This window comes from Stenotrophomonas sp. AG209 (assembly GCF_003550055.1).
GTDB lineage: Bacteria > Pseudomonadota > Gammaproteobacteria > Xanthomonadales > Xanthomonadaceae > Stenotrophomonas.
Window position 1 is genome coordinate 221,487 of record NZ_QXDB01000003.1, and the last position, 57,671, is coordinate 279,157.

The following is a 57,671-nucleotide window of genomic DNA, read 5'->3' on the forward strand; positions in this document are numbered from 1 at the left end:
GCCGACCGCCTGGCCCAATGCCTTGATCTGCTGTTCCTGCTCCGGAGTCAGCTGCCCGCCATTCTGCCGCGCGTAGTAGTCACCCAGGAATTTGGCTGCCAGTTCACCCCCTCCGGCAGCAGCGGCTCCGGTACCCGCCGAACCCCCATTCGCCTCCGCAAGCAGCGCGCCCAGAAGCGCATGCGAGAGCATCTGCATCGCCTCACTGGGGACGGCGCTCTGCTTGTTGGGATCGAATGTCTTTCCAATCAGCTCAGCGGCGTAGGGCGCGAGTGTGTTCGAGATGACCTGACCACCCGCCTGCCCTGCCACGCCGCCGACCAGCGCGGTGGAGACCGCGTTGAGCGCACGGCCATAGGTACCGTCGGGTGCCCACTTCTGCTGCGTGACCAGCGCATCAGGGTAAGAGCTGTCAAAGCCGGCAAGGGCGGTGTACTGGTCCTTGGGACTGAGGTTGGCAAAGGCCTCCTTTTCTGCGGCGCTCTTACCCTCCAGGTAGGCATCGGTGATCTTGTTGATCCCATAGCTGCCAATGTCCGATGCGATCTGCTTGCTGGTGGCCAGTACTGTGCCGGCTGCGTTCGCCAGTGCCTGCTGGTCGGCCAGCATCTTGTTGGCATCAGGCATCGCCTCCAGCGCACGGTGTGCCGCAGCCGCATCGGTATTGACACCAAGTTCGGCCGCCGTGGTCTTCCTGCCGCCGATGGTGATATTGCCCTCGGTCAGTGTTGCACGCGTGCTTGAGCTGTCGCTGCCACTTTCATGCATCGGCAGTCCACCGCCGAACGCGACACCATCCACGCCGCCGAACGTTCCGGATTTGATGTTGCTGCCGATGCCTTGCAGCTGCTCAACCGCTCCCACACCCTTGTCCGTCGGGCCCTTGCCACTGCTGCCGAAGCCACCACTGATGCTGCCCGACGTGGCCTTGTAGTCCATGTGGTTCTGCAGGTCGGTGAACGTCAGCGAATCCGCAGTCAGTTCACTGTTGCCCGCATTGGTGCTGGCAATCGTGCCGCCCACCAGGTTCACGTGACCTGCATCGACGTGGTACCCGCCATTGCCGGCAAACAGGCCGCTCTGCTGGCCAACACCCTGATAGCTGCCGTTGGCCTTGCCCGCACTGGCATACCCGTCAGCATTCCATGCGGTACCGAACGACACCTGCACGCGACCGCCCACCTGGCTGTTCTTCGACATGCTCTCGGCGATGTCCTGCAGCGATTCGATGGTCAGCGTCCCGCCGGTCTTGACGTCGATGCGATCAGCGGTCGCCGTGGCGCCACGCAGCGTGGTATCGCCCTCGGCCTTCATCGAAATGTTCTTGCCTGTCAGTGTGGTGTTCTGCCAGGTGCTGCTCTCGGCATTGGACTTGCTGCTGCCGACGCTCGCTTCGGCGTACACATACACACCGGTCTGCGCGCCCACCGCAACGCCCACGCCGACTTCGGCGCCGGCATTGCTGCTCTTGCTGCGGTCGGCCACATGCGCCTTGCCCGCTTCCAGCAGGATGTCGCCGGCCGAATCCAGACTGAGCGTGTTGCCCGCGCTCAGATTGCCCTGCACCACGTGGATGTCGCCCTGGGTACTGGTCAGGTTGACGTTGCCGCCACCTTGGATGGTAGAGCCACGCGAGACTTGGCTGCTGCCATCGGCACTGCTGCTGGAGGTCTTGAAGCCGACGCCGGCCTCGGCACTGAGCAGTGCCCCGCCTCCGCCCTTGCCGGCCATGCTGGAAATCGCACTGGCCGCTTGATAGGCATTGGCACCAGCAGCAAGTCCCTGCATCTTCTGCAGGCGATCGTCGGACTTGCGCGCGGCGTCGACGTTGTTCAACAGATCGATCAGCGGCGACTTCACCCGCGCGAAGGCACCGATCTTCAGGTCCTTGTCGCTCTGCGAGTAATGACCACTTTCGTCGGCGGTCAGCAGCTCGATCTCGGCAGCGGTGATGTTCACGTCCTTGGCGGCCACTACATTGCTGGCGCTCTGCGTGTACTTGCCACCTGCGGTGAGGTTGACGTTGCCGCCAAGGCTGCCGACAGTGCTGGCCACCTGTGAGACCTGCGCGCTGTCATCGCGATGCTGTTCGCGATGCCAGCCGGAGAACTTCTCGGTGTCGGAGATCTGCACAGTGCCGATCGCCTTGCTGTCGGAGCGGTTGGCATTGCTGACCGTATCCTGCCCGCTACGGATCGTCAGGTCGCCCGCAGCGCGGATGTTGACATCCTTCTCGGCCGCGATGTTGGCGGCGGTCAGGCTGATATCACCCTCGGTGGTGGCCATGCGCACGCCACCACCGACCGACAGCTGGGTGCCGGTGATGGTGTCGCTCTGTCCGGCGCCATCGCTGCGTGAGTTGTTGGTGCCGAACGGCAGCCCAGCGGAGTTGGTGGCGATACCCCAACCCTTGCCACGGCTGTCGCTGCCACTACGCTCGGTGTTGTGCGCGACGTCGAAGACGATGTCCTTGGTGGCCAGCAGGACAGCATCGCCCTCGGCCGACATCTGCGCGCCCTGGCTGGTGATCGAGCCGCCATTGGCGATCAGCGAGAGATTGCCCCCTGCATTGAGGTTGCTGACCCGGGCATCACTGCTGGAGTGGCTCTGGTTGCTGTTCGAGCGCTGGCTGCCGGCCGTGATCGCCGGCAGCACGGCGGCCACACCGGCCGCCACGCCTTCGGCGGTGCGCGTGATCCGGCCCATCATCGTGCCGCTGTCGGCCATGCCTTCGGTGGCCTTGTCGCGTGCGGTGCGGTAGGCCTTGGCGGGATCGTAGGTGACGCCCACCGAGAACCCGCTGGACTTGCTCGACTGGCTGGACTGGGTGTCCTCGGTGTCCTGGCGGGCAATCAGATTGATGTCCTTGCCAACCAGGGTCAGGTCCTTGCCGGCCGCCACGTCCGAGGCAGCGATGGTCAGCTGGTTGCCCGCGTTGATCAGCACGCTGCCCTCGCGCGAGGCAATGGCCGAGCCGACCTGGGTGGTCGACTGCTCGGCAGTGCTGCTGCTGTTCTTCGAGCTGCCGTAACCGATCGAGGCGGTGCCATTGGAGAAGCCACCGGTGAAGCCGGACTTCTTCCTGCTCTCACTGGACTCGCTGCTGTGATGGTCTTCAGCGGAGGTGATCAGCACATTGTTGCCGGCGCCGAGAACGACCGTACCGGTGGCATCGACTACCGCACCCACCGCGGTCAGGTCACGGCCGGCGGTGACGCTCACGCTCTCGCCCATCAGACCGGTGCCGATCGCGTAGCTGTCGCTGCTCTCGGCATGGCGGGTGGTGGCGGTGCTCGAAAGTGTCTTCTTTTTCTTATCGTAACTGTCCAGGCTGAAGTCATGCGTCTCGCTGGCCGAGAGCAGGTTGAGGTCGCGACCGGCGGTGACACTCAACGTGCCATCCGAGCTGGTGGCCTGGGTAGCGGTCAGATTGATATCGCGGTTTGCCCTCAGCACCATGTTGTCGCCAGCCAGCAACTGGCTGCCGCGCACGGTCTCATCACTCTGGCTGATCTGCAGCGAACTGCGCTTGCCGCCTGCATTGAAGTCGCTGCTGCGGCTGTCCACCAGCACCTGGCTGTTGATATCGCCGCCGGCCTGCAGGGCCATGCCGCCATCGGCCTTGATGCGGGTCGCAGCCAGGTTGATGTCCTTGCCCGCTGCCAGCACCACATCGCCGGCGCCCTCAATCGAAGTCACCGCGTGCGTGGTCTGGCTGTTGCTGGTGTGGTTGCGGCTGTCGTGGTTCAGCGCGCTGCTCTGGCCCAGCGTCTGTGCGCCGAGGTCCAGGTTGCCGCCGGCAACCAGCTGGGTGATGCCATCCTTGCCGGCATTGCGGATCTCCGCCGCCTTGAGGCCGATGTCACCGCCAGCCACCACCGACAGCACACCGTCGCCGCTGGGATTGGTGACATACAGGCCTGCCACGCGGTCGAGCGTGGTCTTCTGCTGCGACAGGCGATCGCCCTGGTCCTTCCATTCCGTGGTGGTCGAGGCCACGGTGATGTTGCCGCCGGCCTTCAGCGCCAGCGCGTCGGTAGCCTTGACGGTGCTGCCGATGATGTCGATGTCCTGCCGTGCCGACAGGCCCACCTGGGCACCGCTGATCTGGCCGCCGGACAGGTTGCGGATGTTGCCGGCATCGATGCTGACCAGCTGGCGGCCGGCAATCGTGCCGCTGTTGACCAGGTCACCGCGCAGCTTGACGTCCACCTCCGCGCCGGCCAGCAATGCGCCATCGTTGCCAAGGTCGCCCGGCAGCACCCGCAGGTAGACCTGCGGCACCAGCGCGCGAACCACCGAGCCATCGGCCAGGGTGACGTCCTTTTCCACCAGCCAGACGATGTCGCTGGTCAGGCGCGCCATCTGCTCGGCCGTGAGCGCTACGCCGGGGCGCAGGCCCCATTCGCTCGCCACTGTGGCACCGGCCTCCAGCAGCGCGCGGTACTGCTCCTCGTCGCTGGCGTGGCCGGTAAGGAAGCGACGGCCGGTGAGTTCGCCGATCTGTTCGCGCACCAGCTTCTGCTCGTAGAAGCCATCACCCAGGCGCTTCTGCGTCTGCGCGGGATCAAAGCCTGCGCGCTGCAGAAGGTAATCCGAGCTGAGCCAGTCACGGTAGCTGGTAAAGCGCGGATCGGTTTCCACGATGTGGCTGCCACGGTTGGCGTCCACGTTGAACAGGCTGGCCGTGGGCGCACTGGCATTCGGGCGGGTGGTCACCACCACGCGCGGGTCAGAACCGGTCGTCGTGGTGGCCTGCTTGCCCTCCACGGCGGTGTTGCCACCACTTCCAGTGTGCTCCCCAGCGCGGACCGTGCCCGGGCCATTGGCATTGGCCTGCCCGGCCTGTGCCGCACTGATGTCCTGCGCCGTGCCGGCACCGGTGCCTGCATTACCGGCCTGGCCCGGTCCTTGTGCACCGGCTGCATCCGCGCGCACACCGTCGGCCTGGGCTACCGCCTGCTGGTGGCCGCCATTGGCGCCCTGCGCCGCGCCGGCCGTGCCCGGCCCCTGCGCATCCACGCTGCCCGCACCCTGGCCGGTGCTATGGCCAGGCCCCTGCACGCTGCCCGCGCCCGGACCGACCGCGCCTGTGCCGCGGCCACCGGTATCCAGCTGCGCCGTGCCCTTGCCGCCACCGGCATTGGGGTTGCTGCCACCGCTGTTGTCGTTGCGCAGGTTGCCGACATCGATGGTGAGCTTGCCGCCCGCCGTTATCGACGAGCCCAGCGCACCGGTCTTCTCGGTGATGGGGGCCGCCTTCCAGCGGCTGGAGGAGCCACCGTACGTGATGGACACATTGTCGAAGGTGCTGGTGCGGGTCAGCTGCTCGGCGGCATTGATCACCTCGGACTGGTCACGGTTCAGGCCGACGATGGCCAGGTCGCGACCCGCGGCGATGTTGGCGAAACGGTTCTCCAGCCGATCAGTGTTGATCCGCATGTTGCCACCCGCATTGATCACGGCATTGTTGCCTGCCGAAACCACCACATCCTCCACGGTAGTGCGGGTGGCAATGCGGGTCTTCTCGTTGCCGCTGGTCTCCTGCGGGTGACGCTGCATGTTGATCAGCGTCGCGTCCGGATTGTCATAGTCCGGATAGGTGATGATCTGCACGCAGGTGGTGGTGCAGGTGCCGTAGGCGTTGTTGTACCTGAGGGTGTCGGTCACGTACTCGACGGGCGGCGAACCGGGCCCCCGGGTGGACAGGTCGCGGAACGGATCCTCCGCCCCCGCACCGAGCTGATCGGGGTTGTTGCGGTTGTCGGCACGGCCGATGTAGTAGACCGTAACGGTGCCGTCCTGCACGTTCAGGCGTTCGCGCGAAGCGCGCGCACCATATGCGCCACCGCGGGCGAAGGCATAGGCACTGGTGTTGCTGGTCAGCCGGATGACCGCCTTGCGGATCTGTTGGCCATCCGGGGTGACATAGGGGGTGTCTTCGAGGATGTCCGACGGATCAAGGTAGTAGATCTCGTACGGCTGGTAGTTCGAAGTCGCCCTGAAATCGCGGTTGTTGTTGGTGGCGTTCTTGAACCAGCCAGGCTGCTCCAGCCGGACCGGCGCGTGCACGGTGGTGACCTTCTCCACGACTACGTTCTCGCGGATGTTGTTCACTGCCAGTGCGGACAGGTCCAGATTGCCGCTGACCTCGATGGTGGAACCGATGTTGTCCACCTTCTGGGCACTGCCTACCGCGCCCAGGCCGTTCAGGGCGCCGCCGATCGCGGCGTCACCATCACTGAAGATCAGGCTCTTGCCGCTGTTGGTCAGCGTGCCGACGCCGAGGTCCAGGCGCTGACGCGCGGCGATGGTGCCCGCACGGTCCGCGCCACCGATGTTGGCGGCGAGGTTGTTGAGCGATCCTGCCTGGATGGCGACGTGGTCACCGTAGATGCGGCCGCTGCCGATGTTGTCGACGGTCGCGGCGGTGATATGGGTGACATTGCCGTCCAGCAGGCCGTAGTTGACCAGAGCGCCACCCGCTGCAAGGCGGGTCAGGCCGATGCTGCTGATCTCGCCGGTGGAGGCGTTGGTGATGTTGCCGGCGTTGATGTTGACGTTGGCGCCGGTCAGCTTGCCGCTGTTGTCCAGGTTGCCCTGGATGGACAGGCTCAGCGTGCCGTTGGCCACCATCTCGCCACGGTTGGTGTGGCTCTGGCCCAGCTCCAGGGTCATGTCACCCTGCGACATCAGCCGGCCGTCGCCGATGATCTCGCGGGTGCGGAGCGTCTGCTGCCGGCCGGCCACCAGGGTGCCTCCGCTGTTGACCAGGGTATCGGCGCGGACATCGGAGGTCAGTGCCGCCGACACCTGGCCACCGCTGTTGTCCAGGCGCTGGTTCACCTGCAGCAGCAGGTTGTCGGCAATCACCTGGCCGTTCTGGTTGTCCAGGTTGCCGGTGGTCACCTGCAGGGTCTTGCCCTGCAAGCCCAGCGCAGGGCCATTGGCCTGGCTGAGCGTATTGCGGTTGTCGATGTAACCGGCCTGCAGGTCGAGGCGGCCGGTCGCCGCCACGAGGCCGCCACTGTTGAGCAGCGCGCCCTGCAAGCCGATGTCGGCATTACCACCGGCGGTTACGCTGCCACCGCTGTTGGCCAGCTGCTGCGCACGCAGCAGTAGATCGGCAGCACTCACCAGCGAGCCGCCACCACTGTTGTCGATGTTGATGGCCTGCACGTCGGCACCGGCCTTGGCGAACACGGCGCCACCACGATTGTCGAGATCGCCGCTGCGGATCTGCAGCGTGCCGCTGCTGACGATGCCATTGCCATTGGAACCGGCATTGATCAGCCGCTGTCCCGCGGTGTTGATGCTGAGTGCCGCCGCCGACTGCAGCAGCCCACCGGTGTTGTCCAGCGCACCACTGCGCAGCTCCGCATTTCCGGAGAGGCTGGCAATGATCCCGCTGCGGTTGTCCAGCGCCTGGCCGCGACTATCCAGCTGCAGGTCGTTGGCAATGATCCGGCCACTGTTGTTGTTCAGGCCACCGGCCGAGACCTGCAGGTGCTTGCCGGCCTGGACCAGGCCGCCGTCGTTGCGCAGCAGATCGGCACTGGTCAGCCGCAGATCCTGCCCCGCGGCCACAGTACCGCCGCTATTGTTGATGGCCTGTGCCTCGGCCAGCAGCGTGCCTCCCGCGGACAGGGTGCCCTTGTCACTGTTGTCGAGCAGTCCGTCCACGCGCACGGTCAATGCGCTGTTGCCATCGCTGTGCACGGTGCCGCCACGATTGTCGAGCGTGCCCGCGCTGATGCCTGCGTTGCCTGTGGTCAGGATGCGGCCGCCGCGATTGTCCAGCGCGTGGGTGATCGCCAAGGTGCTGCTGCCGCTGCCGGCGGACTGGATCGTGCCCCGATTGTTGAGCAGTTGCGCGCTGCGCAGATCCAGCGCGCCATTGCCGGCAAGAGTGCCTCCGCTGTTGTCCAGCCGATCGCGGGCGGACACCTTCAACGCATCGGTGCCGGAGGCGATGATCGAACCGCCCGCGTTGAGCAGCGTGCCCGTATCCACGGCGATGCGGACCGCGGACAGCGTGCCATCACGCAGGTCGGTGGTCTCGCCGGTCAACTGCAGGGCGCCATTGCTGAGCAGCTTGCCGCCCTGGCCATTCAAGGTGTGCGCGTTGATGGCCAGCGTGCCGGTACCGGCCTGCTGCACGGTGCCGCCGGCATTGCCGAACCGTGCGCTGGTCAGGGTCAGGTCGCCATTGCTGGCGATCAGACCGTTGCCACCATTGTCCAGTGAGGTGGTGGCCTGCACGCCGCTGGCCTGCGTGCCCGTCGCCAGCAGCTTGCCATTCTGGTTGTCGAAGCGGTCGGTATTGATGTTGAAGTGATCGGCACTGAGCGTGGCGTCGCGATGGTCCACAGTCATCGCATCCAGCTGCAATGCGCCTGCCGTGGCGATGCTTCCGGCGGCTCCATCCAGCTGGTCGGCATGCACGTTCAACACGCCCTTGCCTGCATGGACGATGCTGCCCGTGGCGTTGACCAGCTGCCCAGCATCGATACGCAGGTTGGCGGCATTGCTGGCGAGGGTGCCGCCACCGTTGTTGAATCGGCCGGTGACGGAGATCCGGCTGTCGGACGTACCTGCCGAGCTCAACGTGCCGCCTGCATTCGACAGCGAATCGGCTCTGATCTGCTGCGCGCCGTTGGCGGCAATGGTGCCGCCGTCATTGCCCAGCGCGCCGCGCACCTGCAGCGCCATCGCCTGGTTGCCGGTGGCGTTCAGCGTACCGCCCGTGTTGTCCAGCTGCCCGGCCTCGATGCTGACCTGCTGCGCGGCAGTGGTGCCTGCGCTGAGATCCAGCGTCTCACCCTTCAGCTGCAGCTCGCCGTTGCTGACGATGCGGCCGGCGTGGCCCTGCAGTGTGGTGGCATCGATCTGCAGCAGGCCGTCGCCTGCCTGCTCGATGCTGCCGCTGCGGTTGTCCAGCGAAGCCGCCGCCACCTGCATGCCCGCGCCGCTGGCGATGGTACCCTTGTTGCTGTTGTCGAGCAGGCCATCGGCCTTGACCACCAGCCGTGCTGCGCTGTGCAGCGTGCCGCCCTGGTTGTCGATGCTGCCGGAGGTGATGCCGAGCCCGCCGTTGGCCAGGATGCGGCCGCCGCGGTTGTTGAGGTCCTGGCCGATGATCAGCTGGCTGGCCGCCGTGCCAGCGGACTGCAGCGTACCGCCAGCGTTGACCAGCACGGTGCTGCGCAGATCCAGCCCACCGTTGCTGGATACGGTGCCGCCGCTGTTGTCGATGCGCTCGCGCGCGCTCAGCCACAGCATGTCGCTGCCGGTCGCAGTGAGCGTGCCGCCGGCGGTGATCAGGGTGCCGGTATCCACCTCGATCCGCTTGGCCGAGGTGACACCCGCCCGCAGGTTGGTGGTGGTGCCCTTGAGCAGCAGGCTGCCATTGCTGACCAGCGTGCCGCCAGTACCGTCGAGCGTTCCGGCGTTGATCGACAGCACGCCTTCGCCGGCGTGCTGCACGGTACCGCCGGCATTGCCGAACACCGCCGCATGGACATCCAGGTCGCCGTTGCTGGCCAGCAGACCGCCCTCACCGTTGTCCAGGTTGCCGACCACGTCGATCCGGCTACCCTCTGCACCGGTCGCGATGACCTTGCCGGCCCGGTTGTCGAACGACTGTGCATCCAGTTCGATGCGCTCGGCCTGCAGGGTGGCGCCGCGATGGTCCACGCTGCCCGCCTGCAGGGTGATGCCGCCTGCGGTGGCGATGGTGCCGCCCTGGCCATCCAGTTGCCCGGTGCGCAGCAGCAGGCCCTGGCTGCCGGCATGGCTGAGCGTTCCCTTGACGTTGGTCATGTGGCCGGCATCGATCTTCAGCGCGGCGCCGTTGCTGGCGAGCACGCCGTTGCTGTTGTCGAACAGGCCCGCTACGTGCAGCTCGGTCGTGGCGCTGCCTGCCGAACTGAGCGTGCCACCGCGGTTGGAGAGTTCGCCGGCTTCGATGCGCTGCGCACCGTTGCTGGCGATGGTGCCCGCGTCGTTGGCCAAGCGGCCGCTTACCTGCAGTGCCAGCGTCCCGCTACCGGTTGCGCGCAGCGCGCCTGCGCTGTTGTCCAGGCTGTCGGCCACGATATCGAGCTGCTCGGCCGCCACGCTGCCGCCGCGGAGATCCAATGACCCGCCCTGCAGTGACAGCGCGCTTGCGGCACCGATGCTGCCGCCCTGGCTCGACAGCGTATCCGCCTCGATGTGCAGCTTGCCGTTGGCGGAGATCGCGCCGCTGCGGTTCTCCAGCTGCGCGGCGCGGATCACGGATGCAGCATCACCGGCAGCAATCAGCGTGCCATGGTCGTTGACGAAGCGGCCTGCGCGCACATCGACGGTGCCATTGCTGCCCAGCGTTCCACCGGCATTGTCGAGCAGGCTGCGGGCCTGCAGCTGCAGCGCCCCGGTGCCCAGCGCACTCAGTTTGCCGCCCGCGGTGATCACGCTGTCACCGTCGATGCTGATGCGCTGCGCGGTCGTGGTGCCGTTGCGCAGATCGAGGGTGTCGCCCTGCAGCTCCAGCGAACCGTTGCTGAGCAGGGTGCCACCGGCGCCGGTCAGGTCCTGCGTGGTGATGACCAGGCTGCCGGACCCGGCCTGCTGCACGGTTCCACCGGCATTGCCGAAGGTACGCGCGTGGATATCCAGGTTGCCATTGCTGGCCAGGGTGCCGCCATTGCCGTTGTCCAGCGTGCCCTGCACGCGCAGCGTATTGCCGCCGGTGCCGGTGGCGATGATGCGCCCGCCGCGGTTGTCGAACCCGGTCGCCGTGATGTCCAGTTGCGCGGCAGCCAGCGATGCGTCCTGGTGATCGACCTCGGCCGCAGTGAGCTGCAGGGCGCCGGCAGTGGCGATCTGTCCCTTTGCTCCGTCCAGGTGCCCGGTGTCGATGGCCAGGCCGGCGCTGCCCGCATGGCTGAGGGTACCGTTGGCATTGACCAGTGCGCCGCTCTTCAGCTGCAGATTGGCCGCATTGCTGGCGATGCTGCCGCCGCTGTTGTCGAGCGTGCCGTCGACCCGGATCTCCGAAGCCGCCGTGCCCGCCGAGTTGAGCGCGCCGCCGCGGTTGGACAGCGCGCCCGCCTGGACCTGCTGCGCACCATTGGCGCTGATGCTGCCGCCGTCGTTACGCAGCAGGCCCTGCACCTGCAGCTGCATCACGTTGTTGCCCAGTGACAACAGGCTGCCACCGCTGGTGTCCAGGCCCGTGGCCGTGATCTTCACGTCACGGGCGCGGGTGTTGCCCTTCTGCAGGTCCAGCTGCTGCCCGCTCAACTGCAGCTGGCCGTTGCTGGCGATGCTGCCGCCAACCCCCTGCATGGTGGTCACTTCGATCTGCAGCGTGCCGGTGCCAGCATGGTCGATGCTGCCGCCCTCATTCAGCAGGCCATCGGCCTTGATGTCCAGATCGCCATTGCCGGACAGCAGGCCGCGCTGGTTCTGCAGCCGCTGGCTGGCATGGATGCGGCTGGTGCCGGTGCCTGCGGCGATCAGTTTGCCGCCATCGTTGATGAGGATGCCGCCGTTGATGTCCAGCGCACCATTGGCGCCAACGGTGCCGCCGCTGTTGTCCAGGGTGCGCGATACCTGCAGCTGCAGCGCGTCGCTGCCCGTGGAGGTCAGCATGCCACCGGCGGTGGTCAGGTCGCCGGCGCGCACATCGATGCGCTGCGCGGCGGTGGTGCCGTTGCGCAGGTTCAGCGTATCGCCGTGCAGCTGCAGGGTGCCATTGCTGAGAACGGTGCCGCCCTCGCCCTGCAGGCTGGCGGTGGTGATGCGCAGGTTGCCGGTGCCCGCCTGCTGCACGGTGCCGGCAGCATTGCCGAAGGACGCGGCGTCGATCTGCAGGTCGGCATTGCTGGCCAGCAAGCCGCCGTCGCTGTTATCCAGATGATTGCGGACGTTGAGCGTACTGGCCTGCTGCCCGGTGGACAGCACGCGCCCGCCACGGTTGTCGAAGTCCTGTGCGGTCAGCTGGAGCTGGCGAGCGACCAGCTGCGCGCCGCGGTGGTCTGCACGGCCCAGCAGCAGGTCTGCCGCGCCTGCGGTGGCGATGTTGCCCTGCACACCGTCCAGTACCTCCGCACGCAGCAACAGCCCCTCACTGCCAGCGTGGCTGATGCCACCCCGCGTGTTGACCAGGGTGCCGATGTCCAGGCCCAGGCGCGTGGCATTGCTGGAGATGTTGCCCTCGCTGTTGTCGAGCTGGCCAATCGTCCAGGTCGTTTCGGCGCTGCCACCGTGGGCAAGGCTGCCGCCGCGATTGATCGCCGACTGCGCCTTCAACTCGAAGCCACGGGCGAAGGTCATGCGGCCGCCGCTGTTGTCCAGCTGTTGCACCTGCGCGCTGGCCGCGCCCTGGACCTGCAGGGTGCCACGCATGTTGCGCAGCGCTTCTCCCTGCACCTGCAGGGTGCTTGCACCCAGCGTACCGTCGCTGTTGTCCAGGCTGTTGCGGGCGCTGAGCTGCAGGTCACCGCTGGCTTCAATGCGGCCGCCATCGTTGCTCAGGGTTCCTGCGATGTTGAGCAGGCCGGTTGCCAGAGACGGGAGCGGCGTGACCGGCGGAGTGCCGGTGCCAGGAGAGCCGGTGCCCGGAGTACCGGTGCCTGGCGTGCCGGTGCCCGGGTTGCCAGTACCCGGTGTTCCGGTTCCCGGCGTACCTGTGCCCGGAGGGGTGCCGGTCCCCGGCGACGCACTGGCCACGTTGCCGATACGGCCCTGCAGATTGCTGACGTCGGCCGCCTGCAGCTGCAGCGCCTGCGCTCCAAGCTGTTCGATGCTGCCACCGCGGTTGCGCAGCGCATCGGCATTCACTTCGATGCGCCGTGCGTTGAGCGTGCCGCCGCTGTTATCGACATCTGCCGGGGTCTGCAAGCGCAGCTCGCGCTCGGCACTGAGCGTGCCGGGATTGGCGATGCCCGCGCTGGCGTCGATGCGCAGGTCCTGCTGCGCATGCATCGCACCGGTGTTCTGCAGCCGGCCGTCGGCGGTGACCACCAGCTCGCCAGCCTGTGCGCCGATCTTGCCGGCGTTGCTCACACCCACGCCGTGTTCGTTGCCGACCAGCCAGATGCGGTTGGCGTACATGCCACCCAGCGCGCCCACATCCAGGGCAAAGGTGGGAGGCGCAGATGCAGGCTTCTGCAGCTGCACGCTGCTGTGGTCAGCGCTGACCACGTTGCTGCCCAGGCTGGCCTGCAGCTGGTTGGCCCAGATGCCGGCGTTGACCTGCAGCGAACGGGTGATGATGTCGGTGTAGTCGGCGCGACTGGTATCCAGGCCTGCGCCACCGACACCGATGCTGCCGCCCTGCACGCGATAGCCCTCCAGCACGCCATTGTTCACGATCGGCGTACCGGTGGTGAGGGTCACCCGGCTGGCATTGAGGAAGCCCGCGCCATTGACCTGGATGCCGGCCGGGTTGGCGATGACCACCTGCGCCCGCGCACCCGCCACTTCCACATAGCCATTGAGGTGGCTCGGATTGCTGCTGTTGACCTCGTTGAGGATGACGCGCGCGGTACCTGTGGCCAGCCACGGATTACCCTGTACCCAGCCGCCCAGCTGGGTCTGCACCTCACCGCGCGAGTTGTTGAGGATGACGCCCTGCTGGCCGACGTCGAACTGCTGGTAGGTATTGCGCGACACCCCACCAGCGCTGGGCGTGGTGATGTTCACCTGGGGCGTGCCGTTGGCCGAGGTGATCACCGTCGGGCGCTGGTTCGCCGGCGCACCGGGGTCTGCGGCAATACGGCCCGGGTCGGCCGGCGCCTGCTGCGCGGACAACGGCTGCACCAGACCCACCCACCCCAGCATCAGCCACAGCGCGAAACTGATCGGACGCAGCGTGCCAACCGCACGGCCTTCCCGGTTGTCGGCGCCGCCGTGCGCGGCGTTGACCAGCTCGGACACAACCTGCATGACCCCGAGCGTACGGTTGAAGACCAGACGGTAGATTCTGTTCACGGCGCTGATTCCTTTCGGTGCTGTTGGGTTGTATGCGCAGCAGGCTGCGCGGTACCGCATCGTGCTGGCCGCGCAGCAAGCAGCGCAGGCCGGCCATGTGCAGGCGTCAGAACGAGACGCCCATGTTCATTCCGAACGTGGTGTAGGCAGTCTGGAAGCCGCGTGGCTTGGACAGGGGGCTGCCGACGAACGCTTCCCAGTTGATGTGGCGGGTGCCGCCGCGAAGCCCGAGTGCGGTGCCGGTGAGCCGGTCGCCCGCCAATCGCGCCATGGAAGGTCCACCGACACGCCCGTGATCGACGGCGACATAGGCCTCCACGCCACCGCCCAGGGGCACGCCGAGTTCATTGCGCAGCAACCAGCCGCGCTCGCCGGTCAGCGACATTTCGCCATCGAAGCCACGCACCGTGTAGCGGCCACCAATCGAGAATCGATCCTGCGGCACCAGCGGCGAGCGGTTCCACTGCGCTCGCCAGCTGCCGGTGTAGCGCAGGCTCTGGCGGCCCCATTGCATCGGCAGCACCAGCTGCGCGTCGGCGGTGTAGATGCGGCCATGCGCCGTACCTTCGCCAAACGCCTCTTCCGGCGCACGCAACGCGTTGAAGGCGCCGGTACCCTTGCGGTACGCCAGGTTCACATCCAGTGTGGCCTTGCCGATGAAGTGACGGTGGCCCAGGCCCAGCTCCCAGCCGGCCATGCGGCGGCGCTGTACTTCGATCTCGGTATCGTTGATGAAGTTGTCCGATTCGCGATACCAGCCGCGCGCATACATGCTGGTCTTGGCACGCGCGTTGCGGAACAGCATGCGTGTCAGGCGCAGCTCGGCGTTGCGGCTGGAGCCACTGTAGACGTAGTTCTCGAACGCGCCGGCAACGGTCTGCTCATAGTCGAAGTTGCTGGCGTTGGCGCCCAGCAGCCATCCGCCCAGCGGCACGCTGTAATGCACCGCCCAGCTGTCGGTGCCACGCTCGCTGCCGTTGAACACCGATTTGCCCACGTTGATGTAGAACAGGTCGCTGAGACCGGCCGCGTTGTCCACCGACACCGTGGTACCGGCCTGCATCTTGCCCGTGGACTGGCTGCCGGCATCGTCCAGGGTCAGGTTGACCCGTACCAGATGCGCCTGCTGCCAGCTGATCACCAGGTCGCTCTCGCCCGGTTTGGCAGCCGCGCCCTCGGCCGGGGGGGCGATCTGGATGTCCACCGAAGCGGTCGGCACACGCTGCAGGTTTTCCAGCGCCTGCTCGATGTCACGCAGGTTCAGTACTTCGCCGCGCGCGACCCGCACCGCGTTCCAGAGCGCGGGCGTACGGCCTTCGCCATCGGCGAAGCGGATGGCATTGACGCGCCCTGGCACGACCGTGAGCGTCAGCACGCCGGACTTCAGGTCCTGCGGCGCAGCGAGGATGCGGGTGGTGACGTAGCCACGCTCGATGATTGCGTTCTGCACGCGCTTCATCACGATGTCCACGCCGGCGGTGCCCAGGCAGCGCCCGGTGGCGGGGTCGCTGCGCGGATCGGCCGCCGCCAGTGCCCAGCGGAAGCGTTCGGCCAGATCACCCTGCAGCGCGATGCGGTTGATGGTGAAGCAGGGCGACTCGTCCGCCGGCAGATGGCCGAGACCTTCGGTGGCCGGCTGCAGCCGGACATCCGGCGCGGATTCCTGTTGTTCCCGCAGCGCGCGCTCGCGCTCCTGCTGCCGGAGCAGCTCCTGCTCCGGTGACACTACCTGCGCCAGGACAGGTGCCGGGATGCCAACGATGGCCAGTGCCACGCCCACGGACAACCGCCACTGCAACGCGCGGCTGCGCACACTACGTCCCTGTTTCACGATGCTCTGTTCCCTGCGGATAGCTGCCAGTCCGACGAATAGTCGGCTGGATGAGGCAGCACTTTAGGGGAATCGCATCGCAGGCAACAGGGCCGGCGAGCCAAGCGGAGCGGGGCTTTCCCGGCAAAGTGTGATGTCCGACGGAGCGTCTTTCGCGAGCCGGCGATGCTTGGAATCTGTGCCGGATCTGCCCGCGTACCAGCAGACACCGGCCGCACTAAGGCTGCCGGTGATGGACGCCCGCCACTGACTGCGGCGCAGTAGTGACGGGGCGTCCACGAAACCGTGAAACCGATCAGGCCTCGTAGGCGGACTCGCCGTGCGAAGTCACATCCAGACCCGTGCGTTCGGCTTCCTCGGTGACGCGCAGGCCGACCACGCTGCGCACCACCAGCAGGATCAGCGTGGTCACCACCGCCGACCAGACCACGGTCAGGCCGACGCTGACCACCTGCACCCAGACCTGATGGGCGATATCCAGATCGGGCTTGGTACCGCCCAGCGACTGTGCGCTGAACACACCGGTAAGAATCGCGCCGACGATGCCGCCGACACCATGCACACCGAATACGTCGGCGGTGTCGTCCACCTTCAGCAGGCGCTTCAAACCGGTCACGCCCCACACGCAGACCACGCCGGCGACGAAGCCGATGATGATCGCGCCGAGCGGGCCGACGGTGCCGCAGGCCGGGGTGATGCCGACCAGGCCGGCCACCGCGCCCGAAGCGGCACCCAGCGCCGACGGCTTGCCCTTGCTGATTGCTTCCACCAGGGTCCAACCGAGCACGGCGGCGGCGGTGGCCAGCACGGTGTTGAGGAAGGCCAGTGACGCCACGGTATCGGCAGCGGCGGCGGAGCCCGCGTTGAAGCCGAACCAGCCCACCCACAGCAGCATCGCGCCGATATAGGTGAACGGCACGTTGTGCGGCTTCAGCGCGGTCTGGCCATAGCCCAGGCGCTTGCCGACGAACCATGCGGCCACCAGGCCAGCCACACCTGCGTTGATGTGGACCACGGTGCCACCGGCGAAATCGATCGCGCCCATCTCACCCAGATAGCCGCCGCCCCAGACGATGTGCGCCATCGGGATGTAGCTGAGGGTGAACCACAGCGCCGAGAACAGCAGCACCGCACGGAACTTGATGCGCTCGGCGAAAGCACCGACGATCAGCGCGGTGGTGATGCCGGCGAAGGTCGACTGGAAGGCGACGAACAGGTAATCCGGCAGGCCCTTGATCGGCGTGTTGCCAACCGAGTCGGGCGTGAAGCCCTTGAGGAAGGCGAATTCGGTGAACGAGCCGAAGAACGGGTTGCCCACGCTGAACACCGCGCTGTAGCCATAGGACACCCACAGCAGCAGGACCAGCGAGAACACCACCAGGATCTGGCTGAGCACCGACAGCACGTTCTTCGAACGCACAAGGCCGCCGTAGAACAACGCCAGCCCCGGCACCACCATCAACAGCACCAGCAGGGTGGAGGTGAGCATCCACGCGACGTCGCCGCGGTCATAGGCGGCCGCCGCTTCGGCCACGGCCGGTGCAGCCGCTGCGGCAACCGGATCCTGCAGCGGTTCAACTGCCACGCTCTCGCTCGGCAACGGCGACACCTGCACCTGGGCATAGGCACTGCCCGGCCAGGCACCGGCCGCCAGCGCGCTGAGCAGCATCAACAGGCACACCAGATGGAACCGGGCTTGCCACCCGGTGAGAAGGCGCATCTTCATGGGGGAGTCTCCGGAAGGGGGTTACAGCGCGTCGGCACCGATTTCGCCGGTGCGGATGCGGATGACCTGTTCGACGGCAGTGACGAAGATCTTGCCGTCACCGATCTTGCCGGTGCCTGCCGACGACTGGATCGCTTCGATCACCGCGTCGGCACGCTCGTCGGTGACCACGGTTTCGATCTTGATCTTGGGCAGGAAATCGACGACGTACTCGGCGCCGCGATACAGCTCGGTGTGGCCCTTCTGACGACCGAAGCCTTTCACTTCGGTCACGGTGATGCCCGACACGCCCGCGTCGGACAGGGCCTCGCGGACCTCGTCGAGCTTGAACGGCCGGATGATGGCGGAGATCAGTTTCATGCGCATGTCCCGAGGGTGGATGGGGCCAGCGCGCCAGCGCGCGTTGGCATCAGGCAACCAGCGGCCATCAGGGTGATGGCCGTGGCTGTTGCACCGGACACGTACAGGGCCGGGACGGCCGTGCCTCTCTCCTTGCACGACCGACGCGGGAGGGAGGGCAGCCCTGGTCGCGTATCCGGTCTCTCTCTTGCCCCTGGATCAGGGGTCAGAGCCCATTCGTAAACGAACGGGATCCGACCCCGATCTGACCGCGGCTCCCCAGCCGCGAAAACGGGTGCGATGGCGGCGGGTGGGAGGGGGATGCCCACCGCCATCGCGCCCGGTCAGCTGGCGTAGTACAGCTGGTATTCCAGCGGGTGGGTGGCCGCGCGGAACTTGGTCACTTCCTGCATCTTCAGCGCGATGTAGCCGTCGATGAAGTCATCGCTCATCACGCCGCCGGCCTTCAGGAACTCGCGGTCCTTGTCCAGCGCTTCCAGCGCCTGGTCCAGCGAAGAGCAGACCTGCGGGATCAGCTTCTCTTCTTCCGGCGGCAGGTCGTACAGGTCCTTGTCGCTCGGTGCGCCCGGGTCGATCTGGTTCTTGATGCCGTCCAGGCCGGCCATCATCAGCGCGGTGAAGGTGAGGTAGCCGGACTGGATCGGATCCGGGAAGCGCATCTCGATGCGGCGCGCCTTCGGGTTGGACACCCACGGAATGCGGCACGAAGCCGAACGGTTGCGGGCCGAGTAGGCCAGCATCACCGGTGCTTCGTAGCCCGGCACCAGGCGCTTGTAGCTGTTGGTGCCCGAGTTGGCGAAGGCGTTGATGGCCTTGGCATGCTTGAAGATGCCGCCGATGTACCACAGCGCCAGCTGGCTCAGGCCGCCGTAGCCGTCACCGGAGAACAGGTTGGTGCCGCCCTTGGACAGCGACTGGTGCACGTGCATGCCGCTGCCGTTGTCGCCGACGATCGGCTTGGGCATGAAGGTGACGGTCTTGCCGTTGCGGTGCGCGACGTTCTTGATCACGTACTTCATGCGCAGCAGTTCGTCGGCCTTCTGCACCAGGGTGCTGAACTTGGTGCCGATCTCGCACTGGCCGGCGGTGGCCACTTCGTGGTGCTGCACTTCCACTTCGATGCCGACCTGTTCCAGGGTCTTGCACATCTCGGCGCGCAGGTCGTGCAGGGTGTCGGTCGGCGGAACGGGGAAGTAGCCGCCCTTCACGCCCGGGCGGTAGCCGCTGTTGGCGCCGTCGTACTTGGCGCCGCTGTTCCACGCCGCTTCTTCCGAGTCGACCTGGAAGAAGGTGTGGCCCATTTCATTGGCGAAGCGGACCGAGTCGAAGATGAAGAATTCCGGCTCCGGGCCGAAGAACGCGGTTTCGGCGATGCCGGAGGACTTCAGGTAGGCCTCGGCGCGCTTGGCGATGCCGCGCGGGCAGCGGCCATACGGCTGCATGGTGGCCGGGTCGAGGATGTCACAGCTGATCACGATGGTCGGATCGGCGTAGAACGGGTCGACGTAGGCACTGGCGGTATCCGGCAGCAGCACCATGTCCGATTCGGCGATGCCCTTCCAGCCGGCGATCGAGCTGCCATCGAACATCTTGCCTTCTTCGAACAGCGACGGCTCAACGATGCTGACCGGGAAGGTCACGTGCTGCTCGACGCCACGCATGTCGACGAAGCGCAGGTCGACGAACTCGATCTGGTTGTCCTTGATCAGCTTTTCTACGTTTTCCACGGACATCGGTACGACCTCGGATGGGGATGAATGCCTGCTGAGGTACAGCAACGACCGTGCCAACTTTTCGAAGGCCGCAAGTCATTGATTTCAAAAAGAGCGCCCCGTGGCGGTGCAGAACCGTGCGCACCAAACGGGTGCGCCCGTCACCAGACGCACCCGTTTGGTGCAGCAGGGATCGTCTATCCTCTCGACCTTCTTCCTTCCGCCGCGCGTGCACGCACCGTCCATGTCCGACCTGCTCTCCGCCCTGCTGCTGGGCATCCTCGAAGGCCTCACCGAATTCCTGCCGATCTCCAGCACCGGCCACCTGCTCATCGCCCAGCACTGGCTGGGGGCCCGCTCGGACTTCTTCAACATCGTCATCCAGGCCGGCGCGATCGTGGCCGTGGTGCTGGTGTTCCGCCAGCGCCTGCTGCAGCTGGCCACCGGCTTCAACCAGCGCGAGAACCGCGAGTACGTGTTCAAGCTGGGCGCTGCCTTCCTGGTCACCGCAGTGGTCGGCCTGGTGGTGCGCAAGGCCGGCTGGTCGCTGCCGGAGACGGTCAGCCCGGTGGCCTGGGCGCTGATCATCGGTGGCGTCTGGATGCTGCTGGTGGAGGCCTACACCGCGCGCCTGCCCGACCGCGACCAGGTGACCTGGACGGTGGCGATCGGCGTGGGCCTGGCGCAGGTGGTGGCCGGCGTATTCCCCGGCACTTCGCGCTCGGCCTCGGCGATCTTCCTGGCCATGCTGCTGGGCCTGAGCCGCCGCGCCGCCGCCGCCGAGTTCGTGTTCCTGGTCGGCATTCCCACCATGTTCGCCGCCAGCGCCTACACCTTCCTGGAAATGGCCAAGGCCGGGCAGCTGGGCAGCGAGAACTGGACCGACGTGGGCGTGGCCTTCGTTGCCGCGGCCATCACCGGCTTCGTCGTAGTGAAGTGGCTGATGGGCTACATCAAGTCGCACAGGTTCACCGCCTTCGCGATCTACCGCATCGCGCTGGGCGCGGCGCTGCTGCTGTGGTTGCCCTCCGGCAGCTGAACAGCGCCGGGGCACGGTAACCCCGTTGCCGGCCCCACCCCGTTTCCCCCACGGTTCCCCAAGGAGAATCACCATGAACCGCAAGCTCACCCTGCTCCTCCCGCTGGCCCTGATGGCCGCCTGCAGCCAGACCCCGGCCCCGGCCGGCAACGGCGGCGACGACGTGGCCCCGGCCGCGGCCAAGGCAGCAGACCAGCAGACGCTGGCGCACCTGGATGCGCAGCGCCTGCAGAGCCAGCACTGGCTGCTGCAGCAGGCCACCGGCGCCGACGGCAAGCGCATCGACGCGCTGTTCGCCCGCGAAGACAAGCCGGTCACCCTGGACTTCGCTGATGGCCGCCTGTCGGTCAGCAACACCTGCAACCGCATGGGCGGCGGCTACACCCTGGCCGACGGCAAGCTGACGGTCAGTGCGATGGCCTCGACCCTGATGGCCTGCACCGACAAGGCGCTGATGGCGCTGGACGAAGCCGTGTCGAGCCGCCTGCAGGGCGAGCTGAAGGCCGAGCAGGATGCCGATGGCAAGCTGACCCTGACCAACGCCAAGGGCGACGTGCTGGTGTTCAACCCGGAGCCGACCGCTGAAACCCGCTACGGCGGCGCCGGCGAAACCGTGTTCCTGGAAGTGGCCGCCAAGACCGAGAAGTGCTCGCATCCGCTGATCCCGGACTACCAGTGCCTGCAGGTGCGCGAAGTGAAGTTCGACGACAAGGGCCTGAAGCAGGGTGAGCCGGGCAAGTTCGAGAACTTCTACGGCAACATCGAGGGCTACACCCACGAAGACGGCGTGCGCAACGTGGTGCGCGTGAAGCGCTACGAAGTGAAGAACCCGCCGGCCGATGCGCCGTCGCAGGCTTACGTGCTGGACATGGTGGTCGAGTCGGCCATCGAGAAGAAGTAAAACCACAGAAGGGCGGCCGCGAGGTCGCCCTTCTTCGTGGTGGGTAGAGCCGGCCGCTGGCCCGCTGCCCTGCGGAGCACCGCCAACACACGGATGTTGCCGGCCAGCGGCCGGCACTACCCACATGCATCGGGAGATCGGCATGAAGCATGTCCCCGCCCTCATCGTTGCTGCGCTGCTGGCCATGTCTGCGGATGTGGCCGCTGCCAGCACACCCAGCACCGATCAGCTCGAGGCACACCGGTGGCAACTGGAGCGCGCCACCGACGCGCAGGGCCGGCGCATCGATGCGTTGTTCGTGCGCGGTCGACCGCCCTACACGCTGCGCTTCCAGCCCGGTTACATGAGCCAGTTGAACCTGTGCAACCAGGCCAGCAGCACCTATCGCCTGCAAGGTGACCGGCTGGTTCTTGAGGGCGGCATCATCACCACGGCCGCCTGCATCCGGGCCGAGGTGGCCGAACAGGAACGTGTCGCCGGGACGGTGGTGAATGCGCGCGCAGAGATGACACTTGCGCTGGATGGGCGTGGCCGCCTGCTGCTGCGCAACGCACATGGCGATGTGCTGGAGTTCGCGCCGGTATCCGGTACGGACGAATGAAAAGGGCGGCCGAAAGGCCGCCCTTCTTCATGGTGGGTAGAGCCGGCCGCTGGCCGGCTGCCACGTCTGGCTCAGGCAGCACACGGACGTTGCCGGCCAGCGGCCGGCACGACCCGTTATGCCGCCTCAGCCCAGCGCGGGGTTCAACGTGTAGGTGCCATGCAGCGTCGCTTCGGCCAGCACGTGGCCGTGCATGGCGCGGTAGGCGTCGGCGGCGGTGAAGCGTGCCGGCAGCTGCAGCGAGGCCACGTCCAGCGCGAACACACGGAAGAAGTAGCGGTGCACGCGCTCGTCGTTGAACGGCGGGTACGGGCCGTCGTAGCCCAGGTAGTCGCCGGCCATGTCCGGGTTGCCGGCAAACCAGCCGGTGAAGTCGTTCAGGCCCTGGCGGCTGCCTGCCGGGCCGGCCGGTGCGGACTTGCCCTTCACCACGAAGCCGTCGCTGCAGCTGCCTGCGGCGATCTCGTGCACCGAGGCCGGGATATCGGCCATCACCCAATGCACGAAATCACAGCGTGGCTGATCGCGCGGCACGCTCATGTCGGTGCGGCCAACCGTTTCCGGCACGGTCGGCACGTCCGGATCGACGCACACCAGCAGGAACGAACGGGTGCCCTCCGGCACATCGCTCCAGGCCAGGTGCGGATTGCGGTCGGGTGCGAAGCCCGCGGCATCGCCGGCGGCGAATTCGCGGTCGATCGGTGCACCGTTGGTCAGGCTGTGGCTGCTCAGTTGCATCGGCGTGTCCTCACTCTTCCGGGTAACCCAGGCGCACCGCGATCGGGGTGAGCTTGGCGAAGGCGGCGCTCATCACGTCGCGGTAGTTGCGCCAGTGGCCCGGCGGGAAGCGCGGCGCGCCCAGCTGCGCGGCCGGCGGCATCGGCCGCTCGAACAGGCGGCCCAGCAGATCGGCCATTGCCTGCGGATCGTTGCCGATCTGGTCGATGCGCAGCAGCACCTGCGGGTACAGGTCGTCCTCGTGCAGCGCGGCGACCTGGGCCAGCGCGCGCGCCAGCCATTCGCTGGCTTCGGCCAGCGAGGTCATCGCCAGCGGTGCAGCCGCACCGTAGGCCACCCAGTCCAGCAGCATGTCGCGCGGATCACGCAGCACCACCAGCAGGCGGCCCTGCGGCAGCTGCGGGCGCAGCGCCCACAGCAGCGCGTTGTCCCACCACAGCAGCCAGTCGATGACCGCGTCGTCCTGCACGCCGCGCGACGGCAGCTGTTCGCGCCAACGCTGCACCAGCCGCTCCGGGGTCAGCACGCCGGAGGCGAGGTCCTGCAGCGTGTGGTAGTTCTGGAAGGCGTCGTCAGGCGCGTTGGAGGTATAGCGGTCGCTGCGCAGCACCGGGCTGGCGGCGGCCAGGCCGGTCGCCACGCGCTCCACGCCCGAACCCGGCGCGCCCCACAGGAAGATCGGCGCGGAGGTGGCATCACCGTCGATCTCGCCCTTGTCCGGCCAGCTCGGCGGCGCCTTGGCCTGCGGCGGCAGCGGCAGGCGCTGCGAGGCCTGGTCGGCCTGCAGTGCCAGCCAGGTCTGCAGCGCATCTTCGTGCTGGCCGGCGCGATCCTGGATCTCACCCAGCCAGGTGCGCAGGTCGGCGCGGTGGCCTTCCGGTGCCATGTCGATCAGCGCCTGCACGCGGGCGACCGCGGCGGCCGGATCGCGTTGCAGCAGGCCTTCGACCAAACGGGTTTCGCCGCTGACACGACCCGGTTCGAGGCTGACGATGCGCTCGGCGATCGCTTCGGCCTGGGCGTGTTCGCCCACCATGTCGTGCAGGCGCAGGCGCGCTTCCAGCGCCGGCAGGTGGCCCGGCATCGCGTCCATCCAGCGCTCGACCGTGGCGGCGGCGGTGGCACTGCCAACCTCTTCCACCGCCAGGCGTGCCAGCCACAGGTCGTGCAGCTGCGGGTGCTGCTCCAGGGCGGCATCCAGGCGGGCGCGGGCCTCGTCTTCGCGGCCCAGGCGCTGCCAGGACATCAGCAGCAGCTGCAGCACGTCGCGGTCGTCAGGCAGCGACTCCAGCAGCGGCAGCAGGTGCTCCAGCGCCTGCAGCGGCTGGCCGCCGCGCAGTGCCAGTTCGCCGGCCAGGCGGCGCATCGATGGCGTATCCAGGCCCTGCTGCTGCAGCGCGATCTGCATCGCTTCGGCGGCAGCGTCCAGGTTGCCCTGGCGCATGGCCAGCTGCACCACCAGGCCATGCAACGAGGCAATGGTGGGGTTCAGTTCCAGCACGCGGCGGAACGCCTGCTCGGCGAAGGCCAGCATGTTCTTGCCCAGGTAGGCAAAGCCCAGTGCGTAGAGCACGCGAATGTCGTTGGGCTGGGCCTGGTTGGCGGCCGACAGCAGCGTCAGCGCGCGATCGGCATCATCGCGGCGCAGCGCGATCATGCCGTCGATGGTCAGCAGTTCCGGGTGGTCCGGTTCGACACGCGAGGCCAGGGTGGACAAGCGCTGCGCTTCATCGAAATCGTTGCGGCCGATCGCCAGGTGGGCCTGCATCAGGTAGGCGGCGAATGCGTTCGGGTCCAGCCCGGTGGTGCGCGTCAGTGCCTCGCCCGCGCCGTCGAACTGGCGCAGGGCCAGCAGCAGGCCGGCGTGCTGCAGGTGCAGCTGGGCATTGTCCGGGGCCAGCTGCAGCGCCTGCTGCAGGGCCTGCATCGCGTCCTCGGCCTTGCCCTGCTGCTGCAGCGCAAGCGCCAGCCAGCGGTGGGCCTCGGCCTGGCCGGGTTCATCACGGGTCCACGCCTGGGCCAGCTGCACGGCCTGGTCGGCCTCGTTCTGGCGCAACGCTTGGATGATCTGGTCTTGCATGGCGGTCCGGTTCAAGGGCAAACCCGCATTGTAGCGGCCTGCGCACCCGTGCCGGTTCAGCCTTGCAGCACGCGCTGCAGGCGCTGCGCCACCCAGCGCTCGGAGAAGCCGTCACCGCGCCAGTTTTCCAGGAAGCCGCAGTGGCCTCCCCAGCAGGCGGTTTCCAGGTGCGCCTGGCGCGGCAGCTGCCAGTCGCTGAAGGTCGCGTACGGGATCACCGGGTCGTCCTGCGCCATCAGGATGTCGGCCGGCACCTGCAGGGTGGACAGGCGATCGCCGGCAATCGAGTAGCCATCGAAATAGGCCTGCAACGAGCCGAAACTGGTGTGGCGTTCGACCAGCCAGGCGGTCAGCGCGCGGATGTCCAGCTTCAGCACGCGGTCGTCGCAGTCGCTCAGCTCGGGGAACAGGTCGCGCTTGCGCCGCAGCGAACCGGCCCACTTGCGGCGGAAGTACCAGTCGTACATCGCCGGGCCGTTCTCGATGCTTTCCATGGTCAGCGCCGGGTCCAGCACCGGGCATACCGAGGCCACGCGCAGCAGCGGCACGCCGGCCGCTGGCGCGCGCAGGGCCAGGCGCAGCACGAAGTTGCCGCCCAGCGAATAACCGGCCGCCACCAGCGGCAACTGCGGCCAGCGCTGGGCGATATCGCCCGCGGCATGCACGACTTCGTCGATCAGGTTGGAGTGGAAGATGCCGGGGTTGAGATGATGGGTATTGCCGTGGTCGCGGAAATTCAGCCGCACCACGTCGAAGCCCTGTTCGAGCATGCGCGCGGCCGCCATGCGCATGTAGCTGGATTCGGCGCTGCCTTCCCAGCCGTGCAGCAGCAGGGCCATGCCCTTGGGTTCGCGGCCTTCGACGTGGCTGTGCCAGCCCTGCAGGCGCACGCCATCGCCGCCGTCGAGGATCAGTTCTTCGCTGATCGCGCCGGTCGCGGCCAGCAGCAGTAGGCCGCGCTGCAGGCGCATGCGGCTGGAGCTGAGCATCGACTGCAGGTGCGGATTGCGCAGCCAGCGCGGAGGCTGGTAGTCAGCCGCGTGCAGCGTCGGCGTGCCGGCGTCCAGGACGGGTGGCGGGATCAGGGCCACCGCACCCTCACCCGGTGCTCATGGCCGCCACGATGCGCGCGCGCGAAGTCTCCGCGATGCGCCGACGGCCTTCCAGGTCCTGCGCACCGATCGGTGCCAGGAAATGCACTTCTGCACGCCGCGCCGGCTCACCGAGCAGGCGCAGGAAATTGGCGAAGAAACTCTCGCCGGGACCGAATGCGACAATGGTCTGCGCATCGCCCCTGACGCCGTACACCAGTGCCACCGGCTGCACCGGCACGCCGGTTTCAACCGCCGCCTGGAAGATGCGGGCATGGAACGGGCCGACTTCATGGCCGCCGCGGGTACGCCCTTCCGGGAACACGCCCACCGCCTTGCCTTCGCGCAGGCGATCGGCCATCACCTGCATCACGCCACCGAGTGATTCGGTGTTGCCGCGCTGGTGGAAGATGGTCTGGCCACGCGCGGCCAGCCACCCGACCAGCGGCCAGCTGGCGATCTCGCGCTTGGCGACGAAGCCCATCATGCGCTGGCTGTGCAGGATGCAGATGTCGACCCAGCTGACGTGGTTGGCGACGAACAGCACGGCACCGGGCAGCGGCCTGCCGATCTGCACCAGGCGGAAGCCGAAGATCCACATCAGCCCGCCCTGCCACCAGTTCACCACCTTGGCACCGAAGGTCGCTTCGCCCACGCGCAGTTCGCCCCACGGCCGAAGCATGCCGATCAGGATGAGCGGCAGGAACACGAGGATGTGGACCAACAGCAGCGGTACGCGGTACAGGTAACGGCACACACGCGCCACGCCGCCACGGGGGGCCGGAGTGGGGGAAGTCATCCGCGCACGATACCGGAGGGCCGTCATCGCTGCCAGCCGCTTTAGGCCATAACCTCCATCGACCGGGGCAATCGGCAGGGAACGCTGGGTTCCGCTGCCGTCACCGGCCGTCCGAGGCTCAGCCGTGGCCGGCCGCCACCACCGCCAGGGTCAGCCGCGAGATGCATACCAGCCGGCCCTGCTCGTCCTCGATGCGGATCTCCCACAGCTGGGTGCTGCGGCCCACGTGCAGCGCGCGGGCAGTGCCGGTCACGGTGCCCGAACGCACCGCACGCACGTGGTTGGCGTTGATTTCCAGGCCCACGCAGATCTGTTTCGCGGTATCCACGCACAGGTTGCCGGCGCTGCTGCCCAGGGTCTCGGCCAGCACCACCGAGGCGCCGCCATGCAGGATGCCGTAGGGCTGGCGGGTGCGCTCGTCCACCGGCATGGTGGCCTGCAGCCAGTCGTCACCGGCCGCGCTGAAGACGATGCCGAGCGACTCGATCGCGGTGTTGCGGCTGAGCGTGTTGAGCTGCTCGAGGGAAACGGCTTCGCGGAACACCTGGGTCATGCGGGCACCTTCAGAGGATGGGAACGAGGCCAGCGCCGAATGCGGTCAGCATGCGTACCAGCAGCCACTTCGGGCCGACATTGACCTCGGGGAAGTCGCCCACGGCGACATAGCAGCGGTGGAAGCCCGGGTCCTGCCGCGGCAGCGGCTGCGGGCAGTCCGGACCGGGCTTGAACTCGTAGTCGGTGGCATAGCGCCACGGCCAGAAGTCGAGGATCGGCAGTGCTTCGGAAGCCTTGCCGACGCTGTAGTTGAGCCCGGACAGCACCGGCGGCTTGGCCCGCGGCGCCACCGTCCACGAGTTCTGCGGGTGGGTGTCGCGCAGGATGCTCTCGGCCAGCTGCTCGGCGAAGGCCGGGTCATCGATGATCACCGCGCCTTCGGTGTTGTAGTTCTCGCTGCGCGGATCGAAGTTGTGGGTACCGACCACGCCGATGCGGCGATCGACCACCAGCGACTTGGCATGCAGGCCCATGCGCGCGCCCTTGCGGGTGACCGGCAACGGCTTGTTGACCGCCTTGCTGCCCAGGAACGAGGGACGGGTCTCGGTGCGCAGCAGGCGGGTCTCGACCTCGCTGCCGGCCGCGCGGCGGCGCTCGCGCGCGTTCTGGTAGGCACTGCCGGTGCGCGGATGGTTCACCGGCCCCTGCTTGCCGGTGGGTGCCGGGGGCTCATCGCGATCGCGGCTGTCGCCGGCGTTGCTGCCGGCGGCGCTGCCGCCGATCAGCGGATTGCGCCCGCCGTCGTCGTCGCCTTCCGCCGCGGCGATCGGGTCGGGCAGCAGGTTGCGGTAATCGACCGGTGCATCCAGCGGGAACGGCTTGTATTCGAAGATGTTGAAGCCCAGTTCGCGCATGTTGCGCCGCTTGTACTTGTACGACAGCGCATACACGATCGGGTTGTCGGTAGCCGCCAGGCTGTTGCTGGACACCACCACGCGCGGCGGCTGCGGGCGCTTGCGCAGCTCGCGGAACAGCTTCTGCGCCGGCTTGGACAGCACCAGGTACGGCGTCTGCAGGATCACTTCCTTCTGCGCGCCGGCGATCAGCGCATCCAGCTGCGGCTCGGTCACGTGCTGGCCGGCCAGCGGCGCATCGGCCTTCTCGCGCCGGTGCTTGCGCGGCAGGTCGGCGACATAGCGCACCGAGGCCACCGGCAACGCGGTATCGACGAAGGAACGGCTGACGAAGTCCATGTCGTTGGCTTCGGCACTGACCCGCTGCACCCGCTCGGGGCGTCGGAAGCTGGCCGGCGGCAGGGTCGGCACGCCCTCGCGCAGCAGGGTGCGGCCGACATCGTTCAGGCGCTCGGCCGGCACGCTGCGCCTGGCGCGCCAGAAGGCATCGAAGTTGGCCGCCATCGCCCGCGCCTCCGGGCCGGCGATCAGCACGTCGCGGTCGCGGAAGTTGTACTCGCGGTCCCAGTCGTAATAGTCGTCCTGGTAGTTGCGGCCGCCGACCACGCCGATCGCATCGTCGATCACCAGCAGCTTGTTGTGCATGCGCTGGTTGAAGCGGCGGAAGCAGCACAGCACGCTGCCGGCATAGTCGAAGTAGTTCAGCCGGGCCTTGCCGAAGGTCGGGTTGTAGACCCGCAGCTGGAAGTTCTGGTGCGCCCCGGACAGCGCGCCGAGGATCTGCAGGTCGGAGATCGCCGAGAGCTGGTCGATCAGCACCCGCACCTTCACCCCACGCCGCGACGCGGCCAGCAGCTCGTCGATGACCAGCCGGGCGCTGTCGTCCTTGTCGAAGATGTAGGTCTGCAGGTCGATGCTGCGGGTGGCGCTGCGCAGCAGGTTCAGGCGCGCCACCAGGGCGCCCTCGCCCTCGTCGAGCAGGGTGGCGTAGTGGCGCGGCTGTTCCGGGGTGGATTCGGTGAACGCCCGCCCGGCCAGCGCACGCAGCGGCGAGTCCTGCGCACAACGGTCGGCACGCTGGCAGTCGACGTCGGTCGAGCGCGCCTGCACGGCGATCGCTTCGGCGCGGTCACGCTCGGCATGCGAGAGCGATGCACAACCGCTGCCCAGCAACACGGTTGCCAGCGCCAGTACACGCAGCAGGAGGTTCACGGTTTCGGCGCCTCGCTCAGGCGCGCACGCAATACGAAGGTCACTCGGTCACTCAAGGCAAGCTGCCAGCTGTCCATTCCATACCGGCCTCGCTGCACGGTACCGCGGCTGACGACGTCGCAATCATAGCCGGGTCGGGCGCACTCCGCTTTCTCGACCTGCAGCGACTCGGGGTGGCTGATGCCGCGCAGGGTCAGCCGGCCGTTGATGTCGCCGCCCTGTTCCACGGTCTCCGGCCAGTATGGCAGCGAGTCGAACTCGACCACCGGATGGCGCCCGGCATCGAAGAACTCCTCGCCACGCATCCAGCCCGTATAGCGTGCCTTGCCGGGGATCTCCACCGAACGGGTGAACATCTTCAGGTGCACCTGGTGGCGGCCATCGGACAGGATCTCGATACGCCCCTCGAAGTGCGGGAACACGCCTTCGATGCGCTGGCCGAAGCGGGTGCGCACCTCGAAGCCGATCCGCGAGCGCTGGGTATCCAGGCGCAATACCCGTGGCGCTTCGGCGGACACGGGCGGCAACGGGGTCGGTGGCGGCGCCGCGGCCCAGGCCGGGCCGAGCGCCAGCAACGCGGGCAGCAGGAAGCGGCTGCGCCGCGCCAGGCTCATCGGATCACGGCCACCAGAACGCGTTCAGGCTGGCCACGCCGGGTTCGATCGAGGCCTCACGCGGGAAGCCAAGCACGGCCACGCCGCCCGGCGGCATGCCGCGATAGTCACTGCTGGTGCCGTCGGTCATCAGGGCCACCAGCTGCTCCAGGCCCGGGTTGTGGCCGACGATCAGCACCCGGTCCATGTCACGACGCTCGTCCACCAGCGCCGCCAGGGTGCCCGGGGTGGCTTCGTAGATACGGTCTTCCAGGCGCTTTTCGACATAGCCGATGGCCGTCATCACCGCTTCCAGGGTCTCGCGGGTACGTCGCGACGGCGAGCACAGCACGCAGTCGGGCAGCAGGTTGTTTTCCTTCAACCACTTGCCGGCGGCTTCGGCCTCGGCGAGCCCTACCGGCGACAGCGGCCGGTCGAGGTCGGCCTGGCCGGAAACGGCGGGTTCGGCATGGGCATGGCGCAGCAGGATCAGTTCACGCATCGCGGGTTTCCATGAAAAGAGGGTGGAGACGTGCAGCGTTACAGCTTCAACCAGGACAGCAGCGGCTCCCAGTCGGCCTGGTGCTCGCGCACCTGGGCCGAGCGGTAGTCGAACAGGCTGCGGCCCAGGCCGGTCATGACCACGTAGCTCTGGCTGTCACGCAGCTGCGCGACCACCGGGTACGGCCACTCGCCCAGCATCTGCAGCGCCTGCTGCGAGGTCTGGGTCCAGGGTTTGGTGCGGTTGAGGACCAGCCCCACCGGCAGCTTGCGGCTGTGCACGCGCGGGTTCTGGGCCAGGCTGTTGAGGAAGCCGACGATGGCTTCGATATCCAGTGCCGAGGGCAGCACCGGCACCACCACGGCGTCGGCCGCGTCCAGGAAATGGGGGATATCGTCGGCCAGCGCACCGGCTGGTGCATCGATGATGACGGTATCGGTACCGTCCGGCAGCTTCTGCGCCCACTGCTTCTTCCGATACACATCGATGGGGAGCACCGCGCTTTCCAGCCCGGCACGCCGTTGTGCCCAGCGGGTGCTGGAGCCCTGCGGGTCGGCATCGGCGATCACCGTGGCCTTGCCCTGCAATGCCGCGTACGCGGCCAGGTGGGTGGCGACGGTGGTCTTGCCCACCCCGCCCTTGGAACCGGCCACCAGGATCGTCTTCATGCCAGCCTCGCTTCCGGGTACGTGCCCCGAGCGTACACCGGCGGTGGTGACGGGAGGTAGCACCGTGCTGAACCAGTGGCCATCGCCTTTGCTATCGTGGCGCCCCCGAAGGATCGAACCGGCATGAGCGAACTGCAGGACCTGAGCGCACTGATCCGCGCCAATACCCCCCTGATCGTGATCGAGACCCAGGATGAGGGCCGCATCGTCGAGCTGTTCCGGCAGACGCTGATGCACGTGTGGCGGGCCCTGCACCGCTGGTCCATCACCGAGGGCCTGCGTCGCATCGACCTGGACCGCGAGGACCCGCCGGTCGGTCCGCCCGATGCCAGCGCCGCCCTGCAGATGATCCGCCAGGCCGACCAGCGGGGCGTCTACCTGCTGCTCGATTTCCACCCCTACCTGGGTTATGCCAGCCACCAGCGCGCGCTGCGCGACCTGATCCAGCGCCGCCACAGCGAGCCGCACGTGCTGGTGCTGATCGGCGCCAAGGTCGAGTTGCCGGCCGAGCTGGAAGCGCTGGCGGTGCGCTTCAACCCGCGCCTGCCCGATGCCAATGCCCTGCTGAAGATGCTACGCGAGGAGGCCGATGCCTATGCGCGCGAGCACGGCGGCCGCCGCGTCGAGGTCGACAGCGAGGCGGTGAAGAAGATCCTGAAGAACCTGCAGGGCCTGAGCCTGGTCGATGCCCGCCGCATCGCCCGCCAGCTGATCTACGCAGACGGCGCGCTGCGCGACGACGACCTGCCGCAGCTGGCACGGCTGAAGTTCGAGCTGCTCAACCGCAGCGGCCACCTGTTCTTCGAGCATGACAGCGCGCGCTTCGGCGACGTGGCCGGCGCCAACCGGCTCAAGCGCTGGATCAGCCAGCGCCGGGTGGCTTTCATCGCCGGCTCGGCACCGGCCGGCCTGGACCCGCCGCGCGGCATGTTGCTGCTGGGCGTGCAGGGCTGCGGCAAATCGATGCTGGCCAAGGCCACCGCCGCCGGCTTCGGCGTACCGCTGCTGCGCCTGGACGTGGGCGCGCTGTACAACAAGTACCACGGCGAGACCGAGGCCAACCTGCGCCAGGCGCTGGCCTCGGCCGAGCAGCTGGCGCCCTGCGTGTTGTGGATGGACGAGATCGAGAAAGGCCTGGCCAGCGGTGGCGAGGACGGTGGCGTATCGCGCCGCGTGCTCGGCTACCTGCTGACCTGGATGGCCGAACGCAAGGCGCCGGTCTTCATCGTCGCCACGGCCAACCAGGTGCACGAGCTGCCCGCCGAACTGCTGCGCAAGGGCCGCTTCGACGAGATCTTCTTCGTCGACCTGCCCACCCCCGAAGTGCGCGTGGAACTGCTGCGGCTGCACCTGGGGCGACGCCAGCTCAATGGCGACGACTTCGCGCTGCCGGCGCTGGCGGCGGCGGCGAATGGTTTTTCCGGCGCCGAGATCGAGCAGGCGATCGTGGCCGGGCTGTATGCGGCGCACGCCGAAGGCCGGCCGCTGGATACCGAGCTGCTGATGAACGAGATCCGTGCGACGCGGCCGCTGTCGGTGCTGATGGCCGAGCAGGTCGAGGCATTGCGGGCGTGGGCGTCGGGGCGGACGGTTTCCGCGGACGACTGAGGTTCCCGCGAACGGCGCAGCCCCTCGTGGCTGGTCGCTCAACGCAAATGCCGGGTAGGCTGCGCAGGGGGCGCTGCAAGTACGTCCCTGTAAGCTCGATCGCCGCATCCATGCGGCTCACGCCCCTGCGCAGCCTACCCGCCCGGCCTCTGACAGTTCCCGGGGCGTCCATCCACGTAGAAGAAAGTAGAAGAGCAAAAGCAAAAGCGCTTGGCTGGCTGCTTTTTGTAGAGCCGAGCCCACGCTCGGCTGCATTTCGATCAGATATCGAATAGTTGATTCCGATGCGGATGCATCCACGCATGGCGTGGATCTACCCACCGTCGCCGAGAACCTGTCGGGGTCGGGGCGGTCTGGGGCTGCAGGACCGTTGGCGCCATGGATGGCGCCATCGAGCCCCCAGGGGTGAGGGCGCTTTGCCTGCGAGGCATGCCTCGCAAGCGCCCGAACGCACAGCCGCCAGCGGCTGGGCCGGACCCCGGAGGGGGGTTTACGGCGTGTCCTGCAGCCCCAGACCGCCCCGACCAAGCCACAGATAGCTCAGAGCCGGCTGTTGCTGTTGCTCCAGCCGTTGCCTCTGCGGGTGCCGGGTGCAACCCGGCCAACCCCCTTCCCTCAGGGCCAGGCCGGCGGGGCGGCCGCCCAGGCCTGCTGCACTTCCGCCAGCGAGGCGCGCTCGTCGTCACGCCACAACGGCAACAACTGCGCATAGCGGCTGCTGTCGCTCCATTGCGTCGGCTCGGTACGCACCGCTGCGGCATACCACTGCACCGCCTCCTGCTTCTGCCCGGCCCGCCACAGCGCCAGCGCATAGGTGGGTGGCAACCAGCCCGGCTTGCTCAGCGAACCACCTGCGGCGGCCTGCCATTGCTCCAGGGCCGCCTCGGCCTGGCCCTGCCGCAGCAGGTCCCAGCCGTAGTTCCAGCGCACGCCACGGCCCAGGCTGCCCTGCACCGGCGCATCCTTCAGTGCTTCGCGATACAGCTGTTCACCCAGTTCGGTGCGGCCCTGCGCAATGGCCACTGACGCCAGCTGCACGGTGGCCTCCACGGTACGCCGGCCGCGCTCGCGCTGCTTGAGCAGCTGCGCCACCAGTTCATCCCCGTCGGACTGGACCACGACCATCGGCACGGCGGCCGCATCGCTGTCGAAGTAGAACTCCTGTGGTGCCGGCACCGCCGGCGCGGCCCACACCGGGGCCGTTCCCGAGACCAGCAACATGCTGCCCAGGATCTTTCCTGCAACTGACATCCCTTCTCCCCAGGCCGCAACCGCAGCCTCCCTCTCTCTCCCCGATCCTAACCCCAGCATGGCCGCCGGCGCGAGTGCCGGGGCGGAAGGGCCTCGCTGCTACAATTCGCGCCTTTCCCGCCGCGTGCCTGCACGCGGCCGGTGCCAGCCGATCCTGACCGGGCCAGCCATGACCAGTACCGCGCAACTCACTTCGCCCTCTTCCGCCGACCTGATCGACCGTGACTACACGCTCGACCACAAGTACACCCGCAACGAGGGGCGGATCTACCTGAGTGGCGTGCAGGCGCTGGTGAAACTGCCGTTGATGCAGCGGCTGCGCGACGCGCACGAAGGCATCGACAGCGCCGGCTTCGTCAGTGGCTACCGTGGCAGCCCGCTGGGCGGCTTCGACCTGGAACTGTGGCGCGCGCGCAAGCACCTGGACGCGGCCAAGGTGAAGTTCACCCCCGGCCTGAACGAGGACCTGGGCGCCACCATGGTGTGGGGCACCCAGCAGACCAACCTGTTCCCCGGCGCCAACGTGCAGGGCGTGTTCGGCATGTGGTACGGCAAGGGCCCGGGCGTGGACCGCTGCGGCGACGTGTTCAAGCACGCCAATGCCGCTGGCACCTCGCGCTACGGCGGCGTGCTGGCGCTGGCCGCCGACGACCATGCCTGCCGCAGTTCAACCCTGCCGCATGGCAGCGAGGATGAGTTCGTCAGCGCGATGATGCCGGTGCTGAATCCGGCCGGCGTGCAGGACATCCTGGACATGGGCCTGCTGGGCTGGGCGATGAGCCGCTACACCGGCCGTTGGGTCGGCTTCAAGACAATCGCCGAAACGGTGGAATCGTCGGCCTCGGTCGAGGTCGACCCGATGGCGCGCCGCATCGTGCTGCCGGAAGACTTCGAAATGCCCTCGGGCGGCCTCAACATCCGCTGGCCGGACCCGCCGCTGGACCAGGAAATGCGCCTGCACCGCTATGCGGTGAAGGCCGCACAGGCATTCGCCCGCGCCAACGGCATCGACAAGGTGGTGATGGACGCGCCGCGTGCGCGGCTGGGCATCGTCACCACCGGCAAGAGCTACCTGGACGTGCTGCAGGCGCTGGAATACCTGGGCCTGGATGAAGCCGCGTGCGCCGACATCGGCATCCGCGTGTACAAGGTCGGCATGACCTGGCCGCTGGAGCCGCAGGGCATCGCGCGCTTCGCGCAGGGCCTGGAAGACATCATCGTGGTGGAGGAGAAGCGTGCCTTCATCGAGCGCCAGATGAAGGAACAGTTCTTCAACTGGCCGGCCAGCTGGGGCCAGCGCCCGTCGATCGTCGGCAAGTACGACGAGAGCGGTGAGTGGATCCTGCCATCCACCGGCGAACTGACCCCGGCCACCATTGCCGGCGTGATCGGCCGCCGCATCCAGAAGTTCTTCAACAACGAGTCGATCGAGCAGCGCCTGCAGTGGATGCAGGAAAAGGAAGCCGAGCTTGCGCTGCCGCGCGCCAGCTTCCCGCGCGTCCCGCACTACTGCTCCGGCTGCCCGCACAACACCTCCACCAACGTGCCGGAAGGCTCGCGCGCGCTGGCCGGCATCGGTTGCCATTACATGGTGACCTGGATGGACCGCAGCACCGACACCTTCACCCACATGGGCGGCGAAGGCGTGACCTGGGCCGGGCAGGCGCCGTTCACCGACACCCCGCACGTGTTCCAGAACCTCGGCGACGGCACCTACTTCCACAGCGGTTCGCTGGCGATCCGCCAGGCAGTCGCGGCCGGCGTCAACATCACCTACAAGATCCTCTACAACGATGCGGTGGCGATGACCGGCGGCCAGCCGGTGGACGGCCCGCTGAGCGTGCCGGACATCGCAAAGCAGATGCGCGCCGAAGGCATCCACACCATCGTGGTGCTGTCGGACAACATCGGCAAGTGGACCGGCCAGCGCGAGCACTTCCCCAGCGATGTCGAGTTCCACGACCGCAGCGAACTGGATGACGTGCAGAAGCGCCTGCGCGAGGTGAAGGGTGTTTCGATCCTGATCTACGAACAGACCTGCGCCACCGAGAAGCGCCGCCGCCGCAAGCGCGGCAAGCTGGAAGACCCGCAGAAGCGGGTGCTGATCAACTCGCTGGTCTGCGAAGGCTGCGGCGACTGCGGCAAGAAGAGCTTCTGCGTGTCGGTACTGCCGAAGGAAACCGAGTTCGGGCGCAAGCGCGAGATCGACCAGTCCAACTGCAACAAGGACTATTCGTGCGTGAACGGCTTCTGCCCGAGCTTCGTCACCGTGCACGGTGGACAGCCGCGCAAGGGCAGCAAGCGCGATGCCTCCACGCTGCTGGACAACCTGCCGGCACCGTCCCTCCGCGGCACGCTGGAGCAGCCCTGGAACATCCTGATCACCGGCGTCGGCGGTACCGGCGTGGTGACCATCGGTGCGCTGCTGGGCATGGCCGGCCACCTGGAAGGCAAGGGCGCGACCGTGCTCGACCAGACCGGCCTGGCACAGAAGGGCGGCGCGGTGACCACGCATATCCGCATTGCCCGTCGCCCTGAAGACATCCACGCCGTGCGCATCGCCGCCGGCGAGGCCGACCTGGTGCTGGGCTGCGACATGGTGGTGGTCAACGACTACTGGGCGCTGTCGAAGGTGCGCGCCGGCCGTTCGCAGGTGGTGCTGAACACCTATGAAGCGATGCCGGGCACCTTCACCACCCGCCCGGACATGCAGTTCCCCGCCGCCGACATCGTGGCCGGTGTGCGCGTGGCACTGGGTGGGCAGGAGCCGCTGCTGCTGGATGCCACCCAGCTGGCCACCGCGCTGCTGGGCGATGCGATCGCCGCCAACCTGTTCATCCTCGGCTACGCGTGGCAACAGGGCCTGGTGCCGCTGTCGTTCGAGTCGCTGATGCGCGCCATCGAGCTCAACGGCGCCGCCGTGGCGATGAACCAGCAGGCCTTCGCCTGGGGCCGCCTGGCCGTGGTCGACCCGCAGGCCGTGCAGCAGGCCGCGGGCCTGGTGCGCAACCGCCACACCGATACCGAATCCACCCCGGGTCCGCTGCATCCGCTGCCGCCGGGCGAGTGGGAGGGCAACGAATGGGGCGCCACTGCGGCGCCGCGCAATACCGGCGACGAACGCGAACTGCGTGGCCTGCCCTCGCACGGTGGCGATGTTGCGTTCCTGCCGCTGGACGACGCCCGCCTGTCGCGCTCGCTGGATGAAATGATCGAGCGCCGCGCCGCGTTCCTGGTCGAGTACCAGGACGCTGCCTACGCCAACCGCTACCGCAGCCTGGTCGAGCGCGTGCGCGCCGCCGAAGCCGACCGCATCGGCGGTTCCACCGCGCTGACCGAGACCGTGGCCCGCTACCTGTTCAAGCTGATGGCCTACAAGGACGAGTACGAAGTGGCCCGCCTGTACACCAGCGGCGACTTCCAGCGCCGTCTGCAGCAGCAGTTCGAAGGCGATTACCAGCTGCGCTTCCACCTGGCGCCGCCGCTGTTCGCCAAGAAGGACGAGCAGGGCCGGTTGCTGAAAAAGGAATACGGCCCGTGGATGTTCAAGGCCTTCGGCCTGCTGGCCAGGCTGAAGTTCCTGCGTGGTGGCCGCTTCGACGTGTTCGGACGCACCGGGGAACGCCGCATGGAACGCAAGCTGATCGGCGATTACGAAGCCACCGTGCAGCTGCTGCTGGACGGCCTGGATGACGACCGCCTGGCGCTGGCGGTGGAGATCGCCAGCGTGCCCGAGCACATCCGCGGCTTCGGCCACGTCAAGGAAGCGCATTTCGAGCAGGCCAAGGCGCGCGAAGCCGCCCTGCTGGCGCAGTGGCGCAACCCGAAGGCGCTGCATATCGTGCAGGTGGCGTAACGCCGCGGAACAGGGAGTGCCGGCCGCTGGCCGGCAGCCATCCTGGCGCTCGGTTGCCGGCCAGCGGCCGGCACTACTGGCGGTTCACCCCAGCCGCCACAGCAGCAACCGGTTGTTGGCCGGCATCGCCACATCGCCCAGGCGGGTGAATCCGTGGTCGGCGGCCAGCGCCTGTACCGCTTCGCTATCGCGGATGCCGCTGCGCGGGTCGCGCGCCTTCAGCCAGGCATCGAACTGCGCGTTGCTGTCGCTGGTGTAGCGGCCACCGTAGTTGAACGGGCCGTACACCGCCAGCAGCGCACCATGCCGCAGCACCGGTGGCAGCGCGGCGAACAGCGCCTGCACGTGCTCCCAGCTCATGATGTGCAGTGTGTTGGCACTGAATGCGGCGTCGAACATGCTGCCTTCCGGCAGGCTCAGGCCGGTCGCCGGCGGCAGCTCCACCTGCAGTGCCACCGGCGGCAGCAGGTTCAGCAGCGCTGCCTCCGCGCGCCAGGCCTCGATGCCCGGCAGATGGTCCGGATGGTCGCTGGGCTGCCAGCGCAGCCACGGCCAACGCTCGGCGAAGAAGGCCGCATGCTGGCCGGTACCACTGCCGATTTCCAGCAGCCGGTGACGGTCGCCCATCCACGGGTCGAGTGCGGCGGCGATCGGTTCGCGGTTGCGCTCGCAGGCTTCTGAATACGGCTTGCTCGACATCAGGACGGTGTCCAGGCGGGGTCGGCCCCATTGTGCATGAGGGGGTGTCTGCAGGGCTTGCAGCCCTGCACCCGCAGGAGCAACGGCAAAGGCCGAAGCAACGTCAAAAGCTGGCATTCCGTGGGATGGCAGGGTGGGTCCGGTTGCGGGGGACGCCGTGAATCCGTCCCTGGAGGCTCGGTCGCGCCATCCATGGCGCTTACGCCCCCGCAACCGGACCCACCCCGCCTTCGACAGTTTTCTGCGGTCTGTTGGACCGGCTCTTGGGGTCAGATCCGTTTTCCGCAGGAAAACGGATCTGACCCCGGATTCATTTCGATATCTGACAGATGTGTCGACCAAGGTCGACACCCACCAACAGCCGCAACGATCTGTCAGAGGTGGGGCGGTGTGGGTGGGCAGGACCGTTGGCGCCATGGATGGCGCCATCGAACCCCCATGGATGGGTTTACGGCGTGTCCTGCCCACCCACACCGCCCCGCCAACCCACGGAATGCCCGCTGTTGCTGTTGCTCCGGCTCTGAGCAGGTGCAGGGCTGCAAGCCCTGCCGAAACCCTCCCCAACCATGACTGCAGTCACTTGCCCGGACGCGCTGCGCTGGCGAAAGTCAGGCAGTTGACGTGATCGGCTCGGCCTGTTGCCGGCCGCACGCAAGCGAGAGAGAGAAACGCTGTGCAACGACGTGAGTTCCTGGCTTTTTCCGGTCTGGGCCTGGCGGGCCTGCTGCTGCCGCATTCCCGTGCCATCGCCGCCGAGCAACTGCTCGCCCCGGTCGACACCCTCCAGCGCAGGCGCCTGGCGGACGTGGCGCTGGCCACCGCACGCACGGCCAAGGCCAGCTACTGCGATGTGCGCATCGGCCGCTACCTCAACCAATCGGTCATCACCCGCGAGCACCAGGTCGGCAATGTGACCAACCGGGAATCGTCCGGCGTGGGCGTGCGGGTGATCGTCAACGGTGCCTGGGGATTTGCCGCGACCCATCAGCAGACCGAGGCCGCCGTGCGCGCTGCGGTCGAGCAGGCTGCGGCAATCGCCCGTGCCAACGCCAGCATCCAGACCCGGCCGGTGCAGCTGGCGCCGACGCCCTCGGTCGGTGAGGTGCGCTGGCAGACGCCCGTCCGCAGGAACGCGATGGCGGTGCCGATCCAGGACAAGGTCGAGCTGCTGCTGGCACTCAATGCCGCCGCGCTGAATGCGGGCGCCGACTACATCAATTCCACCCTGTTCCTGGTCAACGAACAGAAGTACTTCGCGTCCAGCGACGGCTCGTTCATCGACCAGGACATCCACCGCATCTGGTTGCCGTTCACCGCCACCGCCATCGACAAGGCCAGCGGCAAGTTCCGCACCCGTGCCGGCCTGTCGTCGCCGATGGGCATGGGCTACGAGTTCCTTGATGGCGATGCGCGCGGCAAGGTACACCTGCCCGGTGGCATCACCGCTTACCGCGATTCCTACGACCCGGTCGAGGACGCCATTGCGGCCGCCCGCCACGCGCGCGAGAAACTGAAGGCGCCGTCGGTGAAGCCCGGCAAGTACGACCTGGTGCTGGACCCGTCCAACCTGTTCCTGACCATCCACGAGAACGTCGGCCACCCGCTGGAGCTGGACCGCGTGCTCGGCTACGAAGCCAACTACGCCGGGACCAGCTTCGCCACGCTGGACAAGCGCGATGCCGGTTTCCGCTGGGGCAGCGACATCGTCACCTTCTTCGCCGACAAGACCCAGCCCGGCAGCCTCGGTGCAGTCGGCTACGACGACGAAGGCGTCAAGACCCAGCGCTGGGACCTGGTGCGCGACGGCATCCTGGTCGATTACCAGGCCACCCGTGATGAAGCCCACATCCTCGGCCGCGATGCATCGCATGGCTGCAGCTATGCCGATTCCTGGTCCAGCGTGCAGTTCCAGCGCATGGCCAATGTCTCGCTGGCGCCGGGCAAGCAGCCGCTCAGCGTCGAGGACATGATCAAGGACGTGGAGAACGGCATCTACATCCACGGCCGCGGTTCGTATTCGATCGACCAGCAACGCTACAACGCGCAGTTCGGCGGCCAGCTGTACTACCAGATCAAGGACGGAAAGATCGCCGGCATGGTCGAGGATGCGGCCTACCAGATCCGCACGCCGGAATTCTGGAATGCCTGCACCGCCATCTGCGATGAGCGTGACTTCCGCCTGGGCGGTTCGTTCTTCGACGGCAAGGGCCAGCCCGGCCAGGTCTCGGCGGTCTCGCACGGTTCGTCCACCACCCGCTTCAACGGCATCAACATCATCAACACCGCGCGCAGTCTCGGCGCTTGAGCCACCCATCCTTCGACATGGAGAGCAGCCTTGCAAAGACGTGACTTCCTGGCCCTGACCGGGCTTACCGCGGGCGGGCTGATCGTGCCCTCCTTCTTCGGCAAGGTGATCGCCGCCGAACAGCTGCAGTCCAGCCTCGACCCGGCGCTGAAGAAGCGCCTGGCCGACGCCGCCCTGCAGGCCGCGCGCAGCGCCGGTGCCACCTACTGCGACGTGCGTATCGGCCGCTATCTGCGGCAGTTCGTGATCACCCGCGAGGACAAGGTGCAGAACGTGGTGAACACCGAGTCCACCGGCGTGGGCATCCGCGTGATCGTCAACGGTGCCTGGGGCTTCGCCGCCACCAATGCGCTGGGCACCGCCGACGTGGCCAAGGCCGCGCAGCAGGCCGCGGCGATCGCCAAGGCCAATGCCGGCGTGCAGACCGCCCCCGTGCAGCTGGCCAAGGCGCCGGGCGTGGGTGAGGTGAGCTGGCGCACGCCGATCCGCAAGAATGCGATGGAGGTGCCGATCAAGGACAAGGTCGGCCTGCTGCTGGACGTCAACGCCGCCGCGATGGGCGCCGGTGCCAGCTTCGTCAACTCGATGCTGTTCCTGGTCAACGAGCAGAAGTACTTCGCGTCCACCGATGGTTCCTACATCGACCAGGACGTGCACCGCATCTGGGCACCGATGACGGTCACCGCCATCGACAAGACCAGCGGCAAGTTCCGCACCCGCTCGGGCCTGTCCTCGCCGATGGGCCTGGGCTACGAGTACCTGGATGGCGCCGCCGCCGGCAAGGTGGTCAGCCCCAATGGCGTGGTCAACTACAGTTCTTCCTACGACATGAAGGAAGACGCCATCGCCGCCGCCAGGCAGGCGCAGGAAAAGCTGAAGGCACCGTCGGTGAAGCCGGGCAAGTACGACCTGGTGCTCGATCCGTCGCACACCTGGCTGACCATCCACGAATCGATCGGCCACCCACTGGAACTGGACCGCGTCCTCGGCTACGAGGCCAACTACGCCGGCACCAGCTTCGCCACCCTGGACAAGCGCGAACAGCATTTCCAGTATGGCAGCGAGCTGGTCAACATCTTCGCCGACAAGACCCAGCCGGGCAGCCTCGGCGCGGTGGCGTACGACGACGAAGGCGTGAAGTGCAAGCGCTGGGACCTGATCAGCAACGGCAAGCTGGTGGACTACCAGACCATCCGCGACCAGGCCCACATCCTCGGCAAGACCGAGTCCGACGGCTGCTGCTATGCCGACTCGTGGTCCAGCGTGCAGTTCCAGCGCATGGCCAACGTGTCGATGGCACCGGGCAAGAAGCCGCTGAGCGTGCCCGACCTGATCAAGGACGTGGAGAACGGCATCTACATCATCGGTGACGGCTCGTTCTCGATCGACCAGCAGCGCTACAACGCGCAGTTCGGCGGCCAGCTGTTCTACGAGATCAAGAACGGCCAGATCACCCGCATGCTGGAAGACGTGGCCTACCAGATCCGCACGCCGGAGTTCTGGAATGCCTGCACCGCCGTGGCCGACGAGCGCGACTACCGCCTGGGCGGTTCGTTCTTCGACGGCAAGGGCCAGCCCGGCCAGGTCTCGGCGGTCTCGCACGGTTCGTCGACCGCGCGCTTCAACGGCATCAACGTCATCAACACCGCGCGCAGCCTCGGCTGACCGGTCAGGAGCCCTTACACCATGAGTATCTTCACCGAAGCCCAGGCCAAGGCCATCCTCGACAAGGTCATCGCCCTGTCCAAGGCCGACGAGTGCACCGCCGTGCTGGCCGGCGCGATCAGCGGCAACATCCGTTTCGCGCTGAACAATGTCTCCACCAGCGGCATCGTCGACAACACCGAGCTGGCGGTCACCGTCGCCTTCGGCAAGCGCGTCGGCACGGCCTCGATCAATGAGTTCGACGATGCCGCGCTGGAACGCGTGGTGCGCCGAGCCGAAGACCTGGCGCGCCTGGCCCCGGAAAACCCTGAGTTCATGCCGGCCATCGGCAAGCAGAGCTACCGCGCCAGCCCGACCTTCAGCGAATCCACCGCTGCGATCGATCCGGCGTTCCGCGCCAAGGTCGCCGCCGATTCGATCGCCCCGTGCCGTGGCCACGGCTTGGTCGCCGCCGGCTTCCTCGAGGACGGCCAGGGCTTCCAGGCCACCGCCAACAGCAACGGCAACTTCGCCTACCAGCGCACCACCAACTTCGATTACACCTGCACCGTGCGCACCGAAGATGGCCGCGGTTCGGGCTGGGTCGGCCGCAACCTGAAGGATGCCGCCGACTTCAAGGCCGACCAGGACATCCGCATCGCCATGCGCAAGGCCACCGAATCGGCCGAAGCCAAGGCGCTGGAGCCGGGCAAGTACACGGTGATCCTGGAGCCGGCCGCGGCCGCGGGCCTGATCAGCTTCATGATGAACTTCTTCAGCGCACGCTCGGCCGATGAAGGCCGCAGCTTCCTGTCGAAGAAGGGCGGTGGCAACAAGCTGGGCGAGCAGGTCTACGACCCGCGCGTGACCATGATCGCCGACCCGTGGCATCCGGACGCACCGGTGCTGCCGTGGGACAACGAAGGCCTGCCGCGCGAGCGCATGGCCATCATCGAGAACGGCAAGGTCGCCAACCTGGACTACTCGCGCTTCTGGGCGCAGAAGCAGGGCAAGACCGCCAAGGCCTCGCCGGGCAACCTGCTGATGAGCGGTGGCGACAAGAGCACCGCCGAGCTGGTGCGCGGTACCCAGAAGGGCATCCTGGTCACCCGTACCTGGTACATCCGCATGGTCGATCCGCAGACCGTGCTGCTGACCGGCCTGACCCGCGACGGCACCTTCTACATCGAGAACGGCCAGATCAAGCACCCGGTGAAGAACTTCCGCTTCAACGAGTCGCCGGTGATCATGCTCAACAACATCGAGGAGCTGGGCAAGCCGGTGCGCGTGGCCGGTGATGAATCCAGCTACGTGATGATGATCCCGCCGATGAAGCTGCGCGATTTCACCTTCACCTCGCTGTCCGACGCCGTCTGATGGATCGCCGGGCCTGCCTGCGCTGGTTGGCCGCTGCCGCTTCGGCGGCGGCGCTGCCAGCCTGGGCGCAGTCAGGCCCGCGCAGTTCGCGCTACGACTTCTGGTTCACCCGCCTGCAGTACGACTCCGGTGACTGGGACGTGGACGCGCGCATGCCGTCCAACCTGATCACCTCGCTGATCGATTACACCTCACTGCGCGTGGACCCGCAGGAACACGTGGTGGCGCTGGCCGACCCGCGCATGCTGGAAGCGCCGTTCTGCTACCTGGCCGGGCACACGCTGGTGGAGTTCAATGCCGCCGAGCGGCAGAACTTCGTGCGCTACGTGCGCAATGGCGGCTTCGTCTTCGTCGACGACTGCAACCACGATATCGACGGCCTGTTCGCCAGCTCGTTCGAGGCGCAGATGGGTCGCCTGTTCGGTCCGAAGGCATTGCAGAAGCTGCCCAACAGCCACGCGCTGTACCGCAGTTTCTTCCGCTTCCCGGATGGCCCGCCTGCCACCAGCTTCGAACTCAACGGCTGGGGCGACGACCTGGTGCACGACTACCTGAAGGGCATCGAGGTCGACGGCCGCCTGGGCCTGCTGTACAGCAACAAGGACTACGGTTGCGAGTGGGACTACGACTGGCGCAACAAGCGTTTCCTGGCCGAAGACAACACCCGCTTCGGCGTCAACATCGTGATGTACGCGTTGAACAATTGATAGGACCTGCACGCCCATGACCACCCCCGACCTCGACTCCCTGCTGCCGCGCCTGGATGAACTGCGCGCCGCGCTCGCACGCGCCGTGGTGGGCCAGCACACGGTGGTCGAGCAGCTGCTGATCGGCCTGCTGGCCGGTGGCCACTGCCTGCTGGAAGGTGCGCCCGGGCTCGGCAAGACCCTGCTGGTGCGCTCGCTCGGGCAGGCGCTGGAACTGCAGTTCCGGCGCGTGCAGTTCACCCCCGACCTGATGCCCAGCGACATCCTCGGCACCGAGCTGCTGGAGGAAGACCACGGCACCGGCCATCGCCATTTCCGCTTCCAGCAGGGCCCGATCTTCACCCACCTGCTGCTGGCCGACGAACTCAACCGCACCCCGCCCAAGACCCAGGCCGCGCTGCTGGAAGCGATGCAGGAGCGCACGGTCAGCTACGCCGGCACCACCTACGCATTGCCCGCGCCGTTCTTCGTGCTGGCCACGCAGAACCCGATCGAGCAGGCTGGTACCTACCCGCTGCCGGAGGCACAGCTCGATCGCTTCCTGCTGCACGTGCTGGTGGATTTCCCCAGCGAGGACGAGGAACGGCAGATCCTGGAACAGACCACCGGCGGTGCCACCGACGCGGTGCCGAAGGTGATGGATGCCGAAGCGGTGATCGCCCTGCAGGCCGCAGTACGCCAGGTGCATGTCAGCCCGGATGTGCTGGCCTGGATCACCCGCCTGGTGCGCGCCAGCCGTCCAGGCGAAGGCGCACCGGCAGCGATCAACCAGTGGGTGAAGTGGGGCGCGGGCCCGCGCGCCGGGCAGTCGCTGGTGCTGGCGGCGAAAGCACGCGCACTGCTGCAGGGCCGCTTCGCCGCCACCCGCGAGGATGTGCAGGCACTGGCCGCGCCGGTGATGCGTCATCGCCTGCTGCTGTCGTTCGCCGCCGAGGCCGAGCAGAAGCGTGCCGACGACGTGGTCGCCGCCCTGCTGCAGGCCGTGCCGTTCCCGGGTTGAGCCACGCGTGAACGCAGGTGCCCCGCTGACGTTGCCACCGGAACTGCGTGCGCGCCTGCGCATGCTGCGGTTGCGGCCGCGCCTGGCCAGCGGTGCCAGTGGCATCGGCCAGCACGCCAGCCGCAGCCGCGGTGCCGGCCTCGAATTCGCCCAGTACCGGGCCTACGAGCCAGGCGACGCGCTGCGCCAGATCGACTGGAAGCTGTACGCACGCTCGGACCGCTTCTTCGTGCGCGAATCCGAACGCGAAAGCCCGATCACGGTCTGGCTGCTGCTCGATGCCACCGCCTCGGCCGGCCAGGCTGATCGCGCGGCACCGCAGCGCACGCGCCTGGACCACATGCGCGGCGTGGCCGCGTGCGTGGTGGAGCTGGCCCTGCAGCAGGGCGACCGTTTCGGCCTGCTGGCGATCAATGGCGAAGGACTGCAACTGGTGCCCGCAGCGAACGGCGCACGCCAGCGTGATCGCGTGCATCTGCAACTGCATGCCCTGCAGGCACGCGGCGGCTGGCCTGCAGCCGATCGCCTGCGTCCACTGTGGGAGCGTGTGCGCCCGGGCGACCTGCTGCTGGCGATCGGCGACGGCTTCGACGAAGCCGGCATCGTGTTGCTGGAACAACTGGCCAGCGCGCGCCGCGAAGTGGCGCTGCTGCAGATCCTCACCGCCGACGAGCGTGACTTCCCGTTCGACGCCGGCCATCGCTTCCGCGATCCGGAGACCGGCGATGAACTGCTGGGCGATGGCGCGGCGATCCGCACCGACTACCTGCAGCGCTTCGCTGACGCACGCGGCGCATTGCAGTCGCGCCTGCAGGCCAGTGGCATTGCCAGTGCCACCGGCTGGCTCGACCAGCCGCTGGACCAGGCACTGCAGGCGCTGTTCGGCCGTGGGGGCGGTGCATGACCCTGCTGTTCCCGCTCGGCCTGGCCGCGCTCGCTGCAGGGCTGCTGCCGCTGCTGATCCACCTCGCACGGCGCCATCCGTACACACCGTTGGATTTCGCCGCGCTGCGCTGGCTGCGTGCACAGATCCGGCCGCGCCAGCGCATCCGCTTCGATGACTGGCCGTTGCTGCTGGTGCGCCTGCTGTTGCTGGCCGCGCTGGCCTTGCTGCTGGCACGACCTGCGTTGACCGGCCCCGCACCGGCCTCCAGTGCATGGACGGTGGTGGCCCCTGGACTGGATGCCACCGCGCTGCGCGGTACCGCTGCGGATCGCAACTGGCATTGGCTGGCGCCCGGCTTCCCGGCCATTGATCAGGCGCCGTCTGCAGCCAGCGCATCCCTGCCCAGCCTGCTGCGCGAACTGGATGCGCAGCTGCCAGCCGGCACCACGTTGACCGTGCACGTTCCCGATCCCCTGCCCGGCCTGGATGGCGCCCGCCTGCAGCTGTCGCGCGACGTGCAATGGCACACGCAGCCGATGCCGGTCACTGCGCAACCGCGTGCCGCAACGTCGCCGCGCCTGCGCGTGCACAGCGATGCTTCGGCCGCCGCCCAGCATTGGTTGAATGCATTGCAGCGCGCGTGGGGCGTGCAGGCGCCGCTCGCCCCTCTGGTGGCGGATGCGCTGCCCGAACGCGGCGAGATCGGCGTGTGGAGCCGGAACGGCGCACTGCCGGCGCACTGGCAGGCGTGGCTGCAAGATGGCGGACGTGTAGTGACTGCCGGCAAGCCTGCCGCCGAGGCCAGCATCCTGCTGCGCAACGCCGAGGGCGCCCCGCTGCTGTGGCAGCAACGCATCGGCCACGGTGTCCTGCTGTCTCTGCCCGGCGACTGGGATGCCTCAGGCAACGCTGCGCTGCGCGATCCGCAGTTGCCGCATGCCCTGCTGCTGGCCCTGCAGCCGCCTCCGCTGCCGCGCCTCGGCGATGCACAGGATCAGGCACCCCAGCGGGCGGCACTGCCTGCGGCAACGCCGCCGCTGCGCGAGCTCACCCCGTGGCTGCTGCTGGCCATCGTGCTGCTGTTCGCGCTGGAGCGCTGGATGGCCAGCAGTCGCCGACGCAGGGTGCCCGCATGAAAATCCTGCAGCAAGCCTGGCAACGCGCGCGCCGCCGCCGTGCACTCATCACCCTGCTGCTGGGCCTGCCGTGGGCGCTGGCCGCAACGGCGCTGGCGCTGCGCCTGGCGGGCTTCGATATCGCCTGCGTGGTTGGCACCGTCGGCCTGCTCGCCTGCGCAGCGCTCGCCACGGCACGCTCCCGCCAGCTGGGCCCGCAGTGGTTGCAGCGCCAGCTCGATGGCAGCGGCGCCAGCGAGGACAGTGCCGACCTGCTGTTCGCCGATGCAGCCATGCTCAATCCGCTGCAGCAGCGTCAGCGAGCGCATGTGCTGGCCGCGCTGGAACGTGCGATGCCGGAACTGCGTCCGCGCTGGCCGCGCGCGGCATTGGCGCTGTGCTGGATTGCAGGCCTGGCCATCGTTGCGCTGGTCGTCGGCTGGCCACGTTCCAGCCCCGGCTCCGCGCCGGCCGGTGCGTCGGCGCCTGGCAGCACGGCTGCCGCGGGCCCACTGCACCTGCAGTCCACCCGCCTGCGCATCGACGCGCCGGCCTATACCGGCCAGGCCACGCTCACCCAGAACGCACTGGATGCCAAGGTCGCCGCCGACAGCCGGCTGTCGTGGTCGTTGCGCTTCGATCGCGCGCCGGACAAGGCATGGCTGCAATTCCACGATGGTCGCCGGCTGCCGCTGAACGAACACGATGGCCAGTGGCAGGCACAGGATGTGGCGCGCACGCCGGTGCTGTACCGCGTGGTGAGCGAACCGGCATTGGCCGGAACCCGCCTGCATCGCCTGGACGTGGTCGCCGACCGCGCGCCCAGCGTACGCGTGCTGGAGCCGGCCGCCAGCCTGGTGCTGGGCGCGCCCGGGCAACGCCAGTGGACGCTGCGCTTCGAGGCCAGCGACGACTACGGCGTGGCCGCGCAGGCAACACTGTCGATCACCACCACCCAGGGCAGCGGTGAGAACATCACTTTCGTGAAACGCAGCGTCACGCTTGCCGGCAGCGGCGAAGCCACCGCGCGGCGTTTCGCCCACACTCTTGATCTGGCTGCGCTGGGCGCACAACCGGGCAACGATGTCATCGCCCAGCTGGAAGTGCGCGACAACCACGCGCCAACACCGCAGACCGGGCGCAGCAGCAGCGTGATCCTTCGCCTGCCCAGTGCCGAGGTTGCACTCGGTGCCGAACTGGAAGGCCGCATCAAGAAGACCCTGCCGGCCTACTTCCGCAGCCAGCGGCAGATCATCATCGATGCCGAAGCGTTGATCCGGCAGCGACGCAGTCTCGCCGCCGAGGACTTCATGAAGCGCAGCGATGCGATCGGTGTCGACCAGCGCATCCTGCGCCTGCGCTATGGCCAGTTCCTGGGCGAGGAGAGCGAGGGCGCACCGAAGCCGCCGCCGACCAGCGACCTGCCCACCAGCGATGCACCGGCTGCAGACAGCCACGACGACGATCACGATCACGACCATGGCGCCGAGGCCGGAGCGCACGATGAGCATGGCCACGATCACGGCGGCAAGGCGTCCAATGCCGATGCGCCACCGGTGTTCGGCAGCGCCACCGATGTGCTCTCCGAATACGGCCACACCCATGACCATGCCGAGGCCGCGACCCTGCTCGACCCGCAGACCCGCGCCACGCTGAAGGCCGCGCTGGACCAGATGTGGTCAGCCGAAGGCGAGCTGCGCCAGGGCCGGCCAGAGCAGGCGCTGCCGTTTGCCTACAAGGCGCTGGCTTTCATCAAGCAGGTGCAGCAGGCCGAACGCATCTACCTGGCGCGGGTCGGGCCGGAGCTGCCACCGATCGATGAAGGCCGCCGGTTGGGCGGCGATCGCGCCGGACTGGCCAGTCGCGAACTGCCGCTGGCCGCACGCACGCCGCCCGACCCGGCCATCATCGAAGCCTGGCAACGCCTCGGCGATGACACCAGCGTGCCCGACCTCGACGCACTCGCCAGCTGGCAGCAGCGCAATGCCGCCTACCTGCCCGATGCACTGGATCTGGCCGCCGCCATCGAGCAGCTGCGCATCGAACCCGGTTGCCGCGCCTGCCGCCAGCGCCTGCGCGCACAGCTGTGGCGGGCGCTGCAGCGACCACTGCCGCAGGCAATGCGGCGCAACGCCGCCGATGCGATGGGGCAGCGGTACCTTGATGCGCTGGAGGCGCAGCCATGAACGCCTCCGCCGTGAACCTGTGGATTGCGCCGGCACTCGTCCTGATCGTGGTCATCGCCAGCGTGCGCCAGCTGCGTGGCACTGCCACGCGTCGTGGCCGCCAGTGGATCGTGATCGCGCTGCAGCTGATCGCTGCCGCGCTGCTGTACTTCTGCCTGGCCCCCCCCACCCGCCAGCAACCCGCGGTCGGCCTGGTCGTGCTGGGAATCGATGCCGGCAAGGCCGGCGCGCTGCCGGCCAGCGCCGGCCCGCTGCTGCTGTTGCCGGAAGCTACCGATGTGCCCGGTGGCCAGCGCGTGCCGGACCTGGCCACCGCGCTGCGCCAGCATCCGGCCTCCGCGCTGACGCTGGTCGGTGCCGGCCTGGTCGCGCGTGACCGCGACGCGGTACTGCCACGCGACGTGCGCTGGCAGCCGGCAGCGCCGCCGCGCGGGTGGATCGCACTGCAGCCACCCGCCGATACCGCGCCCGGCGCACGCTTCGACGTGCATGCACAGGCGCGCGGTGTCGCCAGGGCCAGGGCGGAACTGCTGGACCCCGCCGACAGCGTGGTCGATCGCGTGGACGTTGCCGAGGACGGCCGCGTGCAGCTCAGCGGCATCGCCCGTGCCGAAGGCCGCAGCGTGTTCCAGCTGCGTCTGCTCGATGCCGATGGTCATGTGGTGGACAGCACGCCGGTACCGCAGCAGACCCTGCCGGCGGCACCGCTGCGCCTGCTGGTGCGCGCCAGTGCGCCGGGCCCGGAGCTGAAGTACCTGCGCCGCTGGGCCGCCGATACCGGCATCCGCGTGCAGGTGCAGGCCGATACCGGGGCGGGCGTCAGCGTGGGAGATGGCGCGGTCGCGCTGGATGCAGCGTCACTTACGCGCAGCGATCTGTTGCTGCTGGACGAGCGCAGCCTGGCCGCCTTGAGTGCCGGCCAGCTGGCTGCCGTGCGGCAGGCGTTGCGCGACGGCCTCGGCGTTCTGGTGCGTAGTGCGGGCACACCTGCTGCCAGCGCGCGCCAGCGCCTGCACGACCTGGGTCTACCGGTGCAGGGCGATGGCAGCAGCCACGCCCTCGAACTTCCCGGCGGCGGCGACAGCGCGGTCCTCGCCGCACGGCGTGGCCCGCTCGCCGCGGGTACGCTGCCGACGGGCTACGGCGAGGAAGCTGACCGCAGCTCGCACAATGCTCCCCTGCCTGCGCTGGAAGCACTCGCGCTGCAGGCACCGGGCAGCACCGCCCTGCTGCAGGATGGCACCGGCAAGGCTGTCGGCGGCTGGCGCGCTGCCGGCAAGGGCCGCATCGGCCTGCTGCCAATCACCGACAGCTGGCGCTGGGTGCTGGCCGGGCGCGATGACCGCCACGGTGAACTCTGGAGCAGCGTGGTCGCCACGCTGGCACGTGCGCAGGGCAGCGGTGATGCGCTGTGGTCGCCGCAGGCGCTCAGCTGGGCGGGCGAACGGCAGGCGCTGTGCGGCGTGCAGTCGCCACTGCAGGTGTTCAACGCACGCGGCGACAGCGTGCCCCTGATCGTCGACGGCGCGACGTCGGCCCTGCGCTGCGCCGGCTGGTGGCCGCGTGAGGGGGGCTGGCAGCGCCTGCAGCACGGCGATATCACGGTCTGGCGCTATGTGTTCGACCCGAAGGACGCACCTGCACTGCATCGGCAGGCAATGATCGACGCGACCACACGTGCACTGGCGACCAGCACGCCGGCAAACGCGTCGGTGATGCAGCCCGTGCCGGGCTCGCGCTGGCCGTGGTGGCTGGCGTTCGTGCTCTGCGCATCGCTGCTGTGGTGGCTGGAGCGGCGGCGCTGAGCCCGGGGTCGGATCCCATTCGTCCACGAAAGGGCTCTGACCCCACCGATTGGATCGCAAACAGCATCCACGCATGGCGTGGATCTACTGGCCCCCCCCTCATGCGTCCTTCAACGTTTCCCCGCGCGCCGGTACACGCCATTGAAGCGCACGTTCATGCCACCGCATTCGCTGTTGTCGGCCACGACCAGTACATCACCCAGCGAGTGCACCCGCACCTTGCAGGTGTCTTCAACGAATTCCACATCGGCGCCGCGCGGCGTCGCGCGTGCTTCCACCTGGCCCAGGTTCGGCCCATACGGGCGCTGTTCCGGCGTGGGGTTGGCAGAGGGCCAGTAGGCGTCGCCATCCACATGCAGTTGTCCACCCTGCACGGTGATGCGCAGGCCGTTGTCGCCATCTTTCCAGTGGCCCGTCCACTCCTGCAGCGTTGGCACGACCACGGGCAACGGCTGCAGCTTGCTGCGGTCGACCCAGCCGGCGCTGCCGCCCACCTTGTTCGGGAAGAACGCGCAGCGGTAGCGGCCCAGGTCGCGACCGGTCACCACCGTATCGCCGTTGACCACGTAGCTGCGCTGCCGGCAGGCCGGCTCGCCCTTTTGCGGGCAGCCGTCCATGTCGCCGAGCAGGTACAGGCGCGGTGCATCGACCACCCGCGCCAGCGCGAACCGGCTCTGTTCAGAGGGGAACGCACCATTGCGGCAGGCGCCATCACCGGCGATGCCGGCAGCAAAGGCGGACGCCGGCAACAGGGCAGCCAGCAGGCAGAACGAACGCAGGAACATGGCAGCGCTACCGGTTGAGGAACCGGCAGGATATACCGGCCTACTTCACCGGCGGCGGATCGCAGCCGTCCTGCTGCTGGCAGAAACGCAGCGCACGCTGCTGCTGTTCGGCACTGAGCTCCGGCGGTGGCCGGGCAATGGCGGACTGGATCTGGTCGGGGCCGCCGGTGAGCTTGTTCAACCCCCGGCCCGCCGCCAGCACGCCCTTGACCACGCCCATCATGATGTAGCCGCCGCCCATGCTGACCTGCTCGGGTGACGGTGGCTCGCTCCAGTCGCGGCTGAAACGGTTGTCGCCGAACTTCACCGGGTTCTTGAAGCGGTACAGGTCCAGCGGCTCGTCATCGGGCTTGAGCGCACGCACTTCGCCAAGGGTGGTGACGTTGTCCTGCGGCAAGGCGGTGGAGACCGGTGCGGTGGTTGCAGCCGGCGCATCTGCGGGGGGAACGGGCGCGGGATCACGCGCCGCTGCCGGTGCGGCCTGCTGCGCCTGCGCGAGACCCGCCAGCAGCAGGCCGGCCAGGAGTGCTCCCTGCGTTCCACGTCGTGCCACAGCCATCCGCCCTGTTGGTTGCGTCCAGCGCTCAAGGATACGGATGCCGGCTTCAGATTTCGTTGTGACCTGCGCCGGTGTTCAGCTTCCATCGGCGCCCCCTACGTGGTGACCCCGACCGCGATCTGCAACTACTTGCATTCCCCTTGCAGGCAGAAGAACCCAGTCTGCGGACTGCCCTGCACCCGCTGTCGATGAAGCCCATGCCGCTCCCCTCCCGCCGTCCACGCCACGGGCACCGCTGATGTCGCCGGCGCTGGCGTTGGTCCTGGTGTTCCTGCTGGCCCCGATGGTGCTGATCGCCCGTGCCGAATGGGCGTCGCGCCGCAGGCGGGCCTTTGCCGAGCTGCGCCGGCAGCCACCTTGCCGCGTGCTCAGCGACAACGAAGACGCAGCCCTGGCCGTGGTGCGCGCACTGACCGGCTGCGCCCACGACCATCAGGTCCGCGTGGTATCCGGGGCATTCGGCAATGCCTCGTTGTTCGGCGCGCGCGCGATCAATCATGCCGACCTGGGGGAGATCCCGGTCCTGCTGCCCTTCGATGCCTGGCGCCACATCGCCACCGACAATCACGCCGAGGTGGTACTGGCCGATGGCATGGCCGTGGTCGTGCGTCTGAACGGCTTCCATATCGTCGGCGCACAGCGGCGAGCCGACCGCGCAGCTGCGGTCGAGGAGGCCCCTTTCGAACCCCTCGTCCTGCGGCCCCGGCGACACCGGGTGCATTCGCTGGCACCCAGTGAAGTACTTGGCATGCGAATGGAGAATGCTGCGGAAGTCCGTCTTCGCCGCCACCGCCCCCCACGCTGGACGGGGTTGCTGGTGGCATTGCTGGCCCTCGGAGCAGCGGCCGCCCTGCATGACGACTCGCCGTTCTGGTTGCAGCTGCTGCTGTGCAGTCCGCTGCTCGCGATCGCCGCGCTTGCGCTCTGGTTGTCGCGGCCGCGACGACGCGGGCCGGCGGTGCCGCAGCGTGTCCTGCAGGTCCGCGGCAGGCTCGCCGACTTCGCGCTGCACCCACAGCATCCGCCGTTGTGGCTGATCGGCAGTGACCGCCGCATTGAACTGCCGGCGGAGTGGCTGGGCAGCGGGCACTTCGTCAGCGGCAGATGCGTGCGGCTGGACGTGCGCGAGAGCGACGGCGTCGTACTGGGTGCGGGACCGCATTGGTCCCGCGTGGAGGACCACCACCACTATCCGCCGAGCGGCGCGCTGTGGCCACTGGCCTGGCTGGGGATGATGCTGGTGGTGCTGTTGTTCGGCGGGACAAGCCCGGACCTGATCAGCGATGCGGGCGCCGCGCGTGCGGACGCGTGGCGGCTGTGGTGGCTGCTGGCCCTGGCCATCACGCTGTGGCAGCCCATCGGGTTCCTGCGCAGGACACGGCATGCGCTGCGTCGGACGGCCCGGTACACCGCCGCACTGGCCAATCGGCCGCCGCCAGCGCACTGAACGGTTCACTCCGCCCCATGCCGATGTCTCACATCCTGAGACGTGGATGTGGTGCCATGTGACCCCTCGCAATCCGTCCCGGCTCCACTTTCCATGGCTTACGAACTCGCCAAGCGCACCGCCGATGCCGAGCAGAAGCTCGCCACCCGCGATGGCCTGCCCGCCCGCGACGGCGCCCTGCTCAGCGCGCGACTGCAGCGCCGCTACCAGGACCGCATCACCGGCAGCTTCGCCATTCCCGGCCGCGAGGGCCGCTACGCCCCCATTCCCGACTCGGTGCCACCGGCACTGGCCGCGGCCCTGAAGGCACGTGGCATCGAGCAGCTCTACAGCCACCAGGCCGAGGCCTGGGAGGCCAGCCAGCGCGGCGAGCACGTGGCCATCGTCACTCCCACCGCCAGCGGCAAGTCGCTGTGCTACACCCTGCCGGTGGTCAGCGCAGCGATGCAGGACAAGGCCAAGGCGCTGTACCTGTTCCCGACCAAGGCGCTGGCGCAGGACCAGGTAGCCGAGCTGCTGGAGCTCAACCGTGCCGGCGACCTCGGCGTGAAAGCCTTCACCTTCGACGGCGACACCCCCGGCGATGCGCGGCAGGCGATCCGCCTGCATGGCGACATCGTGGTGTCCAACCCGGACATGCTGCACCAGGCCATCCTGCCGCATCACACCAAGTGGGCGCAGTTCTTCGAGAACCTGCGCTACATCGTCATCGACGAAGTACACACCTACCGCGGCGTATTCGGCAGCCACGTCACCAACGTGCTGCGCCGGCTCAAGCGCATCTGCGCGTTCTACGGCGTGCAACCGCAGTTCATCCTGTGCTCGGCCACCATCGGCAATCCGCAGGCGCATGCCGAGGCGTTGATCGAGGCACCGGTCACCGCCATCACCGAATCCGGCGCGCCCAGCGGACCGAAACAGGTATTGCTGTGGAACCCGCCGGTGATCAATCCAGACCTGGGCCTGCGCGCCTCGGCACGTTCGCAGAGCAACCGCATCGCGCGCATCGCGATCAAGTCCGGGCTGAAGACCCTGGTGTTCGCGCAGACCCGCTTGATGGTCGAGGTGCTGACCAAGTACCTGAAGGACATCTTCGACCACGACCCGCGCAAACCACCGCGCATCCGCGCCTACCGCGGCGGCTACCTGCCCACCGAACGCCGCGAGACCGAGCGTGCGATGCGCGCCGGCACCATCGACGGCATCGTCAGCACGTCGGCGCTGGAACTGGGCGTGGATATCGGCAGCCTGGACGTGGTCATCCTCAATGGCTACCCCGGCAGCGTGGCCGCCACCTGGCAGCGCTTCGGCCGCGCCGGCCGCCGCCAGCAACCGGCGCTGGGGGTGATGGTGGCCAGCTCGCAGCCGCTGGACCAGTACGTGGTGCGGCATCCGGACTTCTTCGCCGAAGCCTCGCCCGAACACGCGCGCATCGCGCCGGACCAGCCGCTGATCCTGTTCGACCACATCCGCTGCGCGGCGTTCGAGCTGCCGTTCCGGGTCGGCGATGGCTTCGGCCCGATCGACCCGGAAGTGTTCCTGGAGGCGCTGGCCGAGACCGAGGTGATCCACCGCGAAGGCGAGCGCTGGGAATGGATCGCCGACAGCTATCCGGCCAACGCGGTCAGCCTGCGTGCGGTGGCCGACGGCAACTTCGTGGTGGTCGACCGCAGCGACGGCCGCCAGCAGATCATCGCCGAAGTCGATTATTCCGCCGCCGCACTCACCCTGTACGAAGGCGCCATCCACATGGTGCAGTCCACGCCCTACCAGGTGGAAACGCTGGACTGGGACGGCCGCAAGGCCTATGTCACCCGCACGCATGTGGACTACTACACCGACAGCATCGACTTCACCAAGCTCAAGGTGCTGGACCGTTTCGACGGCGGCGTGGCCGGGCGTGGCGATTCGCACCATGGCGAAGTGCACGTGGTACGGCGCGTGGCCGGCTACAAGAAGATCCGCTACTACACCCACGAGAACATCGGCTATGGACCGGTGAACCTGCCCGACCAGGAACTGCACACCACCGCGGTGTGGTGGCAGCTGCCGCAGGCGCTGCTGCTGCGCGCGTTCGCCAGCAGGCAGGATGCACTGGATGGCTTCCTCGGCGCGGCCTACGCGCTGCACATCGTCGCCACCGTGGCGGTGATGGCCGATGCGCGCGACCTGCAGAAGTCGGTCGGCAACGGCGATGGTGCCTGGTTCGCGATTGCCGACCAGAGTGGCCGTGGCCAGCTGCGCGGCAGCGAGGGCGATCCTGGCGTTGTCGAGCTGCTGCAGGAGTTCGTGCCCACTGTTTACCTGTACGACAACTTCCCCGGGGGTGTCGGCCTCAGCGAACCGCTGTGGCAGCGCCAGGCCGAGCTGGTGCAGCGCGCGCGCGAACTGGTGCAGCGCTGCGACTGCAAGGCCGGCTGCCCGGCCTGCGTGGGCCCGGTACTGGCCGCGCAGGAAGAAGATGAAACTTCGCCGCGTGCGCTGGCGCTGCGCGTGCTGGACCTGTTCGATGCCGACGCCTGCCAGCACGTACCCGACGTGGTGGTGACCGCGCGCGACCCGATGGAGCTGCTGGCCCCGTGAGCCTGAGCCTGGACAAGCTGCGCCTGCTGCGGAAGCAGGCCGGCGACCCGAAAGCAGTCACGCCGGTGGCGCCCGAGCCACCGCCGCCAGCGCCGGCCCCGGTAGCCGCCAACGATGCACAGCAGCCGCCGGCCGAGCGTTCGGTGTTCGCCTGGGTCGAGCAGGAGATCCGCCACAAGCCGACCGGCGCTGCCGCGCCCGTGACGGCCGCCGCACCGCTGCGTCGACCGGAAGTGGGCAGCCTGCACCGCCTGCTCGGCCTGCGCTCGCGGGGCGGAGCCGCACCGGCACGCGCCAGTGCGCAGGATCGCCAGCTTCCCGGTGAGGAAATCGCACCGGGCCTGTTCCTGATCGAATCGCTGCAGCCGCAGCCGATTCCCGCAGAACCGCTTTCCCTGGCTTTCGCCAAGCGCGAGCACGAATACGTCGCCGCGCGCGACCTGCTGTTCTTCGATACCGAGACCACCGGCCTGGCCGGCGGCACCGGCACCCGCGCCTTCATGATCGGCGCCGCCGACTGGCATGTGTGCCCGCAACGTGGCGAAGGCCTGCGCATCCGCCAGTTGCTGATGGCCACGATGGCCGCCGAGGACGCGATGCTGGCCACCTTCGCCCG

At 68.0% G+C, this 57,671-nt stretch carries 35 protein-coding genes (2 of these 35 cut by a window edge); 17 read left to right on the top strand and 18 right to left on the bottom strand.

All coding sequences use genetic code 11. The features are described 5' to 3' along the window. From DFO63_RS22155 to glnA, 5 genes are all read right to left on the bottom strand, one after another. Nucleotides 1–13,980: the 5' portion of a hemagglutinin repeat-containing protein gene (locus DFO63_RS22155; RefSeq protein ID WP_182474434.1), read on the bottom strand. 1,494 nt of this gene lie to the left of the window's left edge; 13,980 of the gene's 15,474 nt are visible here — the first part of the coding sequence; it begins with the start codon at nucleotides 13,978–13,980; the stop codon falls past the left edge of the window. Between the two features lie 106 nt (nucleotides 13,981–14,086). Continuing rightward, nucleotides 14,087–15,754, bottom strand: a complete 1,668-nt coding sequence (locus tag DFO63_RS16220) for a ShlB/FhaC/HecB family hemolysin secretion/activation protein (RefSeq protein WP_259337442.1) — start codon at nucleotides 15,752–15,754, stop codon at nucleotides 14,087–14,089. Nucleotides 15,755–16,106: 352 nt separating this feature from the next. Continuing rightward, nucleotides 16,107–17,537: an ammonium transporter gene (gene amt / locus DFO63_RS16225; protein WP_119007360.1), complete on the bottom strand. Its 1,431-nt coding sequence runs from the start codon at nucleotides 17,535–17,537 to the stop codon at nucleotides 16,107–16,109. Between the two features lie 21 nt (nucleotides 17,538–17,558). Next, nucleotides 17,559–17,897 (bottom strand): P-II family nitrogen regulator, encoded by a 339-nt coding sequence (locus DFO63_RS16230; protein ID WP_004134334.1) that lies wholly within the window; start codon nucleotides 17,895–17,897, stop codon nucleotides 17,559–17,561. A 323-nt stretch (nucleotides 17,898–18,220) separates the two neighbouring features. Continuing rightward, nucleotides 18,221–19,630, bottom strand: coding sequence for a type I glutamate--ammonia ligase (gene glnA / locus DFO63_RS16235; RefSeq protein WP_004153533.1), 1,410 nt, complete (start codon nucleotides 19,628–19,630; stop codon nucleotides 18,221–18,223). Between the two features lie 223 nt (nucleotides 19,631–19,853). Here glnA and DFO63_RS16240 point away from each other — a divergent pair, with 223 nt between their 5' ends. From DFO63_RS16240 to DFO63_RS16250, 3 genes are all read left to right on the top strand, one after another. Beyond that, complete coding sequence (locus DFO63_RS16240) at nucleotides 19,854–20,648, top strand: undecaprenyl-diphosphate phosphatase (RefSeq protein WP_049444436.1); 795 nt, start codon at nucleotides 19,854–19,856, stop codon at nucleotides 20,646–20,648. Nucleotides 20,649–20,721: 73 nt separating this feature from the next. Beyond that, a complete protein-coding gene (locus DFO63_RS16245; RefSeq protein ID WP_049444434.1) occupies nucleotides 20,722–21,549 on the top strand; it encodes an META and DUF4377 domain-containing protein in 828 nt (275 codons plus the stop codon). 124 nt (nucleotides 21,550–21,673) lie between these two features. Further along, nucleotides 21,674–22,150: an META domain-containing protein gene (locus tag DFO63_RS16250; protein ID WP_235434890.1), complete on the top strand. Its 477-nt coding sequence runs from the start codon at nucleotides 21,674–21,676 to the stop codon at nucleotides 22,148–22,150. Between the two features lie 126 nt (nucleotides 22,151–22,276). Here DFO63_RS16250 and DFO63_RS16255 read toward each other — a convergent pair whose 3' ends face one another. From DFO63_RS16255 to DFO63_RS16295, 9 genes are all read right to left on the bottom strand, one after another. After that, nucleotides 22,277–22,888 carry a YbhB/YbcL family Raf kinase inhibitor-like protein gene (locus DFO63_RS16255; protein WP_101764671.1) on the bottom strand — a complete coding sequence of 204 codons (612 nt, stop codon included), beginning with the start codon at nucleotides 22,886–22,888 and terminating at the stop codon, nucleotides 22,277–22,279. A 10-nt stretch (nucleotides 22,889–22,898) separates the two neighbouring features. Continuing rightward, on the bottom strand, nucleotides 22,899–24,968 hold the full coding sequence (locus DFO63_RS16260) for a tetratricopeptide repeat protein (RefSeq protein WP_049444430.1): 2,070 nt from the start codon (nucleotides 24,966–24,968) through the stop codon (nucleotides 22,899–22,901). 56 nt (nucleotides 24,969–25,024) lie between these two features. Next, the gene (locus DFO63_RS16265) at nucleotides 25,025–26,014 is read right to left on the bottom strand and encodes an alpha/beta fold hydrolase (protein WP_042359058.1); all 990 of its coding nucleotides are present in this window, start codon (nucleotides 26,012–26,014) and stop codon (nucleotides 25,025–25,027) included. Nucleotides 26,015–26,066: 52 nt separating this feature from the next. Beyond that, nucleotides 26,067–26,858, bottom strand: coding sequence for a lysophospholipid acyltransferase family protein (locus DFO63_RS16270; protein ID WP_101764669.1), 792 nt, complete (start codon nucleotides 26,856–26,858; stop codon nucleotides 26,067–26,069). A 118-nt stretch (nucleotides 26,859–26,976) separates the two neighbouring features. Then, entirely contained in the window at nucleotides 26,977–27,411 is a 435-nt protein-coding gene (locus DFO63_RS16275) for a hotdog fold thioesterase (protein WP_075675718.1), read from the bottom strand. Between the two features lie 10 nt (nucleotides 27,412–27,421). Next, nucleotides 27,422–29,479: a phospholipase D family protein gene (locus DFO63_RS16280; protein WP_049444424.1), complete on the bottom strand. Its 2,058-nt coding sequence runs from the start codon at nucleotides 29,477–29,479 to the stop codon at nucleotides 27,422–27,424. Next, complete coding sequence (locus tag DFO63_RS16285) at nucleotides 29,476–30,093, bottom strand: YceI family protein (RefSeq protein WP_049444423.1); 618 nt, start codon at nucleotides 30,091–30,093, stop codon at nucleotides 29,476–29,478. Before DFO63_RS16285 ends, DFO63_RS16280 begins: the two co-directional genes overlap by 4 nt. A 4-nt stretch (nucleotides 30,094–30,097) precedes the next feature. After that, nucleotides 30,098–30,574: a histidine phosphatase family protein gene (locus tag DFO63_RS16290; RefSeq protein ID WP_101764668.1), complete on the bottom strand. Its 477-nt coding sequence runs from the start codon at nucleotides 30,572–30,574 to the stop codon at nucleotides 30,098–30,100. Between the two features lie 38 nt (nucleotides 30,575–30,612). Continuing rightward, nucleotides 30,613–31,242, bottom strand: coding sequence for a ParA family protein (locus DFO63_RS16295; protein WP_010487235.1), 630 nt, complete (start codon nucleotides 31,240–31,242; stop codon nucleotides 30,613–30,615). 123 nt (nucleotides 31,243–31,365) lie between these two features. Between DFO63_RS16295 and DFO63_RS16300 the strand changes: the two genes are divergently transcribed. After that, on the top strand, nucleotides 31,366–32,850 hold the full coding sequence (locus tag DFO63_RS16300) for an AAA family ATPase (RefSeq protein ID WP_005420987.1): 1,485 nt from the start codon (nucleotides 31,366–31,368) through the stop codon (nucleotides 32,848–32,850). A 615-nt stretch (nucleotides 32,851–33,465) separates the two neighbouring features. Here the strand turns inward: DFO63_RS16300 and DFO63_RS16305 are convergent. Next, nucleotides 33,466–34,101 (bottom strand): tetratricopeptide repeat protein, encoded by a 636-nt coding sequence (locus DFO63_RS16305; protein ID WP_049444419.1) that lies wholly within the window; start codon nucleotides 34,099–34,101, stop codon nucleotides 33,466–33,468. 169 nt (nucleotides 34,102–34,270) lie between these two features. Between DFO63_RS16305 and DFO63_RS16310 the strand changes: the two genes are divergently transcribed. Further along, on the top strand, nucleotides 34,271–37,957 hold the full coding sequence (locus tag DFO63_RS16310) for an indolepyruvate ferredoxin oxidoreductase family protein (protein WP_119007361.1): 3,687 nt from the start codon (nucleotides 34,271–34,273) through the stop codon (nucleotides 37,955–37,957). Between the two features lie 84 nt (nucleotides 37,958–38,041). Here the strand turns inward: DFO63_RS16310 and DFO63_RS16315 are convergent, their stop codons facing one another. After that, entirely contained in the window at nucleotides 38,042–38,656 is a 615-nt protein-coding gene (locus tag DFO63_RS16315) for a DUF938 domain-containing protein (RefSeq protein ID WP_119007362.1), read from the bottom strand. A 673-nt stretch (nucleotides 38,657–39,329) separates the two neighbouring features. Here DFO63_RS16315 and DFO63_RS16325 point away from each other — a divergent pair. The 9 genes from DFO63_RS16325 to DFO63_RS16365 are packed head-to-tail and all read left to right on the top strand — an operon-like array spanning nucleotide 39,330 to nucleotide 51,681. Then, nucleotides 39,330–40,961: a TldD/PmbA family protein gene (locus DFO63_RS16325; RefSeq protein WP_182474435.1), complete on the top strand. Its 1,632-nt coding sequence runs from the start codon at nucleotides 39,330–39,332 to the stop codon at nucleotides 40,959–40,961. A 30-nt stretch (nucleotides 40,962–40,991) separates the two neighbouring features. Then, nucleotides 40,992–42,626 (top strand): TldD/PmbA family protein, encoded by a 1,635-nt coding sequence (locus tag DFO63_RS16330; RefSeq protein WP_014035493.1) that lies wholly within the window; start codon nucleotides 40,992–40,994, stop codon nucleotides 42,624–42,626. Nucleotides 42,627–42,647: 21 nt separating this feature from the next. After that, the gene (locus DFO63_RS16335; RefSeq protein WP_119007363.1) at nucleotides 42,648–43,982 is read left to right on the top strand and encodes a TldD/PmbA family protein; all 1,335 of its coding nucleotides are present in this window, start codon (nucleotides 42,648–42,650) and stop codon (nucleotides 43,980–43,982) included. Continuing rightward, nucleotides 43,982–44,689, top strand: a complete 708-nt coding sequence (locus DFO63_RS16340) for a DUF4159 domain-containing protein (RefSeq protein WP_049443610.1) — start codon at nucleotides 43,982–43,984, stop codon at nucleotides 44,687–44,689. Before DFO63_RS16335 ends, DFO63_RS16340 begins: the two co-directional genes overlap by 1 nt. A gap of 16 nt (nucleotides 44,690–44,705) precedes the next feature. Continuing rightward, a complete protein-coding gene (locus DFO63_RS16345) occupies nucleotides 44,706–45,689 on the top strand; it encodes a MoxR family ATPase (protein ID WP_119007364.1) in 984 nt (327 codons plus the stop codon). A 7-nt stretch (nucleotides 45,690–45,696) separates the two neighbouring features. Beyond that, nucleotides 45,697–46,593, top strand: a complete 897-nt coding sequence (locus DFO63_RS16350) for a DUF58 domain-containing protein (RefSeq protein ID WP_049443606.1) — start codon at nucleotides 45,697–45,699, stop codon at nucleotides 46,591–46,593. Then, nucleotides 46,590–47,711, top strand: a complete 1,122-nt coding sequence (locus DFO63_RS16355; RefSeq protein WP_049443605.1) for a BatA domain-containing protein — start codon at nucleotides 46,590–46,592, stop codon at nucleotides 47,709–47,711. The genes DFO63_RS16350 and DFO63_RS16355 overlap by 4 nt, the downstream gene beginning before the upstream one ends. Beyond that, the gene (locus DFO63_RS16360; protein ID WP_119007365.1) at nucleotides 47,708–49,876 is read left to right on the top strand and encodes a hypothetical protein; all 2,169 of its coding nucleotides are present in this window, start codon (nucleotides 47,708–47,710) and stop codon (nucleotides 49,874–49,876) included. Before DFO63_RS16355 ends, DFO63_RS16360 begins: the two co-directional genes overlap by 4 nt. Then, nucleotides 49,873–51,681 (top strand): hypothetical protein, encoded by a 1,809-nt coding sequence (locus DFO63_RS16365; RefSeq protein ID WP_119007366.1) that lies wholly within the window; start codon nucleotides 49,873–49,875, stop codon nucleotides 51,679–51,681. Before DFO63_RS16360 ends, DFO63_RS16365 begins: the two co-directional genes overlap by 4 nt. A gap of 110 nt (nucleotides 51,682–51,791) precedes the next feature. Here the strand turns inward: DFO63_RS16365 and DFO63_RS16370 are convergent, their stop codons facing one another. Both DFO63_RS16370 and DFO63_RS16375 read right to left on the bottom strand, forming a co-directional pair. Then, a complete protein-coding gene (locus DFO63_RS16370; protein WP_119007367.1) occupies nucleotides 51,792–52,466 on the bottom strand; it encodes a hypothetical protein in 675 nt (224 codons plus the stop codon). Between the two features lie 40 nt (nucleotides 52,467–52,506). Next, nucleotides 52,507–53,025 (bottom strand): hypothetical protein, encoded by a 519-nt coding sequence (locus tag DFO63_RS16375; RefSeq protein WP_049443597.1) that lies wholly within the window; start codon nucleotides 53,023–53,025, stop codon nucleotides 52,507–52,509. Nucleotides 53,026–53,263: 238 nt separating this feature from the next. On the opposite strand from DFO63_RS16375, the gene DFO63_RS16380 reads away from it, so the two are divergent. From DFO63_RS16380 to DFO63_RS16390, 3 genes are all read left to right on the top strand, one after another. Beyond that, a complete protein-coding gene (locus DFO63_RS16380; RefSeq protein ID WP_101764659.1) occupies nucleotides 53,264–54,472 on the top strand; it encodes a hypothetical protein in 1,209 nt (402 codons plus the stop codon). A 93-nt stretch (nucleotides 54,473–54,565) separates the two neighbouring features. Further along, the gene (locus tag DFO63_RS16385; protein ID WP_119007368.1) at nucleotides 54,566–57,055 is read left to right on the top strand and encodes a DEAD/DEAH box helicase; all 2,490 of its coding nucleotides are present in this window, start codon (nucleotides 54,566–54,568) and stop codon (nucleotides 57,053–57,055) included. Beyond that, nucleotides 57,052–57,671 carry the 5' portion of a ribonuclease H-like domain-containing protein gene (locus DFO63_RS16390; RefSeq protein WP_119007369.1) on the top strand. The gene runs 403 nt beyond the window's last position, so the window shows 620 of its 1,023 coding nt (coding positions 1–620); the start codon lies at nucleotides 57,052–57,054; the stop codon falls past the right edge of the window. Before DFO63_RS16385 ends, DFO63_RS16390 begins: the two co-directional genes overlap by 4 nt.

Coding starts and splice junctions, on each gene's coding strand:
- DFO63_RS16245 (WP_049444434.1), top strand. CDS start 20,722: ATGAACCGCAAGCTCACCCTGCTCCTCCCGCTGGCCCTGATGGCCGCC.
- DFO63_RS16360 (WP_119007365.1), top strand. CDS start 47,708: ATGAAAATCCTGCAGCAAGCCTGGCAACGCGCGCGCCGCCGCCGTGCA.
- DFO63_RS16255 (WP_101764671.1), bottom strand. CDS start 22,888: ATGCAACTGAGCAGCCACAGCCTGACCAACGGTGCACCGATCGACCGC.
- DFO63_RS16355 (WP_049443605.1), top strand. CDS start 46,590: ATGACCCTGCTGTTCCCGCTCGGCCTGGCCGCGCTCGCTGCAGGGCTG.
- DFO63_RS16365 (WP_119007366.1), top strand. CDS start 49,873: ATGAACGCCTCCGCCGTGAACCTGTGGATTGCGCCGGCACTCGTCCTG.
- glnA (WP_004153533.1), bottom strand. CDS start 19,630: ATGTCCGTGGAAAACGTAGAAAAGCTGATCAAGGACAACCAGATCGAG.
- DFO63_RS16345 (WP_119007364.1), top strand. CDS start 44,706: ATGACCACCCCCGACCTCGACTCCCTGCTGCCGCGCCTGGATGAACTG.
- DFO63_RS16275 (WP_075675718.1), bottom strand. CDS start 27,411: ATGACCCAGGTGTTCCGCGAAGCCGTTTCCCTCGAGCAGCTCAACACG.
- DFO63_RS16230 (WP_004134334.1), bottom strand. CDS start 17,897: ATGAAACTGATCTCCGCCATCATCCGGCCGTTCAAGCTCGACGAGGTC.
- DFO63_RS16295 (WP_010487235.1), bottom strand. CDS start 31,242: ATGAAGACGATCCTGGTGGCCGGTTCCAAGGGCGGGGTGGGCAAGACC.
- amt (WP_119007360.1), bottom strand. CDS start 17,537: ATGAAGATGCGCCTTCTCACCGGGTGGCAAGCCCGGTTCCATCTGGTG.
- DFO63_RS16380 (WP_101764659.1), top strand. CDS start 53,264: ATGTCGCCGGCGCTGGCGTTGGTCCTGGTGTTCCTGCTGGCCCCGATG.
- DFO63_RS16370 (WP_119007367.1), bottom strand. CDS start 52,466: ATGTTCCTGCGTTCGTTCTGCCTGCTGGCTGCCCTGTTGCCGGCGTCC.
- DFO63_RS16315 (WP_119007362.1), bottom strand. CDS start 38,656: ATGTCGAGCAAGCCGTATTCAGAAGCCTGCGAGCGCAACCGCGAACCG.
- DFO63_RS16290 (WP_101764668.1), bottom strand. CDS start 30,574: ATGCGTGAACTGATCCTGCTGCGCCATGCCCATGCCGAACCCGCCGTT.
- DFO63_RS16340 (WP_049443610.1), top strand. CDS start 43,982: ATGGATCGCCGGGCCTGCCTGCGCTGGTTGGCCGCTGCCGCTTCGGCG.
- DFO63_RS16385 (WP_119007368.1), top strand. CDS start 54,566: ATGGCTTACGAACTCGCCAAGCGCACCGCCGATGCCGAGCAGAAGCTC.
- DFO63_RS16285 (WP_049444423.1), bottom strand. CDS start 30,093: ATGAGCCTGGCGCGGCGCAGCCGCTTCCTGCTGCCCGCGTTGCTGGCG.
- DFO63_RS16375 (WP_049443597.1), bottom strand. CDS start 53,025: ATGGCTGTGGCACGACGTGGAACGCAGGGAGCACTCCTGGCCGGCCTG.
- DFO63_RS16305 (WP_049444419.1), bottom strand. CDS start 34,101: ATGTCAGTTGCAGGAAAGATCCTGGGCAGCATGTTGCTGGTCTCGGGA.
- DFO63_RS16260 (WP_049444430.1), bottom strand. CDS start 24,968: ATGCAAGACCAGATCATCCAAGCGTTGCGCCAGAACGAGGCCGACCAG.
- DFO63_RS16240 (WP_049444436.1), top strand. CDS start 19,854: ATGTCCGACCTGCTCTCCGCCCTGCTGCTGGGCATCCTCGAAGGCCTC.
- DFO63_RS16335 (WP_119007363.1), top strand. CDS start 42,648: ATGAGTATCTTCACCGAAGCCCAGGCCAAGGCCATCCTCGACAAGGTC.
- DFO63_RS16300 (WP_005420987.1), top strand. CDS start 31,366: ATGAGCGAACTGCAGGACCTGAGCGCACTGATCCGCGCCAATACCCCC.
- DFO63_RS16250 (WP_235434890.1), top strand. CDS start 21,674: ATGCATCGGGAGATCGGCATGAAGCATGTCCCCGCCCTCATCGTTGCT.
- DFO63_RS16270 (WP_101764669.1), bottom strand. CDS start 26,858: ATGACTTCCCCCACTCCGGCCCCCCGTGGCGGCGTGGCGCGTGTGTGC.
- DFO63_RS16310 (WP_119007361.1), top strand. CDS start 34,271: ATGACCAGTACCGCGCAACTCACTTCGCCCTCTTCCGCCGACCTGATC.